38 protein-coding genes are annotated in these 47,196 nt (G+C 70.2%); 14 read left to right on the top strand and 24 right to left on the bottom strand.

Going from position 1 to position 47,196, the window contains the following annotated elements:
• Positions 1-133: 133 nt before the first annotated feature.
• The 6 genes from ACFW9O_RS22795 to ACFW9O_RS22770 form a co-directional block, all read right to left on the bottom strand.
• On the bottom strand, positions 134-862 hold the full coding sequence (locus ACFW9O_RS22795) for an ABC transporter ATP-binding protein (protein ID WP_384611971.1): 729 nt from the start codon (positions 860-862) through the stop codon (positions 134-136).
• An 11-nt stretch (positions 863-873) separates the two neighbouring features.
• The gene (locus ACFW9O_RS22790; RefSeq protein WP_384611705.1) at positions 874-1,659 is read right to left on the bottom strand and encodes an ABC transporter ATP-binding protein; all 786 of its coding nucleotides are present in this window, start codon (positions 1,657-1,659) and stop codon (positions 874-876) included.
• Entirely contained in the window at positions 1,656-3,785 is a 2,130-nt protein-coding gene (locus tag ACFW9O_RS22785) for an ABC transporter permease (protein ID WP_384611704.1), read from the bottom strand. The genes ACFW9O_RS22790 and ACFW9O_RS22785 overlap by 4 nt, the downstream gene beginning before the upstream one ends.
• Position 3,786: 1 nt before the next feature.
• Positions 3,787-4,989, bottom strand: a complete 1,203-nt coding sequence (locus ACFW9O_RS22780; protein WP_384611702.1) for an ABC transporter substrate-binding protein — start codon at positions 4,987-4,989, stop codon at positions 3,787-3,789.
• 131 nt (positions 4,990-5,120) lie between these two features.
• Positions 5,121-5,525 carry a roadblock/LC7 domain-containing protein gene (locus ACFW9O_RS22775; RefSeq protein WP_329206458.1) on the bottom strand — a complete coding sequence of 135 codons (405 nt, stop codon included), beginning with the start codon at positions 5,523-5,525 and terminating at the stop codon, positions 5,121-5,123.
• Positions 5,522-8,032, bottom strand: a complete 2,511-nt coding sequence (locus tag ACFW9O_RS22770; protein WP_384611700.1) for a nitrate- and nitrite sensing domain-containing protein — start codon at positions 8,030-8,032, stop codon at positions 5,522-5,524. The genes ACFW9O_RS22775 and ACFW9O_RS22770 overlap by 4 nt, the downstream gene beginning before the upstream one ends.
• Before the next feature lie 892 nt (positions 8,033-8,924).
• Here ACFW9O_RS22770 and ACFW9O_RS22765 point away from each other — a divergent pair.
• The 4 genes from ACFW9O_RS22765 (at position 8,925) to ACFW9O_RS22750 (ending at position 12,228) form a co-directional block, all read left to right on the top strand.
• A complete protein-coding gene (locus tag ACFW9O_RS22765) occupies positions 8,925-9,443 on the top strand; it encodes a toxin-antitoxin system HicB family antitoxin (RefSeq protein WP_384611698.1) in 519 nt (172 codons plus the stop codon).
• Between the two features lie 81 nt (positions 9,444-9,524).
• Complete coding sequence (locus ACFW9O_RS22760) at positions 9,525-10,367, top strand: DUF4097 domain-containing protein (protein WP_384611696.1); 843 nt, start codon at positions 9,525-9,527, stop codon at positions 10,365-10,367.
• 86 nt (positions 10,368-10,453) lie between these two features.
• Complete coding sequence (locus ACFW9O_RS22755) at positions 10,454-11,440, top strand: ATP-binding cassette domain-containing protein (protein ID WP_384611694.1); 987 nt, start codon at positions 10,454-10,456, stop codon at positions 11,438-11,440.
• Entirely contained in the window at positions 11,437-12,228 is a 792-nt protein-coding gene (locus ACFW9O_RS22750) for an ABC transporter permease (protein ID WP_384611693.1), read from the top strand. The genes ACFW9O_RS22755 and ACFW9O_RS22750 overlap by 4 nt, the downstream gene beginning before the upstream one ends.
• Here ACFW9O_RS22750 and ACFW9O_RS22745 read toward each other — a convergent pair.
• Positions 12,186-12,341 carry a hypothetical protein gene (locus ACFW9O_RS22745; RefSeq protein WP_384611691.1) on the bottom strand — a complete coding sequence of 52 codons (156 nt, stop codon included), beginning with the start codon at positions 12,339-12,341 and terminating at the stop codon, positions 12,186-12,188. The genes ACFW9O_RS22750 and ACFW9O_RS22745 overlap by 43 nt on opposite strands.
• Positions 12,342-12,664: 323 nt before the next feature.
• On the opposite strand from ACFW9O_RS22745, the gene ACFW9O_RS22740 reads away from it, so the two are divergent.
• The gene (locus ACFW9O_RS22740) at positions 12,665-16,693 is read left to right on the top strand and encodes a molybdopterin-dependent oxidoreductase (RefSeq protein ID WP_384611969.1); all 4,029 of its coding nucleotides are present in this window, start codon (positions 12,665-12,667) and stop codon (positions 16,691-16,693) included.
• A gap of 29 nt (positions 16,694-16,722) precedes the next feature.
• On the opposite strand, the gene ACFW9O_RS22735 is transcribed toward ACFW9O_RS22740, so the two are convergent.
• From ACFW9O_RS22735 to ACFW9O_RS22725, 3 genes are all read right to left on the bottom strand, one after another.
• Entirely contained in the window at positions 16,723-18,669 is a 1,947-nt protein-coding gene (locus ACFW9O_RS22735; RefSeq protein ID WP_384611689.1) for an ABC transporter permease, read from the bottom strand.
• Positions 18,670-18,751: 82 nt separating this feature from the next.
• A complete protein-coding gene (gene modA / locus ACFW9O_RS22730) occupies positions 18,752-19,549 on the bottom strand; it encodes a molybdate ABC transporter substrate-binding protein (protein ID WP_384611687.1) in 798 nt (265 codons plus the stop codon).
• A gap of 86 nt (positions 19,550-19,635) precedes the next feature.
• Entirely contained in the window at positions 19,636-20,031 is a 396-nt protein-coding gene (locus tag ACFW9O_RS22725) for a helix-turn-helix transcriptional regulator (protein ID WP_351172521.1), read from the bottom strand.
• A gap of 213 nt (positions 20,032-20,244) precedes the next feature.
• Here ACFW9O_RS22725 and ACFW9O_RS22720 point away from each other — a divergent pair, with 213 nt between their 5' ends.
• Positions 20,245-20,664, top strand: a complete 420-nt coding sequence (locus ACFW9O_RS22720; RefSeq protein ID WP_351172518.1) for a TOBE domain-containing protein — start codon at positions 20,245-20,247, stop codon at positions 20,662-20,664.
• A gap of 134 nt (positions 20,665-20,798) precedes the next feature.
• Positions 20,799-21,077: a hypothetical protein gene (locus ACFW9O_RS22715; RefSeq protein ID WP_351172515.1), complete on the top strand. Its 279-nt coding sequence runs from the start codon at positions 20,799-20,801 to the stop codon at positions 21,075-21,077.
• A gap of 49 nt (positions 21,078-21,126) precedes the next feature.
• On the opposite strand, the gene ACFW9O_RS22710 is transcribed toward ACFW9O_RS22715, so the two are convergent.
• From ACFW9O_RS22710 to ACFW9O_RS22690, 5 genes are all read right to left on the bottom strand, one after another.
• Positions 21,127-21,300: a hypothetical protein gene (locus ACFW9O_RS22710; protein WP_351172512.1), complete on the bottom strand. Its 174-nt coding sequence runs from the start codon at positions 21,298-21,300 to the stop codon at positions 21,127-21,129.
• Between the two features lie 630 nt (positions 21,301-21,930).
• Positions 21,931-23,235 (bottom strand): glycoside hydrolase family 10 protein, encoded by a 1,305-nt coding sequence (locus tag ACFW9O_RS22705; protein WP_384611686.1) that lies wholly within the window; start codon positions 23,233-23,235, stop codon positions 21,931-21,933.
• Between the two features lie 376 nt (positions 23,236-23,611).
• Positions 23,612-23,911 (bottom strand): hypothetical protein, encoded by a 300-nt coding sequence (locus ACFW9O_RS22700; protein WP_384611685.1) that lies wholly within the window; start codon positions 23,909-23,911, stop codon positions 23,612-23,614.
• A 390-nt stretch (positions 23,912-24,301) separates the two neighbouring features.
• Entirely contained in the window at positions 24,302-25,831 is a 1,530-nt protein-coding gene (locus tag ACFW9O_RS22695) for a UDP-N-acetylglucosamine 1-carboxyvinyltransferase (protein ID WP_351172456.1), read from the bottom strand.
• A 218-nt stretch (positions 25,832-26,049) separates the two neighbouring features.
• A complete protein-coding gene (locus ACFW9O_RS22690) occupies positions 26,050-26,247 on the bottom strand; it encodes a DUF4236 domain-containing protein (protein ID WP_351172453.1) in 198 nt (65 codons plus the stop codon).
• 225 nt (positions 26,248-26,472) lie between these two features.
• Here ACFW9O_RS22690 and ACFW9O_RS22685 point away from each other — a divergent pair, with 225 nt between their 5' ends.
• From ACFW9O_RS22685 to ACFW9O_RS22675, 3 genes are all read left to right on the top strand, one after another.
• The gene (locus tag ACFW9O_RS22685) at positions 26,473-27,273 is read left to right on the top strand and encodes a phosphotransferase (RefSeq protein ID WP_384611683.1); all 801 of its coding nucleotides are present in this window, start codon (positions 26,473-26,475) and stop codon (positions 27,271-27,273) included.
• Between the two features lie 575 nt (positions 27,274-27,848).
• The gene (acnA, locus tag ACFW9O_RS22680; protein WP_384611681.1) at positions 27,849-30,563 is read left to right on the top strand and encodes an aconitate hydratase AcnA; all 2,715 of its coding nucleotides are present in this window, start codon (positions 27,849-27,851) and stop codon (positions 30,561-30,563) included.
• Positions 30,564-30,662: 99 nt separating this feature from the next.
• Positions 30,663-31,892: an ROK family protein gene (locus ACFW9O_RS22675; RefSeq protein WP_351172444.1), complete on the top strand. Its 1,230-nt coding sequence runs from the start codon at positions 30,663-30,665 to the stop codon at positions 31,890-31,892.
• Between the two features lie 52 nt (positions 31,893-31,944).
• On the opposite strand, the gene ACFW9O_RS22670 is transcribed toward ACFW9O_RS22675, so the two are convergent.
• The 6 genes from ACFW9O_RS22670 to xylA form a co-directional block, all read right to left on the bottom strand.
• Positions 31,945-32,550 (bottom strand): hypothetical protein, encoded by a 606-nt coding sequence (locus ACFW9O_RS22670; protein WP_384611968.1) that lies wholly within the window; start codon positions 32,548-32,550, stop codon positions 31,945-31,947.
• A 162-nt stretch (positions 32,551-32,712) separates the two neighbouring features.
• Positions 32,713-34,092: a GH1 family beta-glucosidase gene (locus tag ACFW9O_RS22665; protein ID WP_384611679.1), complete on the bottom strand. Its 1,380-nt coding sequence runs from the start codon at positions 34,090-34,092 to the stop codon at positions 32,713-32,715.
• Positions 34,093-34,100: 8 nt separating this feature from the next.
• Positions 34,101-34,955 (bottom strand): carbohydrate ABC transporter permease, encoded by an 855-nt coding sequence (locus tag ACFW9O_RS22660; protein ID WP_384611677.1) that lies wholly within the window; start codon positions 34,953-34,955, stop codon positions 34,101-34,103.
• Between the two features lie 5 nt (positions 34,956-34,960).
• A complete protein-coding gene (locus tag ACFW9O_RS22655) occupies positions 34,961-35,932 on the bottom strand; it encodes a carbohydrate ABC transporter permease (protein ID WP_384611675.1) in 972 nt (323 codons plus the stop codon).
• An 11-nt stretch (positions 35,933-35,943) separates the two neighbouring features.
• Positions 35,944-37,206, bottom strand: coding sequence for an ABC transporter substrate-binding protein (locus ACFW9O_RS22650; RefSeq protein ID WP_384611674.1), 1,263 nt, complete (start codon positions 37,204-37,206; stop codon positions 35,944-35,946).
• A gap of 138 nt (positions 37,207-37,344) precedes the next feature.
• Positions 37,345-38,514: a xylose isomerase gene (xylA, locus tag ACFW9O_RS22645; RefSeq protein WP_329206380.1), complete on the bottom strand. Its 1,170-nt coding sequence runs from the start codon at positions 38,512-38,514 to the stop codon at positions 37,345-37,347.
• 324 nt (positions 38,515-38,838) lie between these two features.
• On the opposite strand from xylA, the gene yicI reads away from it, so the two are divergent.
• Positions 38,839-41,067 (top strand): alpha-xylosidase, encoded by a 2,229-nt coding sequence (gene yicI, locus ACFW9O_RS22640; RefSeq protein WP_384611673.1) that lies wholly within the window; start codon positions 38,839-38,841, stop codon positions 41,065-41,067.
• A 54-nt stretch (positions 41,068-41,121) separates the two neighbouring features.
• Entirely contained in the window at positions 41,122-41,748 is a 627-nt protein-coding gene (locus ACFW9O_RS22635; protein ID WP_329206377.1) for a histidine phosphatase family protein, read from the top strand.
• A gap of 17 nt (positions 41,749-41,765) precedes the next feature.
• Here the strand turns inward: ACFW9O_RS22635 and ACFW9O_RS22630 are convergent, their stop codons facing one another.
• Positions 41,766-42,701 (bottom strand): LysR family transcriptional regulator, encoded by a 936-nt coding sequence (locus ACFW9O_RS22630; protein ID WP_384611671.1) that lies wholly within the window; start codon positions 42,699-42,701, stop codon positions 41,766-41,768.
• 133 nt (positions 42,702-42,834) lie between these two features.
• On the opposite strand from ACFW9O_RS22630, the gene ACFW9O_RS22625 reads away from it, so the two are divergent.
• On the top strand, positions 42,835-44,085 hold the full coding sequence (locus ACFW9O_RS22625) for an MFS transporter (protein WP_384611669.1): 1,251 nt from the start codon (positions 42,835-42,837) through the stop codon (positions 44,083-44,085).
• 20 nt (positions 44,086-44,105) lie between these two features.
• On the opposite strand, the gene ACFW9O_RS22620 is transcribed toward ACFW9O_RS22625, so the two are convergent.
• Positions 44,106-44,312 (bottom strand): DUF397 domain-containing protein, encoded by a 207-nt coding sequence (locus tag ACFW9O_RS22620; protein WP_384611667.1) that lies wholly within the window; start codon positions 44,310-44,312, stop codon positions 44,106-44,108.
• Positions 44,309-45,139 (bottom strand): Scr1 family TA system antitoxin-like transcriptional regulator, encoded by an 831-nt coding sequence (locus tag ACFW9O_RS22615; RefSeq protein WP_384611666.1) that lies wholly within the window; start codon positions 45,137-45,139, stop codon positions 44,309-44,311. The genes ACFW9O_RS22620 and ACFW9O_RS22615 overlap by 4 nt, the downstream gene beginning before the upstream one ends.
• Positions 45,140-45,339: 200 nt before the next feature.
• On the opposite strand from ACFW9O_RS22615, the gene ACFW9O_RS22610 reads away from it, so the two are divergent.
• The gene (locus ACFW9O_RS22610) at positions 45,340-47,037 is read left to right on the top strand and encodes an LCP family protein (RefSeq protein WP_384611664.1); all 1,698 of its coding nucleotides are present in this window, start codon (positions 45,340-45,342) and stop codon (positions 47,035-47,037) included.
• The last annotated feature ends 159 nt before the right edge of the window (positions 47,038-47,196 follow it).

The following is a 47,196-nucleotide window of genomic DNA, read 5'->3' as shown; positions in this document are numbered from 1 at the left end:
CCCAAAACCTGGGGCCCCCCCGGGCCGGGGGGTGGGGGCCCCCACCAAACACCCGGGGGGGGGGGGGGTGGGGCGGGGGGGGGCCCCCCCCCCCCCCCCGGGGGGGGCCCCCGCCCTCGGGTCTCAGACGGTCTCAGACCGCCGTCGGCGAGAGTTCGAGCGCGGCGTGCAGGGCGGTGGCATCGGCACGGGCGTCCGCGCCGTCCATCCGCAGCGTCATCCGCCCCGAGGTGAGGACCGTGAGCGTACGGGCGCACTCGGCCGCCTGGGCCGGGCTCGGGGACACCAGGAGCACGGCGATGCCCTCGTTCGCCAACGTGGTCACCAGCTCCTGGACCTGCCGGACGAGCACGGGCGCGAGCCCCTCGGTCGGCTCGTCGAGCAGCAGCACGCCGGGGGAGCCGAGCAGCGCCCGGGCCAGTGCCAGCATCTGCTGTTCGCCGCCGGACAGATCCGTACCCCGGTTGCCCCGGCGCTCGCCCAGCCGGGGCAGCAGCTCCAGGACGCGTGCGGGGGTCCACACGCTGGGGCGCGTGGTGTCGCCGCGCCGCGGCGGACGGTAGGAGAGCCGAAGGTGTTCGGCGACGGTGAGCCCGGCGAACACGCGGCGGCCCTGCGGTACGAGACCGATTCCGGCGCGGGCCATCCGGTGTGCGGGCTGCCCTGTCATGTCGCGGCCGTCGAGGCGTACGGTGCCGGCGCCCGGACGCATCAGTCCGGCGACGGTGTGGACGAGCGTGGTCTTGCCCGCCCCGTTGTGGCCGACGACGGCGTGGACCGTGCCGGCCGGCACCGACAGGTCGAGGCCGTGGAGGACGGTGCCGCCGTGGTAGCCCGCGGTCAGGCCGGTGAGTTCGAGCATGGGGGCGTCGGTCATCCTCTCTCTTCGGTGCCGGTGCGGTGGTACGCGTCGCGGACCTCCGGGTGCGCGAGGGCCTCCTGGGTCGGACCGGTGACGAGCACTCGTCCGGCCGCCAGCACGGTGACGGTCGTCGCGAGTTGGGCGACGACCTCGACGTGGTGCTCCACCAGGATGACGGCGACACTCTCCGGCAGGTCGCCGAGGATGCCGAGCAGCCGCCCGATGTCGCCGTCGGTCAGCCCGGCCGCCGGCTCGTCCAGGAGCAGCAGACGAGGGTTTCCTGCCAGCGCGGCGGCGAGGTCGAGCATGCGGCGCTGTCCGTGGGAGAGCGTGGAGGCGGGCCGGTGGGCGAGGTCCCCGAGGCCGACGGTCTCCAGATGGCGGCCCGCGGATTCGGTGTGCAGCCGGTAGCGGGACGGGCTGCGCCAGGCGCCCCGGCGCTTCGGGTGGTGCGGCCAGCCGGCCAGGACGACATTGTCCAGCACCGTCAACTCGGATATGACCGTCGGCTGTTGGAAACTCCGGGCGATGCCCAGGCGGCTGCGCCTCGCGCCGGCCGTACGGGTGATGTCCGCACCGTCCAGGGCGATCGTGCCGTGGTCGGGACGGTCGGTTCCGGCGATGAGGTTGAGCAGGGTGGTCTTGCCCGCCCCGTTGGGGCCGATGACGGCGTGCCGGGCACCGGCGGGGAGCCGGAGGCTGACGTCGTCGACGGCGGTGAGACTGCCGTACCTCCGGGTGAGGTGGGTGAGGTCCAGCACCGGCAGTGGTGCCGTGGCGGTCGGTGCGGGCGTCATGGGAAGACCTTCCCGGCGGTGGTCGGGGTGGGTGCGGAGGCGGGCGGGACCGAGGGCCGGCCGCCGGGCCGGGGCCCGTCGGACTCCGGCCCGTTCCGGCCGGATCCGCCGCGCAGGCCGGCCAGACCACGGGGCAGCAGGTACACGGCGGCGACGAACAGCGCGCCGAGCAGCAGCGGCCCGTGGCCGGGCCACGAACCGGCGACCCAGTCCCGGGTGGTGACGATGAGCCCCGCGCCCATCAGGGCGCCGATGACGGACGTCGTGCCGCCGATGACGACCGCCAGCAGGGCGAACGCGGCGATCTCGAAGCCGACGTCGGCGGGGGAGAGGTACTGCTGGACGGTGACCATCAGCGAGCCGCCCACACCGGCCAGCGCGCCGGCGCAGATGTGGGCCACCAGCAGGTAGCGGCCCACCGGGTGCCCCGAGGCGCGCATCCGCGCTTCGGCACCCCGGGTGCCGGTCAGCAGCTTCCCGGCCGGGGAGCGCAGCACGAGCAGAGTGACGGCGACGGCGATGACGGCGACGACGAGTGCGTAGGTGTAGAGCTCGCTCTCCTCGAACATCTCCTCCCCGCCCCACACGGCCCGGGTGGCCGGGAAACCGACGAGACCGTCGGCGCCGCCGGTGACGGACTTGATCTGGTTGATGACCGCGCCGCTCAGCTCACCGATGGCGAGAGTGATCATCAGCACGGTGGTGCCACGGGCCCGGATCACGGCGGGCCCCGTCACCGTGGAGAAGACCGCGGCCGCGAGCGCCGAGAGGAGGATCTGGACCGGCCCCATCGTCCACCCGGCCTCCGCGAGGTTCGCGGTGGCGTACGCGCCGACGGCGAACGGCGCGGTCTGCCCGAGCGTGGGCAGGCCGGCGTAGCCGGTGAGGATGGTGACGCTGACCGCGAGCAGCCCCAGCGCCAGGGCGGAACCGGCCAGCGAGATGCTGTACGCGTCGAGCACTCCCGGCAGTGCGATCAGCACGCCGAGCAGGACGAGCAGCGGGGCGGCCTGCCGCCACGCGGCCCCGCGCGGGAGCCATCCGATGCCCGCGAGCGCGCTCCTGTTCCTTCCGGGAGTAGGCACCGCATCGGTCGAACGGGCCGTTTCCGGCGTGGAATCGGTGTCGCCTGTTCCGGGTCCGGGCGCCGTGGCGACCGGGTCCGCTCCGACCGCCCCGTCCGGCCGCCGTCGCAGCCGCGCGGAGAGGTGGCGGCGGAGCCGGGCCACCGGGTCCCCGGCCGGGGCCTCCGTACCGTGCGCGGCCGCCGGTTCCGCGAAGCGCGAGCGGAGCACCAGCACGGCCGCCATCGCGGCGAAGAGCAGGTACGGCGCCAGGTCGGGCGCCACCGAGATGCCCAGCGTCTGCACCTCGCCCACGGCGACCGCCGCTGCGAGGGTCGCCCACAGCGAGCGAAGCCCGCCGAGCACGACCACCACGAGGGACAGCATCAGCACGTTCTCCGACGTGCCCGGCCCGGGACCGATGATCGGTGCCCCGAGCACGCCCGCGGCACCGGCCAGCGCACCCGCCGCCGCGAGCACACCGGTGTGCACCGCCCGGGGGCTGTGGCCGGTGGTCGCGAGCATCTGCGGATCGTCGGCGGCGGCCCGTACCGCCGCACCCATGCGGGTCCGGGTCAGCACCCACGTGCCGAACGCCGCGAGCAGCACGGCCATCATGATGAAGCCGAGCCGGTACGCGGGGTACCGGTGGCCCAGCAGCGTCACCGAGGAGTCGAGTGCCTCGGGCACGCGTACGGGGAGCTCGTCCGCCCCGAAGAACTGGATGAGCAGGTCACCGCCGACCAGGGCGAGCCCGAACGTCAGCAGTGCTTGAGCGAGATGCCCACGCCCGGCGAGCGGAGCCGTCGCGGCGGACAGCCCCGCCCCGGCGACGCACGCCGCCGCGGTTCCGGCGGCCAGCCCGAGAGCGAGGCCGCCCCAGGTCCCGTCGCTCAGCTCGGCTCCCGTGTAGGCGCCGATCGCGTACAGGGTGCCGTGCGACAGATTCAGCACACCCGCGGTGCCGAAGGCGAGACTCAGACCGGCGGCGACCACGAACAGCAGCAGCCCGTAGGCCACCCCGTCCACCGCCGGTATGAGGTGGGCATCGAGGAGCTCCATGTCAGCCGCCGAGCGTGGCCAGGTCCTGGACCATGACGTTGGCCAGCTGGGCGCCGTCCGGCCGGACCTGGCGCAGGTACCAGGTCTGCACCGGCGAGTGCGCCTTGTCGCCGAACTCCCAGGCGCCGCGGGGGCTGTCGATCTGGCCGAGGCCCGCGATGGCCTTGTTGATGGTCTTGGGCGTCACGTCCCCGCCCTTCACCGCGTCGGCGATCGCCTTGTCCAGTACGGCAGCGGCGTCGTACGACGCCATCGCGTACGTGGTGGGCTGCGTGTCGTGCTCGGCCGTCCAGTCGGCGGCGAACTTGCGGTTGGCCTCGTTGTCGAGGTCGGCCGCGTAGTTCAGGACCGAGTAGATGTCCTTCGCCGCGGGGCCCTGGGCCTGGAGCACACTGCCCTCGGTGACGAAGGCCGTGTACAGCGGCAGATCGGCGATGTCGGACTGGGCGTACTGCTTGGCGAAGTCGATCGCGGCCTTGCCGGCGTAGAAGCAGTACACCGCCTTGGCGTCCGTCTTGGCGATGTCGGCGAAGTACGGCATGAAGTTGGTGGTCTTCGGGAACGGCGTCCAGGTGGTCTTGCCGCCCGGGTTGGCGAGCTTGCCCTTGACCCGCTTGAACTCATCGGTGAAGCCACGCAGTTCGTCGTAGCCGCCCTGGTAGTCGGGGCCGATCGCGTAGACCGGCCCGTCGACCTTCTCCTTGACGTACGGGGCGATGGCCTTGCCCGGCTCGTCGGACAGGAAGCTCGTCGTCCACACGTACTCGAGGTCCTTGATGGGCGGCCGGCCGTTCGACCCCAGGAAGGGGATCTTGGCCTGGTTGACCAGGGGCAGCACCGCGTTGACCGAGCCACCGCTGACGAGCCCCGTCAGCACGTCGACCTTGTCCTTCTTGACCAGCTTGGTGGCCGCGGGAACGGCGGTCGGCGGACCGTCGCCCTCGTCCGCCACGATGAGCTCGACCTTGCGTCCGCCCAGCTTGTTGCCGTGGGTGTTCAGGTAGAGCTCGAACCCGGCTCGCAGTTCGGTGCCGACCGGCTCGTAGGTGCCGGACAGGGAGGCGACCAGCCCCACCTTCACGGTGTCGTCGTCGGCGCCGCTGTCGCTGCTGCATCCGGTCAGGGCCGTCAGGCCGAGCGCGAGCGCGGCGGCGCCGGCCGGCCGGAGTCTGCGGCGGCGGGGAGTGGATATGTCGAAGAACATGGGGGCTCTCATCGGGAGTATCGGGGGCATCGGTCAGAACAGGTGGAACGGGCGGGACTCGCTGTCGAGCGGGCCCGACGCATGGGGTGGCGCCACCGGTCGTACGGCGGTGAGCGCCGTGCGGCCGACGGTCAGCGCGAAGGCGGCAGGCTCGGGTCCCGGACCTGGGGGGTCAGTGAGTCACCGACCTGGTTGATGAGTTCGGACATCATGTAACTGACCTCGCCGATGTCCGCGTCCCTGGTGGTGGTCACCAGCAGCGAGGCGCCGCTGGAGACGGCCATCGAGAACATGTAGCCGCCCTCCATCGCGGTGAGGCTGTGCTCGACGGGATCGGTGTTCGTCAACTGGGCAGCGGCGGAAAGCAGGTTGACGACACCGGACGCGATGGCGGCCAGCCGCTCGGCGTCGTCACGTTCCACACCGGTGTAAGCCAGTGCGAGCCCGTCCACGGACACGGCTATCGCCTGGGTGACTTCCGGGATGCGTCCGGCGAAGCCGCTCAGGATCCAGCTCAGGTCGTTGGGGGAGGTCATTTCTTGGTCCGTTCGGTGTCGTCGTCGGTGGCGGAGCGCCCACGGTTCGTGCTCCTGTTGATCCCCTGCGCGTACGCCGCCAGGACGTCGGAGACCTGCCGGGAGTCCCGGCGGCGGGGCGACGGCCTCGGCGCGGTGGCGCCTGGACGCGGTTCCGCGCCGTCCCGTCGGCCCAAGGTGGGCCACTGCTGAGGGGTGTTGCGCTGGCGCAGTGGCAGTCCTGAGGAGCTGACTCCGGCGATGCGCGAAACCGGTTCGTCGTGCACGGGGTGCGGGGCCGGCGAGGTGCCGCGCTCCCGCTCACGCGTACCGGCGTCGGATCCGCCACTGTGGGACCCGTTGTCGCCGGGAGGCATGCCGCCACCCCGGTTCGCGCCCGGCGTCCTGTCGGCCCGGCCCGGCGTGTAGTCACCGCCGGTGGGTCCGCCGCCGTTGCCGACACCCGCGCCGACGGGGGCGCCTGTACGGTCGGGCCACCCGCCCACTCCGGCAGGCTCCCTGCGAGCGTACGGTCCGGGCGGTGTGACCGGACGGGGCGATTCGTAGCGAACATCGTTGTCACGGCCTTCGTTGCCGTGATCCTCGCCGAACAATCCCGGCTGTGGCGGTGCGACCTCTTCGGGGGCCGCGGCCAGCACCTTCGCGGGCAGGGTGACCTCGGCGATGGTGCCGGGGCCGGACGAGTCGCGCAGTTCGACGACGATGCCGTGGCGCGCGGCGAGCCGTGCCACCACGTGCAGACCCATGGACCGCACGTCTCCGATACCCGCCTGCGGTTCGAGCAGCGCGGCGTTGTGGACGGCGCGGCGCTCCGCGGTGATGCCCACACCCTCGTCGACGATCTGCACGACGGCGCGGTCCCACAGCCGCCACACGGCGACCCCTACCTGCTTGTCGGGCGGCGAGAACCGGGTGGCGTTGTCGAGGAGCTCCGCCAGGATGTGTGCCACGTCGTGGACGGCGCGGGCGGTGACGCCGATGCCCGATTCGACGACGCCGAGAGACACACGGTCGAAGCGCTCGATCTGCTGGGCCGCGGCCACGACGACGGTGGAACACGCGACGTCGGCCGTGCGCACCCGAGCCTGCCCGTAACCACCGAGTACCAGAAGGTTGTTGGTGTTGCGCTCCATGCGGATCGCGAGATGGTCGAGAGCGAAGAGGGTCTTCATCCGTACGGGGTCGGCCTCGTCGCGCTGCACCGTGTCCAGCTCGGACACCATGACAGCGGTCAACTGGGCGCCCCTTCGGGCGACACCGACCAGGGTCTCGGCGAACTGTTCATGAATATGGGCCTGTTGGGCGGCAAGCCGAACGGCCTCGTGGTGGACGGCGTTGAAGGCCTCACCGACCTCGCCGATCTCGTCGTCGCCCGTGGTCCCCACCGGGTTGCCCGTACGCCGCGCCACCTGCTCGGGCGTCGCGCCGCTGAGGGCGCCGGGCTGGGACAGTTCGTTCATCACGGCGGGCAGTCCGGTGTGGGCCACCTCGTGCGCGGCGTTGCGCAGATCGCGCAGCCGTCTGATCATGACGCGACCCAGACGTATGGCGACGACGACGGCACCGACCAGGGTCAGCAGCACCAGGGCGACCTCGGCCCCGGCAAACCACATGAGCGTGGTGCGCGTGTCGGAGACCGTCGCGTAGACGGACTCGTCGATCCGCTTCTCCACCGAACGCAGCAGCGTCTGACGGTCGTTGGAGGCCTTCTGCCACTCCTGCGGAGTGACCGTGATGTCCTTGCCGGCTCCCGTGCGCCCGATCTCGTCCTCGAGTCGTCGGGCCTCCAGCGCCTTGGCGCCGGAGAGGGTGCGCTCGAGCCAGGTCCGCCATTGGCCGGGGCCGAGGTCGAACAGGACACCGGTCGACTCGGTGTAACCCAGCCGGCCGGCGTCGAACGTCCGCTGCGAAGCGGTGGTGAATCCGCCCGCGGCCTGCGCCCTCATCACCGTGACCTGCTGCTGGGCGGTGTACTCGGATGCCTCGGACAGGGCGGCGGCGGCGCGGATCCGGTCCGCGATGTCGGCGTCGACACCGTCTGCCTGCGCGATGCCGTCGCGGTAGCCGTTGAGGTCGGCGATCACGATCCGATAGCCGAAGGCGAGGGCGGAGATGGTGCTGCTGCCCGAGCGCACCTGGGCACGCAGGGCGGGCATCTCGTCGATGAAGCGCTCGATACGGTCCAGGGCGCCCTGTGCACTGCCGGGTACTTCGGACAGGCGCTCGATCTGACCGCGGAATCTGGTGATGCTCTTGTCGGTCGCGTCGGATGTTGCCCGGAACGCTTCCGCGTTTCCTTGCTCGGAGACCAGTGCGGTGGCTGCCGCACGCTCCCTCTGTAACTGGTGGGTTAACTCGCCCGCGCCGGTCGCGGCATCGACCATCGCGGTCAGCCGGTTTGCCTGCAGCGCCTGATTGGTCGCGGGCGCGAGGGCCAGAACCGAGAAGGTGACGGCCACGGTGAGAGGCGCGGTGACGAGGAGGACGAGGCGTCGATTGATTTTCACTGCGCGGCTCCATCGCCGGAACCGGTGCTGAGTATCGGTGACACGCAGATACCTGTTAACGGGTTGTGGGGGTGTCGGTGGGAACGTCGGCACATCGTCTGCACCGATGTGGATGGGACAGACGAGGCAGTTGGGGCAGCTGGGGCCCCAGTGGCGCGGCATGATCCTATGCCGTAGGACGTAGCTACGGATGGGTACAACGTCGAAAAATTGTGCGCAGCAACAGCACCGGAGTAGTCCGACTCGGTCACAACTGCGCTGAAAACAAAGGGCCTTGTGCGCGGGTGGCGCGCTTGACGGAGCCCCGGTGGACCGCGCCTGACCAGCGGTCCGGCATGTCGCGGGAGGTCCGCGGGCCGCTCGCGGAGAGCCCCGGCGCGCCGACTTGACTGCCCGTCCGATGACCGAATGTCGTTGCGGAAAGGTTAGGTCCGTTCGGCGGCCGACGGCGGCGGCGAGCGGACTGTCCTCCACGCGCGGGCGCCGGTGCCGCGCGCGGAGGTGCACGGTCCGGCGCTCCGCAAGGACCTTTCCGTGAAGGGGCAGTGATGATCTGCCGCGATCCGCAACGGAGTGCGCGTGACGGTTCGCGGCGTCCGGACCGGGGTCGCGATCCGCTCCAGCCGCCATGGCATCCGGGGCGAATCTGAAGGGGCAGGCGGATCCGGGTCCGTGGTGCCTACGCGTGGCGCCACGTGGCGCAGCTTGGCGCCATCTGGCGCCACTCGGTGCCACTTCGTGTTCGTGGGAGTGGTTGAGTGGCCGTGTTGCCGCGATCGCCTCAAGGAGTTCCCTTGTATTTGCGCAGGTCAGAGCGCTTCTCTCGGGCAGTGAGCCGACGGTGGCGCCTGGCGGCTTGCAAATGGCGCCATTGTGGTGCCATGATGGCGTCATGGACCTCACGCCTTATGTCGACACCCTCCGCCGCGAACTCGCGGTGGCCGCCGAAGCCGGCGGTGACGAAGCACGCGAGCTGGCGGAGAGGCTCACCGCCCCTCTGGAGTCGGCGACCCGGCTGACCCTGCTCAATGTGCTGTCCGCCGCCATGGACGAGGTCACCCGCGAACTCGCCCCCGGTTCGGTCGACGTGCGGCTGCGCGGGCTCGACCCCGACTTCGTGGTGACACTGCCGCCGGCCGACGGCGGTGCCGCCGCGGAGCCGGCCGGGCCCGCCGAGCCGCTCAGGACCCCGGTCCCGGCCGACAGTGACGAGGGTGGCACCGCCCGCATCAACCTGCGCGTGCCGGCCCACCTCAAGGCACGTGCCGAGGAGGCCGCGACCCGCGAGGGCCTGTCGGTCAACGCGTGGCTCGTACGCGCCGTGTCGGCAGCGGTGGACGGCGGCACCCGGCCGCGTACGACGGAGAAGACCCAGACCATCGGACAGAGCTTCACGGGCTGGGTGCGCTAGCGGCGCCGAGCCCGTACCACCCACACCCACACCACGTCCCACCAGCAGGGACGCCCCAGAGACCCAGAGGACGGGACAGCCATGCCTTCTTTCGACACTCCCGAACCGATCTCGGCCACGGCGCACGTGGAGGCCGGTTCCATCCAGTTCACCGCGGGCGACCGCCTCGACACCGTCGTGGAGGTGCGGCCCCGCGACCCGAAGAAGGACCAGGACGTACGGGCGGCCGACCAGACGGAGGTCACCTTCGCCGGCGGCGCGCTGACCGTCAGGACGCCCAAGGCCAATCTGCTCGGCCGCACAGGAGCCGTCGACGTGACGGTCGAACTGCCCACGGGCTCGCGCGTCGACATGACCGGCTCCTGGAGCCAGGTGCTCGGCGAGGGCAGGCTCGGCGAGGTCCGCGTGAAGACCTCGTCCGGTGACGTCCGCCTGGAGACGACCGGCCCCCTGAACCTGACCGCGTCGCACGGCTCGATCACCGTGGACCGGGTCGAGGGCGCGGCCGAGATCACCACCAGCTCCGGCAGCCTGCGCGTCGGTGTCGTCGACGGCCCCGCGGTCCTGAAGAACTCGCACGGCACCACGACCGTCGGTGCCGTGACCGGCGAACTGCGGGTGCGCGGCGCCAACGGTGACATCGAGATCCGGCGTGCCGAGGACTCCGTCACCGCCACCACCGCCCACGGCACCTTGCGCGTGGATGAAATCGCGCGCGGAACCGTCGAGTTGGAGACATCCTTCGGGTCCATCGACATCGGTGTACGCGAGGGCACGGCCGCCTGGCTCGACGTCAAGTCCAACCGCGGACAGGTGCGCAACAGTCTCTCGGCCTCCGAGGCGCCGGAGGGGGCCGAGGACACCGTCAAGATCCGCGCCCGCACCCGCTGGGGCAACATCGACATCCGCCGCGCCAAGGTCTGAGCCCGGTACCACCGACCGGCCTCACCTCGCATACGCCCTGAGCCACTCAAGACATCGAAGGGGAGGGCCCCGTGCCTTCATATGTCATGCACTCATCAGAAAATGGTGGCGCCGACCCGTCGCCGGCCGCAGTCTCCGCCGTCGGATTGCGCAAGTCGTACGGTGACAAGCTCGTCCTCGACGGCATCGATCTGCGCATCCCGACCGGGTCCGTGTTCGCGCTGCTGGGGCCGAACGGCGCCGGCAAGACCACTGCGGTGAAGATCCTTTCCACGCTCATCACCGCCGACGGCGGGCAGGCCCAGGTCGGTGGTCACGACCTGGCCACCGACCCGCAGGCGGTTCGTGCCGCGATCGGTGTCACCGGACAGTTCTCCGCCGTGGACGGGCTGATCACCGGCGAGGAGAACATGCTCCTCATGGCGGACCTGCACCACCTGTCCAAGCAGGAGGGGCGGCGGGTCGCCGCCGGACTCCTGGAGCGCTTCGACCTCGTCGAGGCCGCCAGGAAGCCCGCCTCCACCTACTCCGGCGGCATGAAGCGCCGCCTCGACATCGCGATGACCCTGGTCGGCAACCCGCGGATCATCTTCCTCGACGAACCGACCACCGGCCTCGACCCCCGCTCCCGCCACAACATGTGGAAGATCATCCGCGAACTCGTCGCCGACGGCGTCACCGTCTTCCTCACCACCCAGTACCTGGAGGAGGCCGACGAACTCGCCGACCGCATCGCGGTCCTGAACGACGGAAAGATCGCCGCCGAAGGCACCGCCGACGAACTCAAACGGCTCATCCCCGGCGGGCACGTCCGGCTCCGCTTCACCGACCCGGCCGCCTACCGGTCCGCCGCCGACGCCCTGCGCGAGGTGACCCGGGACGACGAGGCGCTGTCCCTGCGCATCCCCAGCGACGGCAGCCAGCGCGAACTGCGCTCCATCCTCGACTGGCTGGACTCGGCCGGCATCGAGGCGGACGAACTCACCGTCCACACCCCCGACCTCGACGACGTGTTCTTCGCCCTGACCGACGGAACCGCCATCCCCGACCAGCACAAGGAGACCGTCCGATGAGTGCCCTTTCCCTCGCCGTCCGCGACTCGTCGACGATGCTCCGCCGCAACCTCCTGCACGCCCGCCGCTATCCGTCCCTCACCCTGAACCTGCTGCTCACCCCGATCATGCTGCTGCTGCTCTTCGTCTACATCTTCGGCGACGCGATGAGCTCGGGCATCGGTGACGGCGGGGCGGACCGCTCCGCCTACATCGCCTATGTCGTCCCCGGCCTGCTGCTGATGACGATCGGCTCCACCGTGGTCGGCACCGCGGTGTCCGTCTCGAACGACATGACCGAGGGCATCATCGCCCGCTTCCGCACCATGGCCATCCACCGCGGGTCGGTGCTCGTCGGGCACGTCGTCGGCAGTGTGCTGCAGTCGGTCATGAGCGTGGTCCTCGTGGGCGCCGTCGGCGTGGCCATCGGCTTCCGGTCCACGGAAGCGACCGCCCTGGAGTGGCTGGCGGCATTCGGGCTGCTCGTGCTCTTCGCCACGGCGCTCACCTGGATCGCGGTCGGTATGGGCCTGGTCAGCCCGAACGTCGAAGCGGCCAGCAACAATGCGACGCCGCTGATCCTGCTGCCGCTTCTGTCCAGCGCCTTCACCCCGGTCGAATCCATGCCCGGCTGGTTCCGGCCGATCGCCGAGTACCAGCCCTTCACCCCCGCCATCGAAACCCTGCGCGGACTCCTCCTCGGCACCGAGATCGGCCACAACGGATGGCTCGCCGTCGCCTGGTGCCTGGGCCTCGTGGTGCTCGGCTACTTCTGGTCGACCTCGAAGTTCAACGAGGACCAGAAGTAGCCGCCGATGCCCGTGCGGGCCGGCTCCCGCAACCCGTCCCGCCCCAGGGCGGCGCACCCCGACACCGTGTCGGCGGGCGTCGCCCCGACGGCGTACTCCGTCGCACGCACCACGGCAGGTCCGGCCCCGGAGGTGGGCCACCGCGGTTCGCAGGTGCGATTCTGTGCGGCATGCGGGTGCCGCATCTGCACGTACCTCCGTGGGTTTTCCTGGCACGTGGTTGGTTCCGATCGGACCTCACAGTGCTGGTCCAGCGCATGTGTGACGGGTGTTACCACCCATGATCGGTCGAGGTCACATCGACGTAATGGGCGTTTCGTACCGTCGGGGAGCACGCTTCGACCAACAGAGAGGCCCTTCGGTGCCCCCACAGGATTCGTCGACAGCCGTCTCCCCGATACGGACGGTCTGCTCGTACTGCGGGGTGGGCTGCGGCCTGGTGCTCGACATCGCCTCCGGCCCGGACGGCCGCCGCAAGGTCATCAAGGCGTCGGGCGACAAGGAACACCCGGCGAACTTCGGCCGGCTGTGCACCAAGGGCGTGACAACGGCCGACATGCTCGCAGCCCCCGGCCGGCTGACCACCGCACTGATGCGTCCCGAGCGCGGCGCCGAGCCCGTACCGACACCCGTGGACGAGGCGATCACCGGCACGGCGCGACGGCTACGGACGATCATCGACGAGCACGGGGCGGACGCTGTCGCCTTCTACGTGTCCGGGCAGATGAGCCTGGAGGCGCAGTACCTGGCGAACAAACTGGCCAAGGGCTTCGTGCGGACCAACCAGATCGAGTCCAACTCACGGCTGTGCATGGCGAGCGCGGGCAGCGGCTACAAGCTCTCCCTGGGTGCCGACGGCCCGCCCGGTTCGTACCAGGACTTCGAGAAGGCGGACGTCTTCCTCGTCATCGGCTCCAACATGGCCGACTGCCACCCGATCCTGTTCCTGCGCCTGATGGAACGGGTGAAGGCGGGAGCCAAGCTGATCGTCGTTGACCCGCGGCGCAACGCCACCGCCGACAAGGCGGACCTCTTCCTCCAGATCGAACCCGGAACCGACCTGGCCCTCCTCAACGGCCTGCTGTACCTCCTCCACGAGAACGGGCACACGGACACCGAGTTCATCGACCGGCACACGGAGGGCTGGGAGGCGATGCCGGAGTTCCTCGCGGACTACGCGCCCGACACCGTCGCCGGGATCACGGGCATCCCCGAGGCGGACATCCGCCGTGCGGCGCAGTGGATCGGCGGGGCGGGGGAGTGGACGAGCTGCTGGACCATGGGGCTCAACCAGTCCACGCACGGCACGTGGAACACCAACGCGCTGATCAATCTGCACCTGGCCACCGGTGCGATCTGCCGTCCCGGCAGCGGCCCGTTCTCCCTCACCGGCCAGCCCAACGCCATGGGCGGTCGGGAGATGGGCTACATGGGCCCCGGTCTGCCCGGCCAGCGATCGGTGCTCGTGGACGAGGACCGCGTCTTCGTCGAAGAACTCTGGGGCCTGGAACCCGGCACCGTACGCAAGGACGGGTCCGGCAAGGGAACCGTCGACATGTTCCAGCGGATGGCGGACGGTGACATCAAGGCCTGCTGGATCATCTGCACCAACCCCGTCGCCTCCGTCGCCAATCGCCGGACCGTCATCGAGGCCCTCGAAACGGCCGAACTCGTCATCACGCAGGACGTGTTCGCCGACACCGAGACCAACGCCTACGCCGACGTCGTGCTGCCCGGCGCACTGTGGAGCGAGAGCGAGGGCGTACTGATCAACAGTGAACGCAACCTCACTCTCGCCCGGCCGGCGGTGGAGCCGCCCGGCGAGGCGCTCGCGGACTGGCGGATCATCGCGCGCATCGCCTGCGAGATGGGATACGCCGACGCGTTCACCTACAGCAGCGCCGAGGAGATCTTCGAGGAGATCAAGGGTGCCGCGAATCCGAAGACCGGCTACGACCTGCGGGGCGTGACGTACGAGCGTCTGCGCACCACGTCCGTCCAGTGGCCCGCACCGACGGCCGACGGCCCCGATCGCAATCCGATCCGCTACCTGGGCGACGACGGGCGCCCGGTGTTCCCGACGGCGAGCGGACGGGCCGTCTTCTTCGCCCGTCCGCACGTTCCGGCCGCCGAAATGCCGGACGACGACTATCCGTTCGTCCTGAACACCGGCCGTTTGCAGCACCAGTGGCACACCCTCACCAAGACCGGCAAGGTCGCCAAGCTCAACAAGCTCGATCCGGCACCGTTCGTCGAACTGCATCCCGAGGACGCGGGCCGGCTCGGGATCGAGGAGGGGGACTCGGTCGAGGTCGCCTCCCGGCGAGGCCGCGCCGTCCTGCCCGCCGTGGTGACGGACCGGGTGCGGCCGGGCTGCTCCTTCGCGCCGTTCCACTGGAACGACCTGTTCGGCGAGTACCTGAGTGTCAACGCGGTGACCAGCGACGCCGTGGACCCGATCTCCTTCCAGCCCGAGTTCAAGATGTGTGCGGTGACCCTCACGAAGGTCGCCACCGCAGTCAGCATCTTCCCCGCACCCGTCGTCGCCGCCCCCGTCGCGGACCCGGTCGTGGTCGTGCCGACCACGATCCGGTCCGGCGCCGCAGCCGTGTTCGGGCTGGAGGACGCACCGCCGCCCGTACTCGCGGAACACGAACGCCAGTACCTGGTCGGGTTCCTCGCCGGTCTGCCGTCGGGCATGCCCGGTGTCCCGGTGCTCCCGGCCGGTGCCCCGTTCGCCGCGGAGCACGAACGCTGGGTGAACGGGGTGCTCGCCGGCATGTACTCGCGTGCCCCGCAGCCCACGGACGAACCGGCGGCGCAGGCCCCCACGGGCCGTGACGTGGTCGTGCTGTGGGCCTCGCAGACCGGCAACGCCGAGGAGTTCGCCGTGGCCGCCGCGTCCCGGCTCGCCGAAACCGGTCACCGGGCCCAGCTCGTCGGCATGGACGAGGCGGATCCGCGCGCCCTCCCGCCCGCGGCCGACCTCCTGCTGATCACCAGCACCTTCGGGGACGGTGACGCGCCCGACAACGGCTCCGGCTTCTGGGAGGCGCTGACCGCCGCCGACCTCCCACCCCTGGACGGCCGACGGTACGCGGTGCTGGCTTTCGGCGACTCCTCGTACGACGACTTCTGCGGGCACGGCCGGCGCTTGGACCAGCGGCTCGACGAGCTGGGGGCCGTACGCCTCGCCCCGCGCGCCGACTGCGAACCCGACTACGAGCCCTCCGCCCATACCTGGCTGGACCAGGTGCTGGCCGGCCTCACCGCACAGCCGACGGCCGCCGCGCCACCGGCCGCCGCCTTCGCTGCCGCCCCCGCCGCCGCACCCGTCCGCAGCGCCAGGCCCGCACCCGCGACGGCCCGGCTGGCCGGCAACCGGCTCCTCAGCCTCCCCGGCGCGGGCAAGGAGGTCCGCCGGTTCACCTTCGACACCCGGGACGCCGACTCCCCTCTCGCCTACGAGGCCGGTGACGCCCTCGGCGTACACCCCGTCAACAGCATGGATCTGGTGGCCGAATGGCTGGCGGTCACCGGTCTCGACGCCACCACCGCCGTCGATGTCGCCGGCCTCGGCGAGGTCCCGCTGGCCGACGCCCTGCACCGGCATCTGGACATCACCCGGCTCACTCCGGCCCTGCTGGGCTTCATCACCGAGCGCACGGGCGACCGGGCCCTGAAGAAGATGCTGCGTCCCGACAACAAGGGCGAACTCGCCCGCTGGTCCTGGGGCCGTCAAGCCGTGGACGTCCTCGCCGAGTACCCCGTCCGCGCCACACCGCAGGAGTGGGCAGGCATCCTCAAACGACTGCAGCCCCGCCTGTACTCGATATCGTCCAGTCCGCTCACCGACCCCCACCAGGTGTCCCTGACCGTCTCCGTCGTCCGGTACGAGAACCTGCACGGCCGTCCCCGCAACGGGGTGTGCTCGCCCTACCTCGCAGACGCCGCCCCCGGCGCCCCGGTGTCGGTCTTCGTCCAGCGCGCCCCGCACTTCCGGCCGCCCGCGGGCCCCGATACCCCGATGGTGATGATCGGCCCCGGTACCGGCGTGGCTCCGTTCATCGGCTTCCTCGAGGAACGCCGCGCACACCGCCACCGCGGCCCCAACTGGCTCTTCTTCGGCGAACAGCACCGGGCCACCGACTTCTACTACGAGGAGGAGCTGACAGCCTTCCTCGCCGACGGCACCCTCACCCGCCTGGACACCGCCTTCTCGCGCGACCAGCGCGCCAAGGTCTACGTACAGGACCGGATGCGCGAGCACGGTGCCAAGCTGTGGTCCTGGCTCCAGGACGGCGCCCACTTCTACGTCTGCGGGGACGCCGCGCGCATGGCCAAGGACGTCGACCTGGCGCTCCGCGACATCGCGGTCACACACGGCGGCCTCGATCACACGGGCGCAGCCCTGTACGTCAAGCAGCTCGCCGCCGACAAGCGCTACGTCCGCGACGTCTACTGACCGGCGGACCGGCGGGCCGCCGGGCCGGCTCAGAGGGCGACGACGGTTGCCTCCGTGGCCTTGACGCTGGTCCAGACGGGAGTCCCCTCGACGAGACCCAGTTCGGCGACGGCCTGCGGCGTGATCTCCGCGACGAGGTCCGGTGCCCGGTCCGAAGTGATCAGGACGCGCAGCCGGCTGCCGCTGGTGGTGATCTCCCGAACGGTGCCGGGCCAGACGTTGCGGGGGCTTCCGGTCGGCCTGTCACGGTGTACGGCGACGGCCTCCGGGGCGATGACCGCGAGGGAGTCGGTGCCGGCCGGGAGCGGCTCCGCGGCCACGAGGGTTCCGCCGCCGGTGAGTCGTATGCCGTCGGCGGTGGCGACGCCGGGCCAGGCGTTGCGGCCGAGCATCCGGGCGACCCAGGGGGAGCGGGGGTGGCGGGTGACCTCGGCGGGCGGGGCGTCCTGCAGGGCCCTGCCCTCGTCGAGTACGAGGACCCGGTCGGCGAGCGCGACGGCTTCGACGGGATCGTGAGTGACGATCAGGCACACGCCGCCGAAGCTGTCGAGATGGCGGCGAAGGGTGTGCCGGACATGGGCGCGGGTGGTCTGGTCGAGGGCGGCGAGCGGTTCGTCGAGCAGGAGCAGCCGGGGACGGGCGGCCAGGGCCCGGGCGAGCGCGACACGCTGGGCCTGGCCTCCGGAGATCTGAGCCGGCCTGCGGTGTGCGAGATGACCCACGCCGAGACGGTCCAGCCACTGCTGGGCGCTGTGGCGGGCTTCGGCGCGCGGCACGCCGTGGGCGCGGAGCCCGTACGCGGTGTTGGCCAGCGCGTTCATGTGGGGAAAGAGGGCTCCGTCCTGCGGGACCCAGGCCACGCCCCTGCGGTGCGGCGGGAGCGCGGTGACATCGGTGTCGCCCAGCCTGAGTTCGGCGTGCGCGCGTGGGGTGAGACCGAGGAGCGCGCGCAGCAGCGTGGTCTTGCCCGCGCCGTTGGGGCCGACGACGGCGATGGTGGTTCCGGCGTCCGCGTCGAGGGTGAGGTCGTTGAATCCGGTGACCGTGGTCCGCAGCGGCCAGCTGTCACCGGTACCGGCGGGCGCGTGCGCGTCCTCCGGAGCGTGCGCGTCCCCCTGAGGGGCGGGACCCGGATCGGCTGCCGGAGTCCGCGGCAGGGCCTGCGCCGTACTCGGGGTGCCGGTCCAGCGTCCGCGCAGTGCGATGAGCACGACCATGGCGATGGCCAGCAGGAGGAGGGAGACCGAGGTGGCGGCCTCAGGGTCGTCCTGGAGCAGCAGATAGACCTGGAGCGGCAGGGTTTGCGTGGTGCCGGGGAGGTTCCCGGCGAAGGTGATGGTCGCGCCGAACTCACCCAGGGCCCTCGCCCAGGTCAGCGCCGCTCCTGCGGCGAGCCCGGGGGCGACCATGGGCAGGGTGACGGTGAAGAACACCCGTACCGGCGAGGCCCCCAGGGAGGCCGCGGTCTCCTCGTAGCGGGGACGCAGTCCGCCGAGGGCCCCTTCGAGGCTGATGATCAGGAACGGCATCGCGACGAAGGTCGCGGCGAGGACGGCGCCGGAGGTGTGGAACGGCAGGGTGAGCCCGAACGTGTCCTCCATCCATGGCCCCAGCAGCCCGCGCCGGCCGAAGGCCAGGAGGAGTGCGACACCGCCGACCGTGGGCGGCAGCACCATCGGCAGGAGGACGAGCGAGCGGACGAACGCCTTGCCGGGGAAGTCGACGCGGGCCAGCAGCCAGGCGAGCGGGACACCGAGGACGACGGAAAGGCCCAGTGCCCAGGCGGACACGATCAAGGACAGCGTCAGCGCTTCGGTCGTCTCGGGGGTGGTCAGATGAGCCCCCAGGTCGCGCCAGGAGGTGCGGGCGAGAATCCCGACCAGTGGCAGCAGCAGGAAGGCGATGGCCAGCAGTGCGGGGATCGCCAGGGCGATCGGCGCGCGGGGGCCGGTTGCGCGGCGGCGAAGGCGTGTCATCGAAGGTCCCCGATGCTGGAAGTGCCCTGCGGGCGGCCCGGCCCCCCGGACCGGGCCGCCCGCAGGTGGGGGCGGTGGCCTGTTACGGCTGCTGGAAGCCGGCGGCGGCGAGGATCTTCTGCGCCTCGGGTGTGGACAGCCACGTCACGAACGCGGTCGCGGCCTCGCTGTTCCTGGAGGTCTTCAGGGTCGCCGCCGGGTAGGAGGCGACGGCGTTCTGGGCGTCCGGGATGTCGATGGCATCGACCTTGTCGGTGGCCGCGGCGGCGTCCGTCCTGTAGACGAGACCGGCATCCGCCTCGCCGAGCTCGACCTTGCTGAGGACGGCGCGGACGTTGGGCTCCTGGGAGACCGGCTTCACCTCGATCTTCTGTGCGTCCAGGATCTGCTTGCTGTAGCGCCCGACCGGCACCTCGGGGGCCGCGAGCACCACCTTCAGCTCGGGGTCGGCGAGGTCCTTCAGGCTCTCGACCTTCTCCGGGTTGCCCTTGCCGGTGGCGATCACCAGACGGTTCTTCGCGATGACGGTCGGCGTTCCGGTGTCCGACTTCAGCCCGTCCATCGTCTTCGTGTCCGCCGTGACCAGGGCATCGGCGGGTGCGCCCTGCTTGACCTGGGCGGCGAGTTCCTGCGAGCCGGCGAAGGAGAACGTCACCTCGGTTCCGGGGTGCTCCTTCTCGTACGCGGCGCCGGCGGTCTTGAAGACATCGGTGAGCGATGAGGCGGCCAGGACCGTCAGATCGGCCTTTGGCGCCCCGGAGGCGGTGGCCTTCTCGCCCGAGTCCGCGGCGTCGTCGCTGCCACATGCGGCCAGGGGCACGAGGAGGGCCGCTGCGAGGATCGCTGCCGCGGTCCGGCGGCCGGAGAGAGTGAAGGACATGAGGGTGGGACTCCTTGGGGACGCGGTGGCCTGGGCGGGTGGATGAGCCGCGTCAGGACGGCGACGCCGCTGGGTGGGGCAGTGGATCAGGTGCGGTCGATGTGCACGTTGGTCGACTTGACGCGGGCGGTGGCCTGCATGCCGACCTCCAGTCCCAGTTCCTCGACCGCTTCCCGGGTCAGGAGCGACACGAGCCTGTGCGGGCCGGCCTGGATCTCCACCTGGGCCGCGACGTCGCCGAGCTTGACGGCGGTGACGATGCCGGGGAAGGCGTTGCGGGCCGAGGTGTACGACGTCTCGTCCTCACCGACGCCCCCTTGGGCGACCTCGATGGCGAACGCGGCCAGGTCCCGGCCGTCGATGAGGCGGCGCCCGCTCTCCTCGCGGTGGGTCGCGACCCGGCCGGCGTCCGCCCAGCGGCGGGCGGTGTCGGGGCTGACGCCGAGCAGACGCGCTGCCTGACCGATCGTGTAGGACTGCATGTGCGACAGATTAGATGAACTGAGTTCGTATTTACAAAGCTTGATACGAAACTCCATGGCATATGCGTTCCTGCCTGGAGGATGGCCCGAAGGTCGGCGAGGCCGATCCGGGCAAAGCCACGTGAAGGATGTCTGCCACGTGAAGGATGTCTACAGTGAAACGGCAGACCAGGAAATACCTGGCATTTCGCTACGAATCAGAGGCGTCACCTCATGAGTCTGAGCATCCGTAACCAGATCCCCGGTACCGTCACCGCCGTCACCACGGGTGCGGTCATGGCCACCGTGAAGGTCCGCCTGGCGGGCGGCCAGGAGGTCACGGCCGCGATCACGCTCGAAGCCGTCCAGGAACTCGCCCTCACCGAAGGGGTCGCAGTCCGCACACTGGTCAAGTCCACCGAGGTGTCCCTGGCCACCGGCACCGTCACGGGACTGAGCATCCGCAATCAGATCCCCGGCACCGTCACCGACGTGGCCACCGGCGGTGTCATGGCGAGCGTCAAGGTGTCCGTCCAGGGCGGCGAGCTCACCTCCGCGATCACCGAGGACGCGGTGACCGACCTCGGCCTCGCCCCCGGAATGCCCGTCGTCGCCCTGATCAAGTCGACCGAGATCTCTCTGGCGGCCAGCTGATCCCCGGCTCGGCCCCCAGGTGCCGCTCCCACGTCCCACCGCCCGGCCCCGTCAACGGCGCGCACCGATCGCCGCGGCTACGCTTGACCAGGCGACGCGGAAACCGTGAAGCGCGCCGCAGGGAGGCCACTTCCATGGGGCAGCGCCATCATTTCCACACCGACCACGCGGGCCACTCGGTCACCGCGACCGTCCAGACGGGCCACACCGTGCACGTCGAGGTACTGGTCGACGGCAAGGAGACGGGATCGGTCACCGCACACGGTGACCGACCGATCGTCGTACACGTGGAACTGCCGACCGACCCCCCGGAAGCGGCCTCAGTACGCGTGAAGCCGGGCCCCGGCGTGCCCAGCTGCCTCTTCGAGACGCCGGACGCCGAACCCCGGATCATGTCACCACGCGCATACTGACGGCCCGGACTTCCCTGGGCCGCAGGTTGGTCGGCCCGAAGGGCGCCGGTCAGTTGTGCCCGAACTTCCGTTCCTTCTTGTGCGAAACGGTCTCCCCGATCGCACGCGCCGCGTCGGGCGTGGTCGCCGACGGCGTCTGTTCCTTCGTCTCCGCGGTGGCGGCGCTGCGCTCATGGCCGCCGGTGCGTGCACCGCGGTTCTGCCGGCTCTGCTTCTTGCTCATGATCATGCCTCCTGCCATCGTCCTGAACGATGGGGCACCTCCAGATTCGCATGTGCGTACGAAAGGCGCATGTCAGGAAGAACCGAGCACGCAAACACAACGGAGCAGGGCCCTCAACCTCCCAGGGCCCACCGGGCCACTGCGATCGCGCTGAGGATCAGCGGCGGCAGCAGCCACCAGGGGCCCATCGAAGTCCCAGAGAAGTCCCAGGAATGTCCCATGCTCCGAGGACTGGGCAGCCACCCGCACACCCAGGAGGTCGCGCCGAGACGCGGTCGCGGCCAGGACTGCCTCCTGCTGTTCCGGTCGGACGACGGGTGGTTTACCCCGGGGCGGTGGAGTGGAGCGCGGCGAGAGCCTCCCGCAGGCCGCGGCCGAGGGTTGGCGGAGGACGTGGGGCTGGCGGCGAGCCCCCAAATGCTGGGGCAGCCTGTGGCGTGGATCGGCGGGTGGGCTGATCTGGATTGGCGTCGGGGCTGGTTCGAGGCCGTCTTCTACCTGCACCGGCCTCCGAGTGAATACCGCGTCGACTCGTCCGGTCTCCTGCCGCACGAGCAGGCGACGATGGCGGAACATCACGGGTTCGGCCCCCGGCACGAGAGCTGGGGGCCGGACCGGGAGGGGTGTGCGTCAGCGACGCGGGGCGTGGACCCGCTGCTGGTAGTGGTCGGCCACCAGCCGGCTGACCGCGCCCAGCGGGTCCTGCGGAAGGAGCTTGGCGGAGAAGTACATGTGCCCCCTCACCTCGCGGTAGTCCTCGCAGAACGTGAGGTGCCGGGAGAGTTCCGCGGGGTCGAACCAGGCGGCCGGCTGCCCGGTGACGCCCACTTTGTAGAGAGCCTCCCCGATGTAGAGATTGACGCCCGTCCCCCGGACGACATCCGCCCACCACGGCACGAGCTTCGCGTAGTCGGCCACCGTGAACCCGATGTTCCAGTACACCTGCGGCACCACGTAGTCGATCCAGCCCTCGCGGACCCACTTGCGGGTGTCCGCGTACAGGTCGTCGTAGGTCTCCACGCCACCTGCGGTGGCCGAACCCTCCGGGTCCGTGGAGGAGTTGCGCCAGATAGCGAAGGGGCTGACGCCGAACTGCACCCGGCGGCGGATGCGCCGGATGCCCTGACCGAGTTCCTGGATGAGCAGGTCGACGTTGTTGCGCCGCCAGGCCGCCTTGTCCGTGAAGTCGCCGCCGTACTCCTGGTACGCCGACTCGTCACCGAACTCCTGCCCCACCGCGGGGTACGGGTAGAAGTAGTCGTCGAAGTGCACCGCGTCGAGGTCGTACCGGCGTACGGCGTCGAGGATGGCCTCGGTGCAGAAGCGGCGTACCTCGGGGATGCCGGGGTTGTAGTACATCTTGCCGCCGTAGGTGACGAGCCACTCCGGATGCAGTTTCACCGGGTGGTCGGCGGCCAGCTTCTCCGCCTTGGTGTCGTTGCGGACCCGGTAGGGGTTGAACCAGGCGTGCAGTTGGAGGCCGCGCGCGTGGGCCTCGCGCACCGCGAAGCCCAGCGGATCCCATCCTGGGTCCATGCCCTGGGTGCCGGAGAGGAACTCCGACCACGGCTCGAAGGGCGAGGGCCACATGGCGTCGGCCGTCGGTCGGGCCTGGAAGACCACGGTGTTGAGGTTGCGGGCGACGGCCTCGTCGAGCCGGGCGAGCAGCTGCGCCTGCTGCTCCCCGGCCGTCAGGCCCTGGCGGCTCGGCCAGTCGATGTTGGCCACGGTGGCCACCCAGCTGCCCCGCATCTCCGGCTTGCCACCGCCGGAGAAGCCGCGGGCCGGGTCTGCATCGGCGCTGAGGGCCGTGCCCGTGGCGCCATCCGCCGCGAGCGCCTGCCCGCTCAGGGCCACCGCGCCCACCGCGCCCGCCACCGCCGTGCCGAAGCGCCTCCGGCTCAGGTGCTGTGATCCCTCGGGGTTCCCGCTCATCATGTGGTCCTCCGACGCTGCGTCAAAAAGTGGTCTGAACCACTCCGTCTCTTCGGAGGTCATCTTCGGGGCCGCATCCGCGCGGGACAACCCAATGGCGCGGACCAGCGCGGAATTCATTGGTCTGGGCCGCAGAAAGCATGCCCGGGGAGACTTGAGGACTCAGATGGTGATACGTGGCCAACAGACAGCGGGAGCGCGAATCCGGCCATGGGCGGGTTGACACTCTTTTCGCTGCTGTTGCGGGGATCGCTCCGACTACGCCGTGACATGCATCCTCCCGACGGTGAGGACACACGACCCGACTGAGGGAGGGCGCCCGGCCCGCCCCATCCAACTACCCAGGGAATGCTTAACCGTGGAATCACCGGGCGGACTACGCTCGGTTTCGCGCCTCGTCCCGCAGCTCTCTCTTGAGGATCTTGGCAGTCGCCGAGAGAGACAACTGATCGCGGAACTCCACCAAGCACGGGTACTTGTACGCCGCCATTGTGGATTTGCACCACTCGACCAATTCCTCTTCGGACGCCGCCTCGTTCGCGTTCCGCACGACGAACGCCTTGACCTCCCCACCATGCCGGGAGTCGTGGACGCCGACCACCGCGACCAAGCTGACCGCGGGGTGTGTCATCAGGACCTCCTCCACCTCACGGGGGTAGACGTTGTATCCGCCCATGGATGATCAAGCCCTTGGTTCTGTCATTTGTCAGCCCAGGCGGAGAAAAAGGCCCTTCCTGGACGCGTAGATTGAGGCGGGAAGGACCCTCTTCGCCAACCGCAATCGCGGCTTACAGCACCATTCTGGTCTCCGCCGTGACGCTCAATTGACGCTCTGCGCGCCTGACGGCCCCCAGTTGGAGAAGCGGAATCGCCTCTGAACTGCGGTCTTCTCCGGTCTCGGCCAGGTGACGTGTTTTCGATGACCGAATGATGTGCAGCGCCGGTCACCCGGAGCCTCCTCGCCCGGCCAGAAGTCCCGGAAAAGTCCCAGGGGCGCCCACAAGTCCCCTCCCGCCTCGTATTTGTGCAGTCAGGAGGGGTTTTGCGTCGCTTCTTCTGAGAGCTTTCAGATGTCCCGGAAGATCTCGATCTGCGCACCCACCGAGTTGAGCCGCTCCGCCAGTTCCTCGTACCCGCGGTTGATCACGTACACGTTGCGCAGTACGGACGTGCCCTCGGCCGCCATCATCGCCAGCAGCACCACCACGGCCGGCCGCAGTGCGGGCGGGCACATCATCTCCGCGGCGCGCCAGCGGGTCGGGCCCTCGACCAGGACCCGGTGCGGGTCCAGGAGTTGCAGTCGGCCGCCGAGGCGGTTGAGGTCCGTGAGGTAGATCGCGCGGTTGTCGTAGACCCAGTCGTGGATCAGGGTCTGGCCGTGCGCGGAGGCCGCGATGGCCGCGAAGAACGGCACGTTGTCGATGTTCAGGCCGGGGAACGGCATCGGGTGGATCTTGTCGATGGGCGCCTCCAGCTTGGAGGGCCGGACCGTCAGGTCCACCAGCCTGGTGCGGCCGTTGTCGGCGGCGTACTCCGTCGTACGGTCGCAGTCGACGCCCATCTCCTCCAGGACCGCGAGCTCGATCTCCAGGAACTCGATCGGGACCCGGCGGATCGTCAGCTCGGACTCGGTCACCACGGCGGCGGCCAGCAGGCTCATCGCCTCGACCGGGTCCTCGGAGGGGGAGTAGTCGACGTCCACGTCGATCTCCGGCACGCCGTGCACGGTGAGGGTCGTCGTGCCGACCCCGTCGACCTTCACACCGAGCGCCTCCAGGAAGAAGCACAGGTCCTGGACCATGTAGTTGGAGGAGGCGTTGCGGATGACGGTCGTGCCGTCGTGCCGGGCGGCGGCCAGCAGGGCGTTCTCGGTCACGGTGTCGCCGCGCTCGGTCAGCACGATGGGGCGGTCGGGCCTGACCTCGTGGTCGACCTGCGCGTGGTAGAGGCCGTCGGTCGCCGCGATCTCCAGGCCGAAGCGGCGCAGCGCGATCATGTGCGGCTCGATCGTCCGCGTACCGAGGTCGCAGCCGCCCGCGTACGGCAGCGTGAAACGGTCCAGGCGGTGCAGCAGCGGGCCGAGGAACATGATGATCGACCGGGTCCGGCGCGCGGCGTCCGCGTCGATGGCCTCCAGGTCGAGGCGCGCGGGCGGCTGGATCTCGAGGTCCACGCCGTCGTTGACCCAACGGGCGCGCACTCCGATGGAGTTGAGCACCTCCAGGAGCCGGAAGACCTCCTCGATGCGGGCCACCCGGCGCAGTACGGTGCGGCCCTTGTTGAGCAGCGAGGCGCAGAGCAGTGCGACGCAGGCGTTCTTGCTCGTCTTGACGTCGATGGAGCCGGAGAGCCGGCGTCCGCCGACGACCCGCAGGTGCATGGGCCCGGCGTAACCGAGCGACACGATCTCGCTGTCGAGGGCTTCGCCGATGCGGGCGATCATCTCAAGGCTGATGTTCTGGTTGCCGCGCTCGATGCGGTTGACGGCGCTCTGGCTGGTGGCGAGCGCCTCGGCGAGCTGAGTCTGTGTCCAGCCACGGTGCTGGCGGGCGTCACGGATGAGCTTGCCGATACGTGCGAGGTAGTCGTCTTCCATGGCTGCACGCTATCTCACATATGAGATGAAGATCGTGCGGGGGTGTGGGGTTGACGTGGACGTCGGGTGCCGGACGGCGCGCCGAGCCCTTTCGGGCGGTACGTCGAACCGGCCGGACGGCACGCCGACCGGCGCCGGACCACAAGGCGGGCTCCCGTCTACACGGTCGTTCGCGCCTTGCGGTCCGGCACGCGGGGCTCGGCCGAACGGGTGAGCGGTCAGCCGCGGCGGCGGTTGGTGGTCTTCCGCCAGCCGAAGGGTCCCGGCAGGTCCATCGACGTGGTGCGCCGGCCGGTGCTGCTGGTGGTGCGCTTCGGTCCGTGCCGGCCGCCGGTCGTGACGGACCACGAACGACGGTTGATGTTCAGCCGGACGCCCGGAAGGATCTGGAAGCTCTTGCGGAATGTGAGCGGCATCTGCGCCTCCTTTGTCAGGAGTACGGGTATCCCGACGCTGTCCGTCCATGCCTGTGGTGTGAGCGCGCTCCGGTCGGGAGTGCCTCGCGCTGCCCGGGGTGGCGGGCCTCTCCATCGGGTCGGCCCGCGCAACGCGCTGGTCAGCGGGGCCGGTACGGTCCAGTTGAAGGCCTCGTGCAGTCGGGCCCGCCCGCGCGGGGTCGATCTGGCGGTAGCGTCGTCGTCATGACGGCTGAGAGCGAGGCGCTGGTCGGCGGCATGGCCAACGCAGGAGCGGTCTTTCGCCGTGGTGCGCTGGTGGAGCGCCCGGCTCCGCGCAACGCGCACGCCCTGCACGCCTACCTCCTTGCGCTGAAGGAGCGCGGCTTCGACGCGGCGCCGACCCCTGCCGGATTCACCGAGGATGGCCGGGAACGGCTGACCTTCATCTCCGGCGACGTGGCCCTGCCGCCGTTCCCGGACTGGGCGATGACGAAGGCCGCCCTGGAATCGGTGGGGAGCCTGCTGCGGCGCCTGCATGAGACCAGCGCGGCCGTCGCGGTCGACATCCGTGCCGAGTGGCCTGGGGACCTGGCCGATCCGGAGGGGGGAACGATGCTGTGCCACAACGACGTGTGCCCGGAAAACGTCGTGTTCCGCGACGGCCGTGCCGTCGCCCTGATCGATTTCGACCTGGCAGCCCCGGGCCGTCCCCTCTGGGACGTCGCCATGACCGCCCGCTACTGGGTGCCCCTGGTCGATCCCGCATCTGCGGCCGCCGTCTACCCCTCCGGACTGGATGCGCCCACGCGGCTGCGGATCCTTGCCGACAGTTACGGCCTCTCGCCGCAGGACCGTGCCGAGCTGGTCGGCGTCATCGAGCAGGCCACCGAGGTCTGCCGGGCTTTTGTCGCCCGCCGCGTGGCTGACGGTGACCCCGTCTATCTCCAGGCGCTGGCCGAGCGCGGTGGATGGGAACGCTGGGACCGCGTGCAGACCTGGCTGACGGAGCGCCGTGAGACGTTCGCAGCCGCCCTGCTGAACTGACCTGCCGGATCTTCGAGGACGGGTTCCGCGATACCGCCCGCCGGAGGCTCCCGTCGCTCTTTCCTCAAGCCGGAACATGCGCCAGAAGTAATGCGTCGGGCACCCCGACCCGCTCGAACCCCCACCCCGCCTGGTCGCAGGCCAGGCGGGTGATCTCGGGCCGGGCCGCCACCCGGTCCGGCAGTGGACGCCATCGACACTCGCGTACGGCATCCACGTGCGACAGCCCGACGTACGGCTCGGCAGGATCCACCTCGACCGGTACGCCCGCTCGGCACCCCCGATTGGGTCACCTCGTACGCCTGGGTTCGCCGGCAAGGAGCCGCGACGACCGGGTTCGCTGTCAAACGCCCCGAGGGGATGACAGCGGTCACGGGCGCCCGGGCATGACCGCGCGGCGGCGATGTACTAGAGTTATCTCGACATCGAGATATCTGCCGAGGCGCACCGCAGTCGCCGCCGGTAAGGGTTACCTAACTAATCCTTACCTTAGCGGATGGTGGGGGCCGTAGGCGGCGCCGGCCGCACATGAGGCGCGGCGCGGTTGAACGCGCACATTGAAGAAGGAGACTGTCGTGTCGGCGAACAGCTTCGACGCCCGCAGCACGCTGCGCGTGGGCGACGAGTCGTACGAGATCTTCAAGCTGGACAAGGTCGAGGGCTCCGCGCGCCTCCCTTACAGCCTGAAGGTGCTGCTGGAGAACCTGCTCCGCACCGAGGACGGCGCGAACATCACCGCCGACCACATCCGGGCGCTCGGCGGATGGGACTCGCAGGCCCAGCCCAGCCAGGAGATCCAGTTCACGCCGGCCCGCGTGATCATGCAGGACTTCACCGGCGTTCCCTGTGTCGTGGACCTCGCCACCATGCGTGAGGCCGTGAAGGAGCTCGGCGGCGACCCGGCGAAGATCAACCCGCTGGCCCCGGCCGAGCTGGTCATCGACCACTCCGTCATCGCCGACAAGTTCGGCACCAACGACGCGTTCGCGCAGAACGTCGAGCTGGAGTACGGCCGCAACAAGGAGCGCTACCAGTTCCTGCGCTGGGGCCAGACCGCCTTCGACGAGTTCAAGGTCGTCCCCCCGGGCACCGGCATCGTCCACCAGGTCAACATCGAGCACCTGGCCCGCACGGTCATGGTCCGCGGTGGCCAGGCGTACCCCGACACCCTCGTCGGCACCGACTCGCACACCACGATGGTCAACGGCCTCGGTGTGCTGGGCTGGGGCGTCGGCGGCATCGAGGCCGAGGCCGCGATGCTCGGCCAGCCGGTCTCCATGCTCATCCCGCGCGTCGTCGGCTTCAAGCTGACCGGCGAGCTCCCGGCCGGCACCACCGCCACCGACCTCGTGCTGACCATCACCGAGATGCTCCGCAAGCACGGCGTCGTCGGCAAGTTCGTCGAGTTCTACGGTGAGGGCGTCGCCGCCACCTCTCTCGCGAACCGCGCCACCATCGGCAACATGTCGCCGGAGTTCGGCTCCACCGCCGCGATCTTCCCGATCGACGACGAGACGCTGAAGTACCTGCGTCTGACCGGCCGCGACGCGCAGCAGGTCGCGCTCGTCGAGGCGTACGCCAAGGAGCAGGGCCTCTGGCTGGACCCGGCCGCCGAGCCGGACTTCTCCGAGAAGCTGGAGCTCGACCTCTCCACGGTCGTCCCCTCCATCGCCGGCCCGAAGCGCCCGCAGGACCGCATCGTCCTCGCCAACGCCAAGGCGCAGTTCGCCCAGGACGTGCGCAATTACGTCGCGGACGACGAGGAGGCGGGCAAGGAGTCCTTCCCGGCCTCCGACTCCCCGGCCACCGCCAACGGCGTCCCGTCGAACCCGGTCACCGTCACCGCCCCCGACGGCACGACGTACGAGCTCGACCACGGCGCCGTCACCGTCGCCGCGATCACCTCCTGCACCAACACCTCAAACCCGTACGTCATGGTCGCCGCCGCGCTCGTCGCGAAGAAGGCCGTGGAGAAGGGCCTGACCCGCAAGCCGTGGGTCAAGACCACCCTCGCCCCGGGCTCCAAGGTCGTCACCGACTACTTCGACAAGGCGGGCCTGACCCCGTACCTCGACAAGGTCGGCTTCAACCTCGTCGGCTACGGCTGCACCACCTGCATCGGCAACTCCGGCCCGCTGCCGGAAGAGGTCTCCAAGGCGGTCAACGAGCACGACCTGGCCGTCACCTCGGTGCTCTCCGGCAACCGTAACTTCGAGGGCCGGATCAACCCCGACGTCAAGATGAACTACCTGGCGTCCCCGCCGCTGGTCGTCGCGTACGCCATCGCCGGTTCGATGAAGGTCGACATCACCAAGGACGCCCTCGGCGTCGACCAGGACGGCAAGCCCGTCTACCTCCAGGACATCTGGCCCTCCGAGGCCGAGGTGAACGACGTCGTCGCCAACTCCATCGGCGAGGACATGTTCAACAAGTCCTACCAGGACGTCTTCGCGGGCGACGCCCAGTGGCAGGCGCTGTCGATCCCGACCGGCAACACCTTCGAGTGGGACGCCGAGTCCACCTACGTGCGCAAGCCCCCGTACTTCGAGGGCATGACGATGGAGACGACCCCGGTCGAGGACATCATCGGCGCCCGTGTCCTGGCCAAGCTCGGCGACTCGGTCACCACCGACCACATCTCCCCGGCCGGTGCGATCAAGGCCGACACCCCGGCCGGCAAGTACCTCACGGAGCACGGCATCGAGCGCCGTGACTTCAACTCCTACGGCTCGCGCCGCGGTAACCACGAGATCATGATCCGTGGCACCTTCGCCAACATCCGCCTGCGCAACCAGATCGCGCCGGGCACCGAGGGCGGCTTCACCCGCGACTTCACCCAGGCCGACGGCCCGGTGTCGTTCATCTACGACGCCTCGCAGAACTACCAGGCCGCGGGCACCCCGCTCGCGATCCTGGCGGGCAAGGAGTACGGCTCCGGCTCGTCCCGTGACTGGGCCGCCAAGGGCACCGCGCTCCTCGGCGTCAAGGCCGTCATCGCCGAGTCCTACGAGCGCATCCACCGCTCGAACCTCATCGGCATGGGCGTCCTGCCGCTCCAGTTCCCGGAGGGCCAGACCGCGGAGAGCCTCGGCCTGACCGGCGAGGAGAGCTTCTCCTTCACCGGTGTGACCGAGCTGAACAACGGCACCACGCCGCGCACGGTCAAGGTCACCACCGACACGGGTGTGGAGTTCGACGGCGTCGTCCGCATCGACACCCCCGGCGAGGCGGACTACTACCGCAACGGCGGCATCCTGCAGTACGTGCTCCGCAGCCTGATCCGCAAGTAGACGCACCGAGAAGTGAGCGAGGGCCGCACCCCCGGGTGCGGCCCTTCGCCGCTCCCTGATCCGGCCTGCCGAACGAAAGGCCCTAGGCTCGAAGGTCAGATGAAGAACACCCTCACCTCGCCCGCCGCCAAGGCAGGACACGAGTCCGTGCGGCGGCACAACCTGAGCCTGGTCCTGCGGACCGTGCGTGACGAGGGCGAGGTCACCCGTGCCAGGGTCGCGAGCCTCGTCGGGCTCACCCGGGCCGCCGTCTCCTCGCTCGTCGAGGAACTGCTCGCCCTGGACTGCCTCAGCGAGTCGGGCAAGACCTCCAGCGGCGCGGCCGGGCGCCCCGGCACCGTACTGAAACTGTCCCGGACCGGGCCGGCGGGGCTCGGTGTGGAGATCAACATCGACTACGTGTCGGTGTGCGCCGTCGACCTCACCGGCACCGACCGGGTCCGCGTCACCGAGCACACCGATCACCGGGGAGTCCCGGCCGCCGACGTGCTGGCCCACGCCGCCAGGCTCACCAACCGGGTCATCGGCTCCACCCGCGAGCAGGAACTGCGCGTCGTCGGCGTCGAACTGGCCCTGCCCGGCCTGGTCTCGGGCGGAGTGGTCCGCCAGGCCCCCAACCTCGGCTGGAACAGGGTCGCGGCCGAGGGCATCTTCGGACAGGCACTCAGCACGCTGCGCCCCGCAGGGCGGGCCCTGGCCGTCGGCTCCGACAACGAGGCCAATCTCGCGGCCCTGGCCGAACTCTGGTTCGGCGGGCTCGGCGGCGTACGCACCTTCCTCTATCTCACCGGTGAGATCGGCGTCGGCGGAGCCCTCGTGCTGAACGGCGAAATGCTGCGCGGCGCCCACGGGTTCGCGGGCGAGATCGGGCACATGGTCGTCGATCCGCAGGGCCCGCTCTGCCGGTGCGGGGCGCGCGGCTGCCTGGAGCAGTACGCGGGCCGGGCGGCGCTGCTGGAGGCGGCCGGCATCGACCCGGACACGGGGATCCGGGGGATCGGTGAGCTGGAGCAGCGGGCCGCGGCCGGGGAGACGCGGGCCGTGGAGGCGCTGCGCACGGCGGGGGACCGGATGGGCGTGGTGCTGGCCGGCGCGGTGAACCTCTTCGACCCCGAGGCGGTCGTCCTGGGCGGCATCTACCGGAACCTGATGCCATGGCTGGAGGAGTCGGCGGACGCCCAGCTCACGGCACGGGTGGTGTCGGGCCGCTGGCACGAGAAGGGCAGCCGGCTGCGCGCCTCGTCCGTCTCCGGCGACGCGGCACGGGGCGCGGCCGCCCGGGTGGTGCACGAGGTGATGGCGGACCCGGGGGCGTACGCGCTGCGGTGAACCCGTAGGCCCCGGGGCGCTGATGCGACGGCTGTGCCGGAGCCTCGACCGCTCAGAGGTCGAGTGCGCGCACGAGGGCGGCGGTGACCGGGGCGGAGCGGTCGGGCAGATTCTCGGAGACCCACTCCTCGGCCAGTGCCAGGAAGCCGGTCAGATCACGTTCGGCACCGTCGAGCAGGCGGCCGAGCTCGGCGACGGACAGCTCGATCACCGGGCTGTCCGTCCTTTCGGCGTCGACGGTCAGCCGGACGGTGCCGCCGGCGCGTTCGGCGACCGGGGCCGGGTCGTGTCCGAAGGAGGCGTAGTCGCCTCCCTGGAGGACTTCGCGCCAGGCACGCCACTCCTCCAGCCCGGTGCAGCAGCCGGGCAGGAGAGTGATGCCGGTGGAGCGGTCCGTGACCCGCATGCCGCCTGGCGCGAAGAGGTCCTCGAAGGTCAGCAGCCCGTGCAGGAACGAACCGAGCGGGTCGGCGGGCCGGGGCGGGCGGCCGTCGTGCTCCGGGTCGAGGTCGTTGCACTCGGCGATGCGCATCACGGCCGTCGCCACCTCGACTGTGGTGAGCTCACCGCTGAGCGGCAGATATCCGGACGGACGGGCCTCGGCGACAGGCCAGAGGGCGAAGCCGTCGGTGCGGTGGATCTCCAGGACGGGGCGCATCACGATCACCTGGGAAGTCTCCCGCACCCCGGCCGGCAGCGCCTCCCGATTTCGGGGACCTCTTGGCCGGGGCGAGGCGGTCCCCGGTGGCGGGCCGGACGGCGGGAACGGAACGGGGGCGTACGCGCCATGTGCACGCGTACGCCCCCGCCGTGAAGGTGATCAGGCCTTGTGCGCCGCGATCAGCTGCTGGTACCAGCGGTAGCTGTCCTTCGGGGTGCGCTCCAGGGTGTCGTAGTCGACCCGGATGATCCCGAACCGCTTCGCGTAGCCCAGCGCCCACTCGAAGTTGTCCAGCAACGACCAGACGTAGTAGCCCTGTACGTCGACACCGGCGTCCATGGCCGCCCGCAGCGCCGTCAGGTGGTCGCGCAGGTACTCCACCCGGTCCGTGTCGTGGATGGAACCGTCCGCCTCGACGCTGTCGAACTCCGCCGAACCGTTCTCCGTGATGTGCACCGGCGGCAGGGCGTCACCGTACGTCTGCTTCAGGACGGTCAGCAGGTCGGTGAACGACTCCGGGACGACCGGCCAGTTCATCGCCGTCCTGCGGACGTCCGGGTAGCTTCCCTCCGCGTACCGGTTGTCCGTGGCCACGCGCAGCGCCGGGTCCGGCTCGCGGTGCGGGGCTGCGGCGATCACGATCGGCCGGTAGTAGTTGATGCCCAGGAAGTCCATCGGCCGGGAGATCAGCTCCAGGTCGCCCTCGCGGCGGAAGTCCTGACCGGTGATCAGCTCGCCCCAGGTCTCCTCCTCGGTGGCCGGGTAGCGGCCCGCGAGGAGCGGCTCGGTCCACACGAGGTTGTGCTGCGTGTCGGCCCGGACGACGGCCGCGAGGTCGGCGTCCGACTCGGTGGCCGGGACGTTGCGGTCCAGGTTGAGGGTGATACCCGCCTCGCGGACGCCCGCGGCGCGCAGCGCGTCCATCGCGTGGCCGTGGCCGACCAGCAGGTGGTGCGCGGCGGCCAGAGCCCCGCGCCCCTCCTGCGCGCCCGGCGCGTGACGGCCCACGGAGTAGCCGAGGAACGCGCTGCACCACGGCTCGTTGAGGGTGATCCAGCGCGGCACCCGGTCGCCCAGGTGCTCGGCCATGATCGCGGTGTACTCGCCGAAGCGCTCCGCCGTCTCCCGTACCCGCCAGCCGCCCCGGTCCTCCAGGGCCTGCGGCAGGTCCCAGTGGTACAGGGTGGCGGCCGGCTCGATGCCCGCCTCCAGGAGCGAGTCGACGAGCCGGGAGTAGAAGTCCAGCCCCTTGGGGTTGACCGCCCCGCTGCCCTCGGCCTGGATGCGGGACCAGGCGATCGAGAAGCGGTACGAGTCCACGCCCAGCTCGCGCAGCAGCGCCACGTCCTGCGGGTAGCGGTGGTAGTGATCGCAGGCGACGTCACCCGTGTCGCCGCCGTCGGTCCTGCCGGGCGTGTGGCTGTAGGTGTCCCAGATGGACGGGCCGCGGCCGTCTTCCTCCACGGCGCCCTCGATCTGGTACGAGGCCGTGGCCGCGCCGAAGACGAATCCGGGCGGGAAGACCGGGAAGTCACTCATGGGAACCCTTACTTGACCGAGCCGCCGGTGATCCCGGCGGCGATGTACTTCTGGGACAGGACGAGGAGGACCGCAGCGGGCACCGCGGAGAGCACGGACGCGGCCATGACCGAACCCCAGTCGCCGACGTGGGCCCCGATGTACTGGTAGATGCCGAGGGTGATCGGCTTGACGTCGTCCGTCGTGTTCAGCGTGAGCGCGAACATGAAGTCGCTCCACGCGTACAGGAACGAGAACAGCCCCGCGGTGATCAGGGAGTTGCGGCTCATCGGCAGGACGACCTGGACGAACGTGCGGACACGGCCCGCACCGTCGACCTCGGCGGCCTCGACGACCTCGCGCGGGATGGACACCATGAACGAGCGCATCAGCACGATCGCGAACGGGATGCCCAGCGAGGCGTCCGCCAGCATCAGGCCGAAGTAGGAGTTGACCAGGCCGAGGTCCACGTACGCGCTGTACAGGGCGTTGGCGATGACGATGCCGGGCACCATCTGTGTGATGAGCGTGCCGAAGACGATCGTCCTGCTGCCGCGCAGCTTGAACTGCGCCAGCCCGTACGCCGCCGGCGCGGAGATCGCCAGGCAGATGGCCACGGCGCCGAGGGCCACGGCCAGCGAGGTCAGCAGGTTCGCGCCCTGGTCGGTGACGGCCGAGGTGAAACCGGAGAAGTCGATGCCCGTCGGCACGGGGGCGACGTCGACCAGGCTCGCGTCCGGCTGGAGGGCGGTGTTGACCATCCAGTACAGCGGGAACAGCATGACGGCGAGGACGACGACGCCGAATACCGTCGCACCCCAGCGGCGCCTGGGCCGGTGGACGGCGGGAGCCGGGGCGGCGGGGATCTGGGTGGTGGTCGCCATGCCGGTCACTTCCCCTCGTTGCGGTTGACCCGCAGGTAGAACACCGCGAAGACGGCGGAGATCAGGATCAGGATGTTGCCGACCACGGCACCGGCCCCGAAGTCCATCTGGACGAAGGAGTTCTGGTACGTGAGCGTGCCGAGCGTCTGCGTGGAGTCGGCGGGGCCGCCGTCGGTGAGGGCGAGGACCAGGTCGAGGATCTTGACCGTCGACATGAAGCCGAGCACCAGCACCACCGTGATGACGGGCTTGAGCATCGGCAGTGTCACCGAGCGGAAGGTGCGCCAGGCCGAGGCGCCGTCGAGCGAGGCGGCCTCGTGCAGTTCCTTGGGGACCTCCTGGAGGCCGCCGTAGAGGATCACCATGTTGAACGGGATGCCGATCCAGATGTTCACCAGGATCACCGAGACGAGCGCCATGCTCGTGCTGGTCAGCCAGGGCGTGTCGCCGCCGAGTCCGAGGGTGCCCAGGAAGGAGTTGAGGACGCCGGTGTCCTGGTCGAAGATGCGCCGCCAGACGATGCCGGAGACGACCATCGGGACCAGCCACGGCAGCAGGATCAGCGAACGCAGGATCCCGTTCAGCGGGAAGCGGCGGCTGAAGAAGACCGCGAGGGCGAGACCGATGCAGAACTGGCCGACGAGCGATCCGACGGTGAAGAGGATCGTCTGCCACAGGGCCTTGCCGAACAGCCCGTCGTCGAAGACGTTGCTCCAGTTGTCCGTGCCGTTGAACGGCGCCTCACCGGTGAAGAACGTGGACGGCGAGTAGTCCTGGAAGCTCATCACGATGTTGCGGACGAGCGGGTAGCCGAAGAACAGTGCCATGAAGACCACGGCGGGGGCGATGAAGCCCCACTGGGCGAGCTGCCTGCGGCGCTTGGCGCGTTGCGGGCTCACGGGCTTCATGGCCGTACCGGCCGCCGGGGCTTTCGGCTCGGCGTGCGGCGCGGTTGCGGAGGCTGTGGTGGATGACATGGTTCGGTACCTCAGTTCCCGCTCGTGACCTGCTGCTGGGCACGCTCGAGAGCGGCCTCGCTGGACTCACCGGTGAGGGCGGACTGGAAGGCGCTCTGCAGGGCGAGCGACACGGACGACCACTGCGCGCCGACCTTCGTGGTACGGGAACGGGCCGTCGAGACCTGGCCGGCCAGGGCCGCCAGCTCCGGGGCCTTCGTACGCCAGACCGCGGCGGCCTTGGTGTTCGCCGGGACCATCCAGCTGTTCAGGGCGTACGTGATCTGTTCCTTCTCGCCCGCCATGCAGTCGATGATCTCGGCGGCCGTCTTCTCGCGCGCGGTGTCGCCGGTGTTGGGCACGGTCAGCACACCGCCGCCCAGCGGACCGACGGAGTCGTCGCCCGCCTCGGGTACCGGGATCTCGGCGATGCCCCAGTCGAGCCCCTTCTTGGCGTTCAGGGTCTCGACCTGCCACGGGCCGTTGATCATCATGGCGGCGTTGCCTGCCATGAACTGGTCGTTGACGTCGGCCTGGGTCCAGTTGACCGTGGACCTGGAGAGCGAGCCGTCCTTCAGGAGCGCCTTCCAGTAGTCCAGCGCACCGGCGACCTCGGGGGTGTCGAGCTTCGACTCGTCGCCGCCGTTGGACCACATGAACGGGGTGAACTGGAAGACACCGTCCTCCGCGCCGCCCGCGCTGAGCGCCAGGCCGTACCGCTTTCCCTGGGTCAGCTTCGCGGCCGTCGACCGCATCTCGGCCCAGGTGGTGGGCACCTTCAGGCCGGCCTCGTCGAGGGTGTCCTTGTTGTAGAACAGCGCCAGGGTGTTCACGGTGCGCGCGGCCCCGTAGTACTTCCCGTCGAACGAGCCGAAGTCGACGATCCCCTCGGGGATGTCCGTCGTGGTCAGTCCGAGATCCTTCAGCGGTATGAGCCCGCCGGCCTCGGCGAACGTCGGCATCTCGGAGGCGTCCAGCTGGAGGACGTCCGGCAGAGACTTCGACGACGCCATGCGCAGCGCCTTCGTCATCAGCTGGGAGGCCGGCACGCTCTGCTGCTCGATCGTGATCCCGAGCTCCTTGCCGCAGCGCGCGAGGGTGTCGCCGTCCCAGCGGTGGTACGACTCGTCGGTCGAGGAGTTCATGACGGTGTAGACGTCGTCGTCCCTCTGCTGACCGCACCCCGACAGAACGGCGCCGGTGAGAATCGCGGAGACGACGGTGAGGGGGACGACGATCCGCCTGGTGCGGCGGCTGGGGCGTCGGTCCGTTCCGTCCGGGGCTGTTTCTGTCACGGTGGTGCCCTTGCATGAGGGGGTGGCCGATCCATGGGAACGCTCCCACGGGGTGATCGTCAAGTCCGTGCGCGGATTCGGCGAGGCCGCACGCGGAAGTCCGGGTGCCCGGCGGAGGACCGCCGGGCACCCGGTGCGTCAGCGGACGCCGAGCAGGTGCTCCATCGCGAGCTGGTCGAGGGCCTCGAAGGCCATCGAACGCTCGGCGGCGGCGTTCACGTCGAACTCCTCGAACGCGGAGCGGTCCGCGAGCAGGCTCTTGAGCCCGTCGGCTGCGGTCGGCTGGGCCAGCTCGTCCAGGCGGGAGGCGGTCAGGGCCTCCTGCACGGCCGGGTCGGCGCGGAAGGCCGCGGCGCGCTCCTTGAGGATCAGGTAGTTGCGCATGCAGTTCTTCGCGGACTCCCACACGCCGTCGATGCCGTCGGTGCGCACCGGCTTGAAGTCGAAGTGGAGCGGGCCCGCGTAGTCGGAGTTCTCCAGCAGGTCGACGAGCCAGAACGCCTGGCGCAGGTCGCCCGCGCCGAAGCGGAAGTCCTGGTCGTACTTGATGCCGGACTGGCCGTTGAGGTCGATGTGGAAGAGCTTGCCCGCCCACAGGGCCTGGGCGATGCCGTGCGGGAAGTTGAGGCCCGCCATCTGCTCGTGGCCGGTCTCCGGGTTGACGCCGACCAGCTCGGGGCGCTCCAGGCGCTCGATGAAGGCCAGGGCGTGCCCGATGGTCGGCAGGAGGATGTCGCCGCGGGGCTCGTTCGGCTTCGGCTCGATCGCGAAGCGGAGGTTGTAGCCCTGCTCGGTGACGTAGTCGCCCAGCAGGTCGAAGGCCTCCTTCATGCGGTCCAGCGCCACGCGGACGTCCTTGGCGGCGCCGGACTCCGCGCCCTCGCGGCCGCCCCAGGCCACATACGTCTCGGCGCCCAGCTCGGCGGCGAGGTCGATGTTGCGGATGACCTTGCGCAGCGCGTAACGGCGCACGTCGCGGTCGTTGGACGTGAAGCCGCCGTCCTTGAACACGGGGTGCGTGAAGAGGTTGGTGGTGGCCATCGGGACCTTGAGCCCGGTGCGCTCCAGCGCCTCCTTGAAGCGCGCGATGTGGGCGTCGCGCTCACTGTCGGAGGAGCCGAACGGGATGAGGTCGTCGTCGTGGAACGTCACACCGTGCGCGCCGAGCTCGGCCAGGCGCTCGACCGACTCGACCGGGTCGAGCGCGGGACGGGTGGCGTCGCCGAACGGGTCGTTGCCGCGCCAGCCGACGGTCCAGAGACCGAAGGTGAACCTGTCCGCGGCGGTGGGGGTGAAGCGTTCCGACATTGATCAGCCTCTTGTCGACGAAGGCGCGGGCGGCGGATCAGCCGACCGACCAATTTGTTTGCTTGCAGTACTAATACCCCACCCGGCCGTTGGTTTCCATACCGTTTCCGTGACGTATCGGTCACGTGGCGGCAGCATGTCGGATCTGCGGCCTTCGTCAGCCGTCCAGTTATGCGGGCATTCCGGGTGTTCCTGTTGCGTACGGGCCCTCGTGCGCACATTTGTTTTGTGTACGATCAAAATTGAGAGGACCCGTTGGCGCGCTCGCCGCAGACGCCCTGACGTCCCGCGCTTCCGTACTTCCTGAACGGCTAAGGACCCCCCATGAAGTTCACCGACGGCTTCTGGCAGTTGCGCAGCGGTGTGCACGCCTCGTACGCCACCGAAGTCCGCGACGTCCGCCTCGACACCGACCGCCTCGCCGCCTACGCGGCCGTCAAGCGTGTCGAGAGGCGCGGTGACACCCTCAACGCCCCGCTGATCACGGTGGAGGCCCACGCTCCGGCGGAGGGAGTCATCGCCGTACGGCTCACGCACCACGCGGGCAGGCGCCGCAAGGGCCCCGACTTCGAACTGGTGGGAGCCGCCGCGCAGTCCGCCGCCACGGCACGTGACCTGGGCGCCACCGCCGAGCTGACCAGCGGCCCCCTCACACTGAGGCTGCCCACCGAGGGTGCCTTCGGTCTGGAGTTCCTCGACGGCGACGGGCAGGTCCTGACGTCCGCCGGACGCAAGGGGAGCGCGTTCGCCACCCTCCCCGACGGCAGCCACCACATGGTCGCCCAGCTCGCTCTCGGCGTGGGCGAGACCGTCCACGGTCTCGGCGAGCGCTTCACGCCGTACGTGAAGAACGGCCAGACCGTCGACATCTGGCAGGCCGACGGCGGCACCAGCAGCGAACAGGCGTACAAGAACATCCCGTTCTACCTCTCCTCGCGCGGCTACGGCGTCTTCGTCAACCACCCCGGCAAGGTCTCCTTCGAGGTGGGCTCCGAGGCCGTCGGCCAGGTGCAGTTCAGCGTCGAGGACCAGACGCTCGAGTACTTCGTCATCGCCGGCCCCACGCCGAAGGACGTCCTCGCCCGCTACACCGCACTCACCGGCCGCCCGGCCCTGCCCCCGGCCTGGTCGTTCGGCCTCTGGCTGTCCACGTCGTTCACCACCTCCTACGACGAGAGGACCGTCAACTCCTTCGTCGACGGGATGGCCGAACGCGGAATCCCGCTCAGCGTCTTCCACTTCGACTGCTTCTGGATGCGCGAGTACCAGTGGTCGGACTTCGCATGGGATCCGGCGGCCTTCCCCGACCCGGTGGGCCAGATCGCCAGGCTCAAGGAGAAGGGCCTGCGGATCTGCGTCTGGATCAACCCGTACATCGCGCAGAAGGGCGCGCTGTACGAGGAGGGCGCCCGCGAGGGCTACTTCGTCGAGACGGCCGACGGTGACATCTGGCAGTGGGACAAGTGGCAGGCCGGCATGGCGCTGGTCGACTTCACCGACCCCGAGGCCACCGCCTGGTTCCAGGGCAAGCTCAAGGGACTCCTCGACCAGGGTGTCGACGCCTTCAAGACCGACTTCGGCGAGCGCATCCCCACGGACGTCGTCTGGCACGACGGCTCCGACCCGGAGCGCATGCACAACTACTACACGCACCTGTACAACAAGGCCGTCTTCGAACTCCTGGAGAAGGAGCGCGGTCAGGGCGAAGCCGTACTCTTCGCCCGCTCCGCCACCGCCGGCGGCCAGCAGTTCCCGGTCCACTGGGGCGGCGACTGCTGGTCCTCCTTCGGCGCCATGGCCGAGTCGCTGCGGGGCGGCCTCTCCCTGTCGCTCTCCGGCTTCGGCTTCTGGAGCCACGACATCGGCGGCTTCGAAGGCACCCCCGACCCGGCGGTCTTCAAGCGCTGGCTCGCCTTCGGCCTGCTCTCCTCACACAGCCGGCTGCACGGCTCCTCCTCCTACCGGGTGCCGTGGGAGTTCGGCGAGGAAGCGGTCGACGTGGCCCGGCAGTTCACCCGCCTCAAGCACAGGCTGATGCCCTACCTGTACGGGGCCGCCGTCGAGGCCCACCGCACGGGCGTCCCGACGATGCGCCCGATGCTGCTGGAGTTCCCCGACGACCCGACCGCCCGCACCGTGGACCGCCAGTACCTCCTCGGCCCGGACCTCCTGGTCGCGCCCGTCTTCAGCGAGGACGGCCAGGTCGAGTACTACGTCCCCGAGGGCACCTGGACCCACCTGCTGACCGGCGACACGGTCACCGGCCCCGGGTGGCGCCGGGAGACCCACGGCTTCGACAGCCTGCCGGTCCTGGTCCGCCCGGGTGCGGTCCTGGCGCTGGGCGCGGACGAGTCCCGCCCGGACGGGGAGTGGCTCGACAACCTGGAGCTCCGGGTCTTCGCCCCGGCCGGAACCGGCGACTTCACCCGCACGGTCACGGTCCCCGACCTCACGGGCGCACCAGCGGCGACGTACGAAGTGATCCGCGAGAGCGGCGAGGTCCGGGTCGTGGCGGACACGGACCAGCCGTACACGGTCACGGTCGTAGGCTGATCCTTTGAGCCGGCCCCGGCCAGGGGCCGGCTCCTCGGCGCGAAGGTGGAGTCCATGGGCGAGCTGATCCTGATCCGGCACGGCGAGACGGAATGGTCCCGCTCCGGACAGCACACGAGCCACACCGACCTGCCGCTCACGGACCTCGGCGAACGGCAGGCCCGCGCGTTGGTCCCCCTCCTGGCCGACCGGCACATCGGCCTCACCCTGGTCAGCCCGCTGATCCGTGCCAGGCGTACCGCGGAACTTGCGGGCCTGCGGACGCCCCGGGTCACACCGGATCTGCACGAGTGGGACTACGGGGCGTACGAGGGCGTGACCACGGTCGAGATCCACCGCACCCGCCCCGACTGGAACCTGTGGACCGACGGCGTCGCGCCCGGCCCCGAAGGGCACCCGGGCGAGACCCCGGCGGAGGTGGGAGCCCGTGCGGACCGGATCCTGGCAGAGGTCCGGGCAGCCGCCTCACGCCTCGGCGACGCGGACATCGCGCTGGTCGCGCACTCCCACTTCCTGCGGGTCCTCACGGCCCGCTACCTGCGACTGACTCCGGCGAGCGGCGCCTTGTTCCAGCTCGCCACGGGCGCGGTCTCCCGCCTCGGCAAGGAACACGGCCTGCCGGTCGTCACGGCACTGAACCTCGCACTCCCCGAGAGCCTGTACGAGGCGGCGCGCGCCTGAGCGCGCGGACGCGTGCGTCAGCGCGGAATCACCCAGCTCGGGGTCCAGGTCCCGGCGTCGTCATGGCCGGCCGCCGTGGCGGCGAGGTGGGCGCGCAGGGTGGCCAGCGCCGGGTGCGGGTTGTCGCGGTGCCAGAGGAGCGAGTGCGGGTAGACGGGCGTCGGGCCGGTCACCGGGACGAGGCGCAGCCCGTGGCCGACGGGCCAGACCAGGCGGGTCATCCCACCCATGAAGGTGGCCAGGGCAGGGGTGTCGGCGATGGTGTCCAGGAGCGCGTCGGAGCCGAAGTTGGGGCCGGTCGCCTCGATGGTGAGACCGAACTCGGCGACGAGGTCGTCGTAGTAGGCGGCCCACTCGGTACCGGGGACGATGCCCGGCATCCAGATCCGGTGCCCGGCGAGCCGGGCGAGGGGCACCGACCGGGCGCCCGCCAGCGCGTGTGCGGGGCCGGTGAGGAGCTGGAGCGGCTCGTCGAGCACCCGGACGGACTCGATGTCCTCGGGCAGGGGCCGGCCCGGCACGGCGACGGCACGGAACGACGCGTCGATCTCGCCGGACCGGATGGCGGCGACGGCCGTGTCGATGTCGAAGAGCCACACCACGTCGAGCTCGATCCCGGGGTACGCGTCGTGGAAGCCGCGCATCAGGCCGGACGCCGCGCCGCGTGAGGCGATCACGTCGACGCGCAGCGGACGGTGGCCGGTGCGTACGGACGCGACCGCGCGTTCGGCGACACGCAGCAGTTCGCGCGCGTGGGGCAGGAACGCCTGCCCGTCGATGGTGAGCTCGGCGCCCCTCGGCGTGCGCGTGAACAATCGCACGCCGAGGCTGCGCTCCAGTGCGGCGATGCGCTTGGAGACGGCCTGCTGGGTGACCGCCAGCTCGGCGGCGGCCTCCTGGAACTGCCCCGCCTCGGCGGCGGCGACGAAGGTCCTGACGGTGTCGAGGTCCACGCCGACACCCTAGTGCCACAACTGTTGGTTGTGGCTGGGAGCCACTTCGGTTGTTTGATCCCTCGGTGTCCTGCTCGCTTTGATGCTTCCGATCGCGGATCGGTTGTGCGGATGAGCGGAGAGGGGCTCGGGCATGGGGAGCGGACACCGGCTCGGCAGGCCGTTCGGATGGCTGTGGGGAGCGTACGGGACCAGTGCGCTCGGCACGTGGCTCGCCTTCGGCGCGTTCCCCCTGATCGCCATCCAGGTACTGCACGCCGGACCGGGCGAGGTCGCCGCCCTCTCCTCCGTCGGCGCCGCGGTGGGCGCGGTCGCGGCGGTCCCGCTCGGACCGTGGGTGGAGTTCCGCCGCAAGCGGCCGGTGCTGATCGCGATGGACCTGGTGCGGTTCGCGGCGCTGCTGACGATCCCCGCCGCGTTCGCGTTCGGCGTCCTCACCTTCCTTCAGCTCCTGCTGGTCTCGGTCGTCGTCGCGGCGGCCGACATCACCTTCCGCGCAGCCTCGGGCGCGTACCTGAAGACACTGCTGCCGCCCGAGGACCTGCTCGTGGCCAACGCCAGACTCGAATCCACGGCCTGGACGACCACGATCGTCGGACCGCCGCTGGGCGGCGCCGCGATCGGGCTCCTCGGTCCGGTGGCGACCCTGGTGGCCGACGCGGTCAGCTACCTGCTCTCGGCCCTGGGCATCCGCGCGATCGGCGGGCACGAACCCCGGCCCGAACCCCGGGAGGCCCCGCGCCTGCGGGCCGGGGACCTGCTCGACGGCTGGCGGTACATCCACGCCGACGCGACGCTCCGCCCGCTGTTCATCAACACCGCCCTGTTCAACGGCCTCGTGATGGCCGCCTCGCCGCTGCTGGCCGTCCTCATGCTCGGCAGACTCGGGTTCGCGCCGTGGCAGTACGGCCTGGCCTTCGCCCTGCCCGCGATCGGCGGGCTGCTCGGTTCGCGGCTGGCCCGACCGCTCGTCACCCGGTTCGGGCAGCACCGCGTCCTGGTCGTGTCGGGGACGCTGCGCGCGTTCTGGCCCATCGGACTGGCCTTCGTGGGGCCGGGAACCGGAGGGCTGCTGCTGGTGATGGGCGTCGAGTTCGGGCTCATCCTCTGCTGCGGGGTCTTCAACCCCGTCTCCGCCACCTGCCGCCTCCGGCGCACCGCGACCGACCGGGTGGCCCGCACGCTGTCCGCCTGGGCGGTGACGACCAAAGCCTCGACCGCACTTCTGACGGCCGTCTGGGGCGTACTGGGTGGCCTGCTCGGCCCGCGTACCGCCATCGGCCTTGCCGGCGTGCTCCTGCTGGCGACCCCGCTGTTGCTCCCCCGCCGGGAGGCAACGCCTCTCCCGGAGCCGGAGCCGGAGTCAGCGACGAGCCGCACCTGACAGGGGCCGGCAGACCTCTGTCAGAGGGTGCCGTTCCTCAGGGCGTCGACGAACGGGGTCCAGCGCGCGGCGGCGAAGGCCAGTGCGGGGCCGCCGGGGGTCTTGCTGTCGCGGACGGGGACGAGACCGGGGATGCCGTCGGCCACTTCGACGCACTCGCCGCCATCGCCATTGCTGTACGACGACTTGCGCCAGGCAGCGGTGCTCAGGTCCGGTGTGGTGCTCATGGCGTCACGAACTCCTTCGCCGCCGAGACGATCCGGTCCAGGGACGCCTCCGGCGACAGTGCGGCAGCCCTGGCCAGATCGTATGCGGAGCGGTACTGCTCCACCAGCATTGGTTCTTCGACGAGTTGACCGCTGTAGGCGCTCTCCGTATACACGACTGCGGGAGCCTCGGTGAACTGCATCAGTGTCATCGACGCTTGCAGGACGGGGTGGGCCCCGGCTGAGAGCGGGAGCACCTGTGTGACGACGCGGGGGCGGGATGCAGTCTGCTCGGCCAGATAGGTGAGTTGCTCTGCCATCACGGCGTTTCCGCCCACAGGAACGAGAAGGGCGGCTTCATGAATCACCACCCAAAGTACGGGCGCGGTAGGTGAGTCGAGGAGGCAGGCGCGCTCCATACGCGTGCGGACGTGTCCCTCGACGACTTCTGTGGCGGCGAACGGGTGGGCGGACCGGGTGAGCGCCCGCGCGTACGCCTCGGTCTGCAGAAGGCCAAGGACAACCGATGTGCAGCTTCCGATGAACGAGGCCTGCAGCTGGAGCTCCGCCGCATCCGCGAAGTACCCCGCCACCTTCGACTTCCGCGCCAGCAGGCACAACCGCTGCAGATGCTCGCCGCTCCCCAGCAGCTCGTCCAGCGCGCTCGACAGCTCCAACTGGGGCCGCCGTTCCGCCGCTTCGAACAGGCCGATGTAGGTGCCCGAGCAGAAGACCCGTTCGCCCAGCTGGTTCTGCGACAGGCCCGCTGCCTCCCGCAGGCGACGCAACTCCGCGCCGTAGAAGGCGCGCGGGTTCGCGTACGGGTCGAGCTCCTTGGGCTGCGGCACGGTCCGGAACCTAGTGGTCACCCCGCCCCCGTACAGGTGGATCTGCTCCCGATCACCCGGACGGGTAGGCCCGAAGCCGTGCAGTGCGACGCGTCCGCACAGGCATGTTGCAGAAGCCTTTGAGCGGCATGCGGCTCCGATACGATGCCGCATCGAACGGTTGGGCGACTCAGGTGGCGCCCGCCGGAGGACTGGGGGGCATGGGCGTGCAGACCTATGGAGGGGCGGACGAGGTCGATCCCGCGGATCAGTGGGTGGTCAACCCGGAGACCGGTACGTACGAACTGCGCCTGGACGGTCAATCGGCAACTCGGTCCGGCAGCGATCCCCACGTCGACTCCGCTTCCCGCGGCAGTACCGCCGATTCCCCACCCGCCCGGGTTCCCCGGCAGCGCAGCCGTCGCGAATCGCCCGCTGCGGACACCACGCCCAGGTCGCCCCGCCGCAAGCCCAAGCGGCAGGGCAGGAAGAAGGTGCTGATGTGGACCGGGGGCGCCCTCACCCTGGTCCTCGTAGGTACATCGGCGTACGCGTACTACTGGTACGACCGACTCGACGGGAACATCAGCACCGTCGACGTGGGCGACGTGGGGAGCGACACCGTCCTGGGGGACGGGCCGGTCAACATCCTGATCATCGGCAACGATGTACGTGTGGGCAAGGGCAACGAGGCCTACGGCAACCGGAGCAACGTCACCGGCCACGCCGACACGACCCTCCTCTTCCACATATCCGAGGACCGCTCCAATGCGACCGTGGTGAGCATCCCCCGGGACCTCATGACCAAGATCCCGGACTGCGATACCAGACAGCCCGACGGCTCCACCAAGGTCATCGCCGGCTCGACGGTTCCCACCAGGTTCAACGAGTCCTTCGGAGTCAACGGCCGTGACCCCGGCTGCACGATGCGTACGGTCGAGGGCATCACGGACCTCGAGGTCGACCACTTCATGATGTTCGACTTCAACGCGGTCAAGACCGTGTCCACTGCCGTCGGTGGCGTCAAGGTGTGCCTGAAGGAGCCCATCAAGGACGTGGACGGCGGGACCGACCTCGACCTGCCGTCCGGGGAGAGCCGGATCGCGGGCGAGGACGCGCTGTCGTTCCTCCGGAACCGGCACGGTCTGAAGAACGAGAGCGACCTGGACCGGATCGAGATGCAGCAGCAGTTCGTCGCATCGATGATGCGCCAGCTGAAGGAAGACACCCTGGACAGTCCCACGAAGATGCTCGACATCGCCGAGGCGGCCACCAACGCCCTCACCGTGGACAAGGGGATAGGCAGCGCCGCCAAGCTCGTCACCCTTGCCAGGGAGCTCGGCAGGATCAGCCTGAAGAACATCACCTTGATGACGGTGCCGGTGGTCGACAACCCGGACGAGCCCACCCCCATCACCGTCGTCCTGGACCCGGCCGAGGCGCCGAAGGTCTTCAGCATGATGCAGAACGACGTGTCCTTCACCGACGTGAAGAAGGAGCAGAAGGCGGCCCGGGACAAGCAGGCCGCGCTGCTCGAAGGTCCTCGGGCGGAGGCGTCGGCCGTGCGCGTGGACCTCGTCAACGGCGGCGCTCCGAGCGGATCGGCGAGTGCCGTCCTGGGCTGGCTGCAGAATTCCAAGGGTGTGACGAAGTCCAGCAACGGGGGCAACGCCCCGAAGGACGTGGCCAGGACGACACTGGAGTACGCGCCGAACCAGGCCGACCAGGCGCGTGAGCTCGCGGACCTCATGGGCCTGCCCGCCTCGGCGCTGAAGCCCGGTACCACGGACGCCGCTGCGGCGGAGCCGATGACGCTCGTCCTCGGGCCGGACTTCAAGAAGGCCGGAACGCCGGTCGCCCCGCCGAAGAAGGTGGACGTCAAGCAGTCCCGGGCCGACGAGAGCGCGTGCGGCGCGTAGCCGCGTCCCTTTCTGCACCGTGTCGTCCGCGACGTTCGGCACCACGGCACCGGGGGGGGGGGGGGCCCCGCCCCGGGGGGGGGGGGCGCCCCCGCCCCGGCGCGGGCCGCGGGGGGGGTGGGTTAGAGAAGCTCGAACAGCACGCGGCCCCCCGCCCCC

Origin of the sequence: Streptomyces sp. NPDC059499 (assembly GCF_042749285.1) — a bacterium.
GTDB lineage: Bacteria > Actinomycetota > Actinomycetes > Streptomycetales > Streptomycetaceae > Streptomyces.
Note: the sequence above shows the minus strand (reverse complement) of the source record. Positions and strands in the feature narration are given on the sequence as shown.

What these genes read in the sequence shown, in the direction of transcription:
- ACFW9O_RS22795 (WP_384611971.1), bottom strand. Translation starts at nt 862, where the DNA reads ATGCTCGAACTCACCGGCCTGACCGCGGGCTACCACGGCGGCACCGTC.
- ACFW9O_RS22790 (WP_384611705.1), bottom strand. Translation starts at nt 1,659, where the DNA reads ATGACGCCCGCACCGACCGCCACGGCACCACTGCCGGTGCTGGACCTC.
- ACFW9O_RS22785 (WP_384611704.1), bottom strand. Translation starts at nt 3,785, where the DNA reads ATGGAGCTCCTCGATGCCCACCTCATACCGGCGGTGGACGGGGTGGCC.
- ACFW9O_RS22780 (WP_384611702.1), bottom strand. Translation starts at nt 4,989, where the DNA reads ATGTTCTTCGACATATCCACTCCCCGCCGCCGCAGACTCCGGCCGGCC.
- ACFW9O_RS22775 (WP_329206458.1), bottom strand. Translation starts at nt 5,525, where the DNA reads ATGACCTCCCCCAACGACCTGAGCTGGATCCTGAGCGGCTTCGCCGGA.
- ACFW9O_RS22765 (WP_384611698.1), top strand. Translation starts at nt 8,925, where the DNA reads ATGGACCTCACGCCTTATGTCGACACCCTCCGCCGCGAACTCGCGGTG.
- ACFW9O_RS22760 (WP_384611696.1), top strand. Translation starts at nt 9,525, where the DNA reads ATGCCTTCTTTCGACACTCCCGAACCGATCTCGGCCACGGCGCACGTG.
- ACFW9O_RS22755 (WP_384611694.1), top strand. Translation starts at nt 10,454, where the DNA reads ATGCACTCATCAGAAAATGGTGGCGCCGACCCGTCGCCGGCCGCAGTC.
- ACFW9O_RS22750 (WP_384611693.1), top strand. Translation starts at nt 11,437, where the DNA reads ATGAGTGCCCTTTCCCTCGCCGTCCGCGACTCGTCGACGATGCTCCGC.
- ACFW9O_RS22735 (WP_384611689.1), bottom strand. Translation starts at nt 18,669, where the DNA reads ATGACACGCCTTCGCCGCCGCGCAACCGGCCCCCGCGCGCCGATCGCC.
- modA (WP_384611687.1), bottom strand. Translation starts at nt 19,549, where the DNA reads ATGTCCTTCACTCTCTCCGGCCGCCGGACCGCGGCAGCGATCCTCGCA.
- ACFW9O_RS22725 (WP_351172521.1), bottom strand. Translation starts at nt 20,031, where the DNA reads ATGCAGTCCTACACGATCGGTCAGGCAGCGCGTCTGCTCGGCGTCAGC.
- ACFW9O_RS22720 (WP_351172518.1), top strand. Translation starts at nt 20,245, where the DNA reads ATGAGTCTGAGCATCCGTAACCAGATCCCCGGTACCGTCACCGCCGTC.
- ACFW9O_RS22715 (WP_351172515.1), top strand. Translation starts at nt 20,799, where the DNA reads ATGGGGCAGCGCCATCATTTCCACACCGACCACGCGGGCCACTCGGTC.
- ACFW9O_RS22710 (WP_351172512.1), bottom strand. Translation starts at nt 21,300, where the DNA reads ATGAGCAAGAAGCAGAGCCGGCAGAACCGCGGTGCACGCACCGGCGGC.
- ACFW9O_RS22705 (WP_384611686.1), bottom strand. Translation starts at nt 23,235, where the DNA reads ATGAGCGGGAACCCCGAGGGATCACAGCACCTGAGCCGGAGGCGCTTC.
- ACFW9O_RS22700 (WP_384611685.1), bottom strand. Translation starts at nt 23,911, where the DNA reads ATGGGCGGATACAACGTCTACCCCCGTGAGGTGGAGGAGGTCCTGATG.
- ACFW9O_RS22695 (WP_351172456.1), bottom strand. Translation starts at nt 25,831, where the DNA reads ATGGAAGACGACTACCTCGCACGTATCGGCAAGCTCATCCGTGACGCC.
- ACFW9O_RS22690 (WP_351172453.1), bottom strand. Translation starts at nt 26,247, where the DNA reads ATGCCGCTCACATTCCGCAAGAGCTTCCAGATCCTTCCGGGCGTCCGG.
- ACFW9O_RS22685 (WP_384611683.1), top strand. Translation starts at nt 26,473, where the DNA reads ATGACGGCTGAGAGCGAGGCGCTGGTCGGCGGCATGGCCAACGCAGGA.
- ACFW9O_RS22675 (WP_351172444.1), top strand. Translation starts at nt 30,663, where the DNA reads ATGAAGAACACCCTCACCTCGCCCGCCGCCAAGGCAGGACACGAGTCC.
- ACFW9O_RS22670 (WP_384611968.1), bottom strand. Translation starts at nt 32,550, where the DNA reads ATGCGCCCCGTCCTGGAGATCCACCGCACCGACGGCTTCGCCCTCTGG.
- ACFW9O_RS22665 (WP_384611679.1), bottom strand. Translation starts at nt 34,092, where the DNA reads ATGAGTGACTTCCCGGTCTTCCCGCCCGGATTCGTCTTCGGCGCGGCC.
- ACFW9O_RS22660 (WP_384611677.1), bottom strand. Translation starts at nt 34,955, where the DNA reads ATGGCGACCACCACCCAGATCCCCGCCGCCCCGGCTCCCGCCGTCCAC.
- ACFW9O_RS22655 (WP_384611675.1), bottom strand. Translation starts at nt 35,932, where the DNA reads ATGTCATCCACCACAGCCTCCGCAACCGCGCCGCACGCCGAGCCGAAA.
- xylA (WP_329206380.1), bottom strand. Translation starts at nt 38,514, where the DNA reads ATGTCGGAACGCTTCACCCCCACCGCCGCGGACAGGTTCACCTTCGGT.
- yicI (WP_384611673.1), top strand. Translation starts at nt 38,839, where the DNA reads ATGAAGTTCACCGACGGCTTCTGGCAGTTGCGCAGCGGTGTGCACGCC.
- ACFW9O_RS22635 (WP_329206377.1), top strand. Translation starts at nt 41,122, where the DNA reads ATGGGCGAGCTGATCCTGATCCGGCACGGCGAGACGGAATGGTCCCGC.
- ACFW9O_RS22625 (WP_384611669.1), top strand. Translation starts at nt 42,835, where the DNA reads ATGGGGAGCGGACACCGGCTCGGCAGGCCGTTCGGATGGCTGTGGGGA.
- ACFW9O_RS22620 (WP_384611667.1), bottom strand. Translation starts at nt 44,312, where the DNA reads ATGAGCACCACACCGGACCTGAGCACCGCTGCCTGGCGCAAGTCGTCG.
- ACFW9O_RS22610 (WP_384611664.1), top strand. Translation starts at nt 45,340, where the DNA reads ATGGGCGTGCAGACCTATGGAGGGGCGGACGAGGTCGATCCCGCGGAT.